The organism is Pseudonocardia kongjuensis (assembly GCF_039526905.1).
Classification (GTDB): domain Bacteria; phylum Actinomycetota; class Actinomycetes; order Mycobacteriales; family Pseudonocardiaceae; genus Pseudonocardia; species Pseudonocardia kongjuensis.
Window position 1 is genome coordinate 1 of record NZ_BAAAJK010000001.1, and the last position, 56,768, is coordinate 56,768.

The window sequence follows — 56,768 nt, forward strand, 5'->3', positions numbered from 1 at the left end:
GGCTGTCCGCAGCCGCCGAGCAGACCGAGGCATCATGGCGGTCGGTGGACCGACTGGCCCGATCGTTGGGAACCGACGACCCCCGCACCCTGGACCAGCGCCGCGTCGATCTGGCGCATCAACTGCTGCAGGGCACGATGACGGTCACCGACGTGGAGACCATCCGGGAGGCCGTCACCCAGATCCTGGCGCCCCACCCACCTGACACCACCAGCACAGCAGGTGCCGCCGACACGGCCGGTGCTGCCCGGACCGCCGGTGCAACCGGAACGGCCGGGCAGGACGCCGGAGCGGCTGGGGCAGCCGGGGCCGGTGGGGGCATCGGGCGGGTCGATCAGGTCGCCGGCGCCGCCGGATACGTCAGCCCCCCGGCAGAGGTGCTCGCCGAGATCGTCGCCGGAGTGCTGGCGGAGCGCGCCGATCCAGGGACGGCGATCGGGCGCAAGCCGCTGATCCAGGTCGTGGTCTCCCTCGACACACTGCTCGGCGACGACCGCCCCGGCGAACTGGTCGGACACGGCCCGATCCCCGCCACCACCGCGCGGGCACTGGCCGCCGGCGGGGTATGGGCCCGGCTGGTGGTCGACCCGCTGTCCGGAGCGGTCCGCGACCGCGGCCGCAGCACCTACACCCCACCCGAGGACATGGCCGACCTGGTACGGGCCCGCGACGGCCTCTGTCGCGGACCGCTGTGCAGCCGACCGATCCGCGATCTCGACCACTTCGTCCCCTGGGCCCAGGGCGGCACGACCGACACGGCGAACCTGCACGGCCTGTGCCAGCACCACCACAAGCTCAAGGACGCACCCGGCTGGCAGGTCCTCGCCGCAGCCGACGGCTCACTGACCTGGATCAGCCCGTGCGGGCACCGGGAGACCACCCGGCCGCACGACTACCGACCTCACCTCGGCGACACGGGCACGACACTGCGCAGCAGCACTTCGCGGACCGCGACCACCGGTGACGGGGAGGCGGAACGGTCCGGCGACAGTGGGCGGAGCGAGACCACAGGGGACGGTGGCGATGACGTGCCGCCGTTCTGAGCCAGCACCGCGGGAAGGCACCGCGGGAAGGTGCCCTGGGAACGCACCGAGGGAGGCCCCGGAGTGGCGCCGACATGCCCACCTGCGTGGCTGCCGATCGCCTCGGGCGGCAGAGCCGACGGCTTCGAGAGTCCGCCGGAGAGCGACGCTTCCGCGGAGCGTGCCACGCGAGCGGGGGCCGGAGCGGCTCACGGCCGGCTCTCGTGGACGGTGCCGGATGCCGTCACGGGTCGACGACAGCACGTCCGGGGCCGCGGTTTCCCGAACGCCGCGCCCGGCACGGCCGCACGAACGCGGGCTGTGGGAGCCGCCTGCGCGGCTGCATGAGCGCGGCAGCGGTCGGCGTCGCCGGCGCGGCCGCACGACATGACCGGCCGCGGCCGGTGCGGCTGACGCGACCGCCGGCGCCGCCGGCGGGACCGCTGCGCCGGTGCCGGTCCTGTGGGACATATCCGCTCGTCCGGAGTGCGGTCCGTTGCTAGCGTCGACCCCATGGCACGAGGTATCTGGTCGCAGAAGGTCCGCAGCGCCCGCTGACGGCGGCGCCCCACCTCTCCTTCTGATCGCGTCCGCCGTTCCGGTTCCCCGCCGGGCGGCGATCTTGTGCTGCCCGGCTCCACTGCGAGCTGCGGAGCACTTCGTGAACCACCACCCCGAACACCCTGATCTCGCCGCCGCCTGCCCGGCCGACGACGCCGCTGCCGACGCCGCTGCCGACGCCGCTGCCGACGCCGCTGACGGCACCGCTGACGGCACCGCGCACCTACGCGCCGACAGCGTCTCCGTGACCCGCGGGGCGCGGCGCATCCTGCACCGCCTCTCGGTCACCGTCTCCGCGCGGTCCCGGATCGCCGTCGTCGGTGAGAACGGGCGCGGCAAGACGACGCTGCTGCACGTCCTGGCCGGCATCGTCACACCGGACGAGGGACGCGTGCACCGCACCGGCACCCTCGGGCTCGCCCGGCAGGAGCTGTCCGCCCGTCCCGGCGAGACGGTGGGCACGCTGACCGCGCAGGCCCTGCTGGCGCCGCAGCGCGCACTGCGCGCGCTGGACTCGGCAACACGCGGGCTGGTCGAGGGCGTCACCGGCGCCGACGACCGGTACGCGGCCGCGTTGGACACCGCCACCCGGCTCGACGCGTGGGACGCCGAGCGCCGGCTCGACATCGCGCTGGCCGCCCTCGCCGCCTGCACCGACCGCGACCGCGAGCTGGCGACGCTCTCGGTCGGGCAGCGCTACCGGGTCCGGCTGGCGTGCCTGCTCGGTGCCCGGCACGACGTTCTGCTGCTCGACGAGCCGACCAACCATCTCGACGCCGCAGGGCTCGACTTCCTCACCGCGACGCTGCGCGAGCATCCCGGCGGGCTCGCCGTCGTCAGCCACGACCGGGCCCTGCTGCGCGCGGTCGCCGACCGGTTCCTCGATCTCGATCCGACCCGCGACGGCCTGCCCCGGCTCTACGCCGGCGGCTACGACGCCTGGCAGGACGCCCGGCGTCGGGAACGGGACCGCTGGGCCCGGGACCACGACGACCAGCGGGCCGAGCACCGCAGGCTGGCCGACGCCGTCGCCCGTGCCCGGGACCGGCTCAGCACCGGCTGGCGTCCGGAGAAGGGGACCGGGAAGCACCAGCGGCAGTCCCGGGCGCCGGGCGTCGTGCAGGCACTGAAACGGCAGCAGGAGGCGCTCGATGCGCACCGGCTCGACGTGCCGGCGCCACCGCCCTCGTTGCGGTGGCCGGAGCCCGGCGTCCGTCGCGGGGCACCACAGCTGCGGGCGCACGGGGTGGCCGTCGACGGGCGGCTGGACGGGCCGGACCGGCTCGACCTCGACGGCGGTGACCGGCTGCTGGTGACCGGACCCAACGGCGCCGGGAAGTCGACGCTGCTCGCCGTCCTGGCCGGCGCCCTCGCCCCGGACCGCGGCCACGTGTGGACCGCGGCCGGCGCGCGGATCGCGCTCCTCGGTCAGGAGACCGCGGCCTGGGACCCGGGGTTGACCGCCCGGGAGGTGCACACCCGGCACGTCGGACGGCTGGTCGCCCGGGGCCTGCTCACCGACGCCGATGCGGTGCCGCTCGGGTCGCTCGGGCTGCTGGACCGGGAGGCGACGGCGGTGCCGGTCGGCCGGATGTCACAGGGGCAGCGCCGCCGCCTCGACCTGGCGCTGGCCCTCGCCGGGCGGCCCGGGGTGATCCTCCTCGACGAGCCGACCAACCACCTGTCCTCGACGCTGGTCGACGAGCTGACCGGGGCGCTGCGCGACACGGGTGCCACGGTCGTCGTCGCGACGCACGACCGGCAGCTCCTGCGTGATCTCGCGGACTGGCCGCGCCAGGAGCTCGGTGGTCCGCCGGACCGGGTCGGTCCGGCCCCTGACCGGGCGGGCGGCGCCGGCCGGCCCGGCACCCGGGCGGGCTGATCACTGGGCACTGATCACCGGGCACTGATCACTGGGTACGGCGACGGGCGACCGACCTGCCGTGGAGCGTGCCCGCGGCCGCGTCGAACCGGTCCGGCAGCCCGTCGTCGCGTGCGGATGGCGCGACGGATGAGAGCCGGATCACACAACGGATGAGAAGATGGTGTCGATTCCGGCCCGGCTCGTTCGTCAGGAGGGTGGCGGCGCCGGACGGACCGGCGGAGCCGTACACCCGAGGGGAGCCACGATGGCCCGGTACGTGTTCCTGATGTTCGACTCCGAGGACTGGTACGACGGCGTCGACGAGCAGGGGATGGCCGACGAGATGCGGCTGCACCACGAGTTCATGGACGCGGTGCGGGCGGCCGGGGCGAGCGTGGTCGGCGGCGAGGCGCTGGAACGCTCGTCGTCGGCCACCACGGTGCGGCGCGGGGACGGTGCGACGCCGATGGTCACCGACGGCCCGTTCGCCGACACCAAGGAGGCGCTCGGCGGCTTCTACGTGATCGAGGCCGCCGATCTCGACGTCGCGCTGCGGCTCGCCGCGATCTGCCCGGCCGGCACCGTCGAGGTGCGGCCGGTGCTCGACACCGGCGACGACGACTCGGCGACCCCCTGAGCGGGGCCGGGGCCGGGGCCGGGACCGGAGCGGGGGCGATCGGCGCCCGGACGGCGGAGCCCGGGACCGGCGCGGACGGGGCTGCCGGGGTGGGGACCGGCACTACCCGTGTCGGGGACGGCGCGGCCGGGACCGGCATGGCGGCCGGGACCGCGATGGATGCGGCGCTGCGTCGTGCGTACCGGGAGGCGTGGCCGGTGGTGGTCGCCGCGACCGCCCGCACCACCCGCGATCTCGATCTCGCCGAGGACTGCACGCAGGACGCGTTCGTCCGCGCCCTGGGTGCCTGGGCGGACGGTGTCCCGGACAACCCCACCGGCTGGCTCACCACCACGGCCCGCCGGATCGCGCTCGACCGGCTGCGACGCGAGACGGCACTGCGCCGCCGGTTCCCGCTGCTGGTCGAGCCCGGCACCGGGCCGGACGCCGAGCCCGAGCCCGCCGATCCGCTGCGGCTGGTGTTCACCTGCTGCCACCCGGCGCTGGCCCGCGAGTCACAGGTGGCGCTGACCCTGCGCCTGCTGTGCGGCGTCGACACCGCCGCGATCGCCTCGGTGCTGCTCGCCGGGGAGGCCGGCGTCGCGGCACGGATCACCCGGGCCAAACGCAAGATCGCCTCGGCCCGGATCCCGTTCCGGATACCGGACGACGACGAGCTGCCGGCCCGCCTGGACACCGTGCTGACCGTCGTCCACCTGCTCTACACGGCCGGGCACGTCGGCTCCGGCCCCACCCTGACCAGCACCGACCTGACCGGGCGGGCGTTCGGGCTGGCCCGGATGCTGGTCCGGTTGCTGCCCGGCGAGCCGGAGCCGCGGGCGCTGCTCGGGCTGCTCCTGCTCACCGAGGCACGCACCGCGGCCCGCACCGACGGCGGCGGTGAGCTGGTGCTGCTCGACGAGCAGGACCGCTCCGGCTGGGACCGCCGGATGATCGCCGAGGGACTCACCCTGGCGACGGCGGCGCTGCGTCCGGACGCCGGGCACGGACGGTTCGCGCTGCAGGCGGCCGTCGCCGGGCTGCACGCCGTCGCCCCGTCACCGGAGCGGACCGATCGCGCGCTGATCGTCACGATGTACGACGCGTTGATGCGGGTGGCACCGTCGCCGGTGGTCGCGCTCAACCGGGCCGCCGCCCGCAGCCGGGTCCCGGGCGCCGATCTCGGCGCGGTGCTCGCCGACCTGGACGCGCTCACCGGCGATCCGGCGCTCGCCCGCTACCCGTACCTGCCCGCGGCCCGGGCCGACGTGCTGGGCCGCCTCGGCCGGGCCGCGGAGGCGGCCACGGCCTACGACGCGGCCCTCGCGCTCACCACGAACCCGGTCGAGCGGCGCTTCCTCCTCCGGCGCCGGCAGACCGTCGCCGGGGACTAGAGGGCGGCGTCGAGCACCCGCCGCAGCCCGCTCTCGAACAGCGGCTCCCCGCCGCCCGGGCCGCGGACCACCGCGCCACCCAGCAGCCGGGCCAGCAGCGGGAGCTCGTCCGCCCGGCCGGACCGCTCCAGGTCCGCGACGGTCGGCAGCCGGTCACCGGCCAGCGCGGCCGCCCCGCGCACGTAGCCGTGCACCAGGTGCAGCACCTCCACCGCCGTCCCCAGCGGACGGCCGGCCCCGACGACGTGCGCGAGCAGCGTCTCCGCCCACCGGCACTCGGCCGGCCCGGCCTGCCGCGGCCCGGCCATCAGCCGCACCGCCCACGGATGGTCGGCGAGCACCTCGCGCAGCGCCGTCGCCCAGATCTCCAGCCCGAGCCGTACCGGGCAGCCGGTCAGGTCCGGCGGATCACCGAGCGCCGACTCCAGGATCAGGGCGACCAGCGCGTCCTTGCCGGGCACGTGCCGGTACAGCGACATCGGGGCGGACCCCAGCTCGCGGGCGAGCCGGGGCATGGAGACGGCGTCGAGCCCCTCGGCGTCGGCGATCTCCAGTGCGGTCGCGACGATCCGTGCCCGGTCGAGGGTGCGTCCGGGCGGCCGGGGCGGGGCCGCCCAGCGGGGGTCCTCGGAGGTCGTCGACGGCACCTGTTGATCATGACACGCAGTGCGTGGAACCGCCTACGCACGTGGCGTAAGGCATACGCAGCGCCGACCCGCCCGGTCCGCCGGCGCGGCACCTAGAGTGCTCCGGGTGCAGGGGTGGGAGGTCGCGGTCATCGCACTGGCCGGGCTGTGGGCCGGACTGATCAACACCGTGGTCGGCTCCGGGACCCTGGTGACCTTCCCGGTGCTCGTCGCGCTCGGGTACCCGCCGGTGACGGCGACGACGTCGAACGCGATCGGCCTGATCTCCGGCACGATCACCGGCGCCGTCGGCTACCGCAGGGAGCTGGCCGGGCACGGGCGCAGGCTCGCGGGCTACGCGGTCGCGTCGTTCCTGGGTGCGATCGGCGGGGCCGCGCTGCTGCTGTCCCTGCCACCGGACGCCTTCGAGACGATCGTGCCGGTCCTGGTGGGCCTGTCGGTGCTGCTGGTCGCCGTCCAGCCGCTGCTCGCCCGGCGGCTGAAGGATCGTGCCGGCCGGTCCGGGGCGTCCGGGCCGCTGGTGTACCTGGCGGTCTTCGCGGTCGGCATCTACGGCGGCTACTTCACCGCCGCGCAGGGGATCATGCTGGTCGGGCTGCTGGGGCTGCTGCTGTCGGACCCGCTGCAGCGGCTCAACGCGTTCAAGAACACCCTCGCCGCGGTGGTGAACCTGGTCGCGGGCGTGATCTACGCGGTGGTGGCGCCGGTCGACTGGACGGTCGTCGGGATCATCGCGGCGAGCTCGATCGTCGGCGGCCTGCTGGGGGCGAAGGTGGGCAGGCGGCTGCCGCCCGCGGTGCTGCGCGGGGTGATCGTGGTGATCGGCGTCGCGGCGATCGTGTTCCTGCTGCTGGACTAGCGCGCCGGTCACTGTCGGTGGTCCGTGCTCTGCTGGGCGCATGGACGACGACCGGGCGGCCGGACTGGTGGCCGCGTTCGCGGCGCTGGCCGGCCGCGACATCGCCGAGGCGGAGGTGCGCGCGACCGTCGCGCACTCGCGCGCGCTGAGCCCGGCCGCGGCCAATGCGATCTGGGGCCGGTTCCGGCGGGCACCGGGGACCGTGTCGCTGCGCGACTACCTGGCGATGACGCTGCGGTTCGTCGAGCAGGACCCGCCGGCGCAGTGAGCGGGGCCCGGGGGAGTCAGCGCTTCCGGCCGCGCGCGAAGTAGGTGATCGGGCCGGCGAAGTTCACCAGCGACGCCAGCGCCCACGCCCAGCGCGGACCGTTCACCTCGGACGGCGAGCGCCGCGCCAGGTCCGCCCAGGCGGCCCCCAGCAGTCCCAGCTGGAGCACCGCCGCGATCACCACCGCGATCCGGCCGGAGGTCCCCAGATCGTTCCACCGCACCCTGGTCCGCGCCCTGGTCCGCGCCGTGGTCTGCGCCGTGGTCTGCGCCGTCATGAGCCCGATCCTTGCAGACGGGAGGCACCCCGTCAGCCGCCCGGCGGGCTGGGCCTACCGTGTCAGCACGAGCGGGAGGGGACAGCCATGAGCCTGACGGGGGCGGCCGGGGCCGCGTTGCCGGCGATGATCGAGGACCTGCGCGGGTACGTCGAGATCGAGACCCCGAGCGACGACCGGCCCGCCCTGGAGAAGGGACTGTCCTGGCTGGACGGGCTGGTCGGGGACCGGCTGGGCCCGGCCGCGTCGTCGTCGCTGGTGCCCGGCGGCCGGTACGGCGACGTGCGGGTGCTGGAGTACGACGGCACCGGCGGATCGACCGCACCCCCGGTGCTGCTGCTCGCCCACTACGACACGGTGTGGCCGCTCGGCACGCTGGACACCATGCCGTTCGCGGTGGACGGCGACCGGATCACCGGGCCGGGCGTGTTCGACATGAAGGCCGGGCTGGTCCAGGCGCTGTGGGCGGTCCGGCTCGCCCGCGTCGAGGGGCTCGCGCTGCCGCCGCTGCGGCTGCTGCTCACCGGTGACGAGGAGATCGGCTCGCCGGTGTCCCGCCCGGTGATCGAGCGGGCCGCCGAGGACGCCCGGGCCGGTCTGGTGTTCGAGGCGGCCGGGCCGGGCGGGGAGGTGAAGACCGCGCGCAAGGGCGTCGGGATGTTCCGGCTCGACGTCGACGGCGTCGAGGCGCACGCCGGACTGGACCCGACGGCCGGGGCGAGCGCGGTCGACGAGCTGGCCCGCGCGGTGCTGGCGCTGCACGCCGCCCGCGATCTCGACGCCGGGACCAGTGTGAACGTCGGTGTGGTCGGCGGCGGCACCCGCTCCAACGTGACCGCCGGGCACGCCTGGTGCGAGATCGACGTCCGGGTGTCCGACGACGCCGAGGCCGCCCGGATCGACGGCGTCCTGGCCGGGCTGCGCGCCCACCACCCGGACGCGGCGCTGCGGGTCACCGGCGAGTGGAACCGTCCGGTGATGGAGCGGACACCCGCCACCGCGGAGCTCTACGGGATCGCCCGGACCGCCGCCGCCGGGATCGGCACCGACCTGGCCGAGATCGCCGTGGGCGGGGCCAGCGACGCGAACTTCCTCGCGGCCCGGGGGATCGCCGTGCTCGACGGGCTCGGGGCGCTCGGCGCCGGTGCGCACGCCCGGCACGAGCACGCGCTGGCCTCCGGGATGGTGCACCGGACCGCGCTGATCGCGGCGCTGCTGCACGCGCTGGCCTGAACGCCGCTGCACCGGCCGGTGCGCTGCTGCCGCGGACGACCGGCCGCGGACCGGGTGCCGGTGGGGTCGTCCACGCGGACCGTCAGTGCATGTACAGGCCGCCGTCGACGTTGAGCGTCTGGCCGGTCACGAAGCCGGCGTCCGCGCTGATCAGGTAGGCGGCCGCGGCCGCGACGTCGCGCGGGGTGCCGATCCGCGGGAGCACGCCGTCGGCCGCCATCGCGGCCTTGCGTTCCTCGCCGAGGGTGCCGCCCATGATGTCGGTGTCGATCGGGCCCGGCGAGATCGCGTTCGCGGTCACGCCGTGCGGGCCCAGCTCGCGGGCGACCGACCGGACCAGGCCGACGATCCCGGCCTTGGCCGCGGAGTAGGGCGTCTTCGAGTAGGTGCCGCCGCCGCGCTGGGCGGACACCGACGACACCCCGACGATCCGGCCGACGCCGTGCCCGACCAGCGACCGGGCCACCCGCTGGGTGACCCAGTGGGTGCCCTCCAGGTTGACCGAGACGACCCGGCGCCACTCCGCCTCGTCGACCTCCAGGTAAGGCACCGGCGAGGACACCCCGGCGAACGCGACCAGCGCGACCAGCTGCGGCAGCGCGTCCTCCAGGGCGTCGACGGCGGCCACCGCGGCGGCCCGGTCGGCCACGTCGGCACCGATCCCGGCGGCGCGCACGCCGTGCGCGGCGGCCACCTCGGCGGCGGTCGCGACGGCCGCGTCGCCGTCGACGTCGATCAGCCCGACGTTCCAGCCGAGCCCGGCCAGGTGGAACGCGGTGGCGCGGCCGATCCCGCGCGGGGAACCGGCGCCGGTGAGGACGACGGTGCGCTCCGCGGGGAACGGCGCACTCACCGGCCGGCCTCCTGGACCGGGGGCGGGCCCAGCTCGTCGAGCAGCTGCTGCATCCGCACGTAGGCGCGGTTGCGGTAGGCGACCAGCTCCGGCACCCGGTCGGCCGGGACGTCGAGGAACCCGCCGCCGGACTTGGTGCCCAGCCGGCCGTTCTCGACGTGCTCGACCAGCGCCGGCGGGGTGGCGAAGCGCTCCGGCCAGCGGCCCTGCAGCGACTCGAAGCAGAACTTGTAGACGTCCAGGCCGGCCATGTCGGCGATCGCGAACGGGCCGAAGAACGGCAGCCGGAAACCGAACGTGGTGCGGACGATCGTGTCGACGTCCTCGGCGTTCGCGACGCCCTCGGCGACCAGCTTCGACGCCTCCTCGAACAGCGCGTACTGCAGCCGGTTGAGCACGAAGCCGTCGGCGTCGGAGATCCGGGCCGGGTGCTTGCCGGTCGCCCGGACGATCTCCTCGACGCCGGGGATGATCGACTCGTCGGTGCCGGCGTGCGCGATCACCTCGACGCCCGGGATGAACGGCGCCGGATTGGAGAAGTGCACGCCGAGGAACCGCTCCGGGTGCTGCACGGCCTCGGCGATCCGGCCGATCAGGATGGTCGAGGTGTTGGAGCCGATCACCGTCTCCGGTGCGGCCGCCGCGGAGACCCGGCGCAGCACGTCGTGCTTGATCTCGATCCGCTCCGGCACCGCCTCCTCGACGAACGTCGCGCCCTGCACGGCCTCCTCGTAGGACGCGGCGACGGTCACCCGCTCGGCGATCGTGTCCGGTGCGTGCGCGGGGAACAGCCGGTCGGCGGCGAACTGCTTCGCCTCGGCGATCAGCCGCTCCCGGTTGGCGGTGGTGGTCGCCGGGTCGACGTCGGCGATCCGGACGTGCGCGCCGGCCAGCGCCAGTACCTGGGCGATCCCGCCGCCCATGTAGCCGCTGCCGATCACCGCGTGGGTTCCGGTGAGAGTCATGCTTGGGTCTCCTCAGGGACGGGGGAGCAGGGTGCGCAGGTAGTCGCGGTTGGTGGCGCAGACGCCGAGCGAGTCACCGCCGTACTGCTCCATCAGGAACGGGCCGCGGAAGCCGAGCTCGACGGCCTCCCGCACGACCTGGCGGTAGTTGATGAGCCCGAGCTCCATCGAGGTCGGCGTGGAGCTGAACCAGGAGCCGTCGCCCGCCTCGTCCCGGGTGTAGTTCTTGACGTGCCAGTAGTTGGCGTAGGGCAGCGTCCTGGCGTGCATCTCCCGCCAGTCCTCGATCGGCCGGTGCAGCCGCACGAGGTTGCCGATGTCGGGATTGAGGCCGACGTTGTCCAGGCCGATCTCCTGGATCAGCTGCACGGCGGAGTCGGCGGTGCCCAGGTAGGTGTCCTCGTACATCTCCAGGGCCATCGGCAGCCCGGCGTCCTGGGCGTGCTTGCCGAGCTCGCGCAGCCGGTCGACGGCGAACGCGCGGGTGTCGGCGTCGTCCGGGTCCTTCCAGCCGGGCGCGGTCCAGAACCACAGCGCCCGCTTCTGCGCCTCGGAGAACGGATGGTGCAGGCCGGTGGAGAACACACTCATGCCCATCTCGGCGGCGGCGTCGATGGTGCGGTGCGCGTAGTCGAGGTTGCGGTCCTCCCGGCCGGGCTGCAGCACGCTCTGCCGCTGCACGTGCACCGAGATGATCGACACCCCGTGCTCCGCGGCGATCGAGAGCAGCTCGGCCCGGCGGGCCGGTTCCAGGTCGGCCGGGCGGATGTGCGAGTCGGCCAGCTCCAGCTCGGTGAAGCCGAGCGCGGCCACCTCGGCGAACAGCGCGTCCCAGCGTTCGGCCGGGGCGTCGTGCAGGGCGATCCCGTCCCGGCCGACCGGGGCGAAGCCGTGCATGCACACGGCGATCGGCCAGGTGTCGGCGGTGAGATCGGGGCGAGCGGTCACGGCGGCTCCTCGGTCGCGGCGGTGCGAGTCTCTTTCAGAGATCCTATAGGATTAGTGGCCGCCGTCAATCGCGTGACGGACCCGGGCGGCCGGCGCTCAGTCCCCGCGTTCGAGCCGCAGCGACCGCTCCCGGACGTTCTGCAGGTGCCGGGTCATCGCCGCGACCGGCGCGTCGACCTCCCCGGAGGCGAACGCCTCGACCACCGCGGCGTGCTCGGCGACGGCCTCCTCGACGTCGGGCACGCCGCGCAGCGCGGTCTGCCGCATCCGGTGCAGCTGGGCGCCGAGGGTCTCGGACATGTCGAGCAGGTAGCGGTTCCCGCAGTGGTGCAGCAGCACGGCGTGGAAGCCGGTGTCGGCGGCGAAGTACTCGGCGGTCAGCGGCAGGTCGACCCGGCCGGCGTCGAGCGCCTCGGCCACCCGCTCGCCGATCCGGGCGTGCTGCTGCTGCGCGCGGCGCAGCTCGGCGAGCAGCTCGGGACCGGCCGGGGCGGCCATCCGGGTCGCCGTCGTCTCCAGCATCAGCCGGGCGTCGAAGAGCTCGGCGAGCTGGTCCGCGCCCAGCGGCGGCGCCACCCGGTAGCCCTTCAGCGCCTCCCGGGTGACCAGGCCGGTGCGTTCCAGCTGGACCATCGCCTCCCGCACCGGGGTGGGGGAGACGTCCAGATCGCGCGCGATGGTGTCGATCCCGAGCCGGGCGCCCGGCTCCAGACCGCCGCTGAGCAGCAGCTCCAGGATCCGCTCGTAGACGTGGTCGCGCAGGCCGCGGCGCTCGATCCCGCCGCGCAGACCCGGGGTGGCGCTCATCGGGCCTGCACCGCGGCCGGGCCGAGGGCCAGCACCTCGTCCAGGATGGTGCCGACAGCCGCCGGGTCGTGCGCGAACCGGCCGAGGAACATCCCGTCGACGCCGTCGGCGATCTGCGGGAGCAGGCCGGGGCCCGCGCTGCCGCCGTAGATCACCCGGGCGTCCGGCTCGCCGGCCAGGTGCTCGCGCAGTGCTGCGCCGACCTCCCGAACGTGCGCCGGCGGTGCCGGTTCCGGGGCGCCGATCGCCCACACCGGCTCGTAGGCCACCACCAGCGGCCCGCCGGTCCCGGCCGCGCGGGCCGGGGCGAGCGCGTCGTCGACCTGGGCCCGCACGGCGTCCGCGGCCCGCTCCGGGGAGTCCCGCCCGGCCTCGCCGACGCACAGCACCGGGGTCAGCCCGTTGCGCAGCGCGGCGAGCGTCTTCGCGGCGACCACGGCACTGGTCTCGCCGAAGTGCGCGCGCCGCTCGGCGTGCCCGACCTCGGCCATCGTCGCGCCGACCTCGGCCAGCACCGGCCCGGTGACCTCACCGGTCCACGGGCCGTCGTCGTGCTCGGCGATGTCCTGGGCGCCGATCGCGATCCCGGCCGGGGCGGCGATCCCGACCGCGGCCGGGATGGTCGGGTACTGCGGCATCGCGAACAGCCGGACCGCGCCGGAGACGACGGCGTCGTGCCCGCGGGCGGTCGCCGCGACCGCGCGCAGCCAGTCCAGGGTGCGCGCGTGCGAGAACCAGGTCTTGAAGCTGATGCCGATCAGCACGTGGGTTCCTCCCGCAACCGGTGCCCGACGGTCCGCACGACCAGTGCGAACGAGACCGCCCCCGGATCGGGGGTGCCGATGCTGCGGTCCCCGTGCGATCGTGCCCGGCCCAGCCGGGCGCGCAGCTCGCGGGTCCCCTCGGCGTCCGCGGTCGCGGCGTCCGCGGCGGCCGCCCAGGCGGCGGCCAGTCCGTCCCCGGCGGCCACCCGCTCGTCCAGGGTGGCGACGAACGGGACGATCGCGTCGACCATCGTCTTGTCGCCGACCGCGGCCCCGCCGGACTTCTCGACGGCCTGCTCGGCGGCCCGGGCCGCGTCGGCGACGGCGCGCGCGTCCGGCGCGGCCCCGTCGCCCAGCGCGCCGCCGAACGCGTCCAGCGCGGCCGCCCAGATCGCGCCGGAGGTGCCGCCGGCCCGGTCGCCCCAGGCGTCGGCGGCCCGGCGCAGCACGGTCCCGGCGCCCGCCCCGCGGTCCGCCGCGTCGGCGGCGGCGTCCCGGGCGGCCCGGCCGCCGCGCTGCATGCCGATGCCGTGGTCGCCGTCCCCGGCGATCCGGTCCAGCCTGCCGAGCTCGTCGGCGTGCGCGTCGAGCTCCGCGGCGACGTCGGCGAGTGCGGCCGCGATCCGGCTGCCGCAGGCCTGCGACTCCGGGGTCCCCTCGCTGATCACGGCGGTGGCCGCGGGGCCGGCGGCCGGTGCGGCGGCGGACCGGGTCCGCTGCCCGTCGACCCGGCCGCGGCGGAACGCCGGGGTGTCGCAGGGGGCGGTCCAGAGCCGCTCCAGCTCGTCGTCGGGCCACAGCAGGGTGAGCGAGGCGCCCGCCATGTCGAAGCTGGTGCAGAACTCGCCGACCTCGGGATCGACGACGTCCAGGCCGGCCTCGGCGAGCAGCCGGTGCACGGTGCCGTAGACGACGAACAGCTCCTCGTACTTCACCGAGCCGAGCCCGTTGAGGATCGGCACGACCCGGCTGCCCGCGCCGTCCGGGATCTCCGCGAGCAGCGTGGAGACCAGCAGCTCGGCGAGCGCGGCGGCGGTCGGGACGTCGGTCTCGTCGATGCCGGGCTCGCCGTGGATGCCGAGCCCGACCGCCATCCGGTTCTCCGGGACCCGGAACAGCGGCTCGCCGGCGCCGGGCAGCGTGCAGCCGCCGAAGGCGACGCCCAGCGAGCGGGTCCGGTCGTTGGCCAGCCGGGCGACCCGCTCGACGTCGTCGAGATCGTGGCCGGCGGCGCAGGCCGCCCCGGCGACCTTGAAGACGGTGAGGTCGCCCGCGATGCCGCGGCGGTCGGCGCGCCGGTCGGACCCGGCGCTCCACACGTCGTCGGTGACGACGACGGTCCGGCAGTCCACGCCCTCGGCGCGCAGCCGCTCCTGGGCGGCGTCGAAGTTGAGCACGTCGCCCGCGTAGTTGCCGTAGGACAGCAGCACCCCGCGGCCCTGGTCGGCCTCGGCGGCGATCGAGTGCACCTGCTGGGTGGACGGCGAGGCGAAGATGTTGCCCATCGCGGCGCCGTGCGCCAGTCCCGGCCCGACCAGCCCGGCGAACGCCGGATAGTGCCCGGAGCCGCCGCCGACCACCAGCGAGACGGTCGGTCCGGGATCGGCGGTGGAGCGCACGACGCCGCCCGGGTGGGCGCGCACCCACCGGGCCGACGCGGCGGCGAAGCCCGCCGTCATCTCGGCGCCGAAGTCGTCGGGGTCGTTGAACAGGCGCGTCATCGCGGTCCCATCGTCGAACGGATCGGAGACTGTGGCTCCGGATAATCCTATAGGATGTGGGAAGCCCGGTCAGGTGTCTCCTTCACCGGCGTCACACGGGCACCGCGATCGAATGCCAGGGTGAGCACGAGTCCGTCGAACGACCTCCCCGCGTCCGGCTCCCCGAGCACACCCGCGCGCGACGCCGAGCGGCTCGAGCGCGCGGTGCTCGAGGTCAAGCGGGTGATCGTCGGCCAGGACCGGCTCGTCGAGCGGATGCTGGTCGGCCTGCTCGCCAGGGGACACCTGCTGCTCGAGGGCGTCCCCGGCGTCGCCAAGACGCTCGCCGTGGAGACCTTCGCCCGCGTCGTCGGCGGCAGCTTCTCCCGCCTGCAGTTCACCCCGGACCTGGTGCCCGCCGACATCCTCGGCACCCGGATCTACCGGCAGGGGCGCGAGGAGTTCGACGTCGAGCTCGGCCCGGTCGTCGCCAACTTCGTGCTCGCCGACGAGATCAACCGGGCGCCCGCGAAGGTGCAGTCCGCGATGCTCGAGGTGATGGCCGAGCGGAAGCTCTCGCTGGCCGGGCGGGACCACCCGATGCCCGATCCGTTCCTGGTGCTGGCCACCCAGAACCCGATCGAGAACGAGGGCGTCTACCCGCTGCCCGAGGCGCAGCGCGATCGCTTCCTGTTCAAGCTGATGATCTCCTACCCGGGCGTCGAGGAGGAGCGGGAGATCATCTACCGGATGGGCTCCGAGCCGCCGACCGCCGGCCAGGTGCTCACCCCGGCCGAGCTGGTCCGCCTGCAGCGCACCGCCGCCGACGTGTTCGTGCACCACGCGCTGGTCGACTACGTGGTGCGCCTGGTCGTCGCGACCCGGCTGCCGGACGAGCACGGCCTGTCCGACGTCGCGTCCTGGATCGCCTACGGCGCCTCGCCGCGCGCCTCGCTCGGCATCGTCTCCGGCGCCCGGGCGCTGGCCCTGGTCCGCGGCCGCGACTACGTGCTCCCGCAGGACGTGCTGGAGGTCGCGCCGGACGTGCTGCGGCACCGGCTGGTGCTGTCCTACGACGCCGTCGCCGATCAGGTCCCGGTCGACCACATCGTCTCCCGGGTGCTGCAGACCGTGCCGTTGCCGCAGGTCAGCGCGCGCCCCGGCGGGGCGGGGCAGGGTCCGGCGTGACGGCAGGCCCGGACGGCGGGCAGGCCCGGCTGGAGGCGTCGCTGCGCACCCTGGAGCTGACCGTCCGCCGCCGGCTGGACGGGCTGCTGCAGGGCAACCACACCGGCCTGCTGCCGGGGCCCGGCGGGGAGCCGGGGGAGGCGCGGCCCTACCAGCCCGGCGACGACGTCCGCCGGATGGACTGGTCGGTGACCGCCCGCACCACCGCGCCGCACGTGCGGGACACCGTCGCCGATCGCGAGCTGGAGACCTGGGCGGCCGTCGACCTGTCCCGCAGCCTCGACTTCGGGACCGCCGACACCGACAAGCGGCACCTGGTGCTGGCCGCGCTGACCGCCGTCGCCCAGCTGACCGCCGGCGGCGGGAACCGGCTCGGCGCCGTCGTCAGCAACGGCGCCGAGATCGTGCGGCTGCCCGCGCGCGGCGGCCTGGTGCACGCCCGCGGGCTGGTCCGGCGGGTCGCGACCACGCCGACCGCCCCGGACGGCGTGCGCGGCGATCTCGGCGCCGTGCTGGACCAGCTGCGCCGCCCGCCGCGCCGCCGCGGCCTGGTCGCGGTGCTCTCGGACTTCCTCGGCGAGCCGGTGTGGGAGCGGTCGCTGCGCGCCCTGTCCGGCCGGCACGACCTGCTCGCGATCGAGGTCGTCGATCCGCGCGAGCTGGAGCTGCCCGACGTCGGCACCGTCGTGCTGGCCGATCCGGAGACCGGCCGGCAGCGCGAGGTCGCCACCACGCCGCTGCTGCGCCGGGAGTTCGCCGCCGCCGCCTCCGCGCACCGGGACCGGGTCGCCGACGTGCTGCGCCGCTGCGGCGCCGCGCACCTCACGCTGCGCACCGACCGGGACTGGGTGGCCGACATCGTCCGCTTCGCCGTGGCCCGCAGGCACGCCTGGGCGGGCGCCGGGAGGGCGCCGGCATGAGGTTCGCGACCCCCTGGTGGCTGCTCGGGCTGCTGATCGTCGCGGCGCTGGCCGCCGGGTACGTGTGGCTGCTGCGCCGGCGCCGCCGCGACGTCGTCCGGTTCACCAACCTGGAGCTGCTGGAGACCGTCGCGCCGCGGCGCCCCGGGCGCTGGCGGCACGTCCCGGCGATCGCGATGATCACCGCGCTGGCCGTGCTGACCGTCGCGCTGGCCGGGCCGCAGGCGATGGCGAAGGTCCCGCGCAACCGGGCCACCGTGATGCTGGTGATCGACGTCTCGCTGTCGATGAAGGCGACCGACGTGGCCCCGACCCGGCTGGCCGCCGCGCAGTCGGCGGCCAAGCAGTTCGCCGACCAGCTGACCCCCGGCGTCAACCTGGGGCTGGTCTCGTTCGCCGGGACCGCCGCGGTGCTGGTCTCGCCGACCACCGAGCGGCCCGCGGTGAAGAACGGCGTCGACAACCTGCAGCTCGCCGAGTCGACCGCGACCGGTGAGGCGATCTTCACCGCGATGCAGGCGATCGACACGTTCTCCCGGTCGCTGCAGGGCGGCCCGGACGCCGAGGGCGTGCCGCCGCCGGCCCGGATCGTGCTGCTCTCCGACGGCACCCAGACGGTGCCCGGGCCGGACGGCGAGAACGAGCCGCGCGGCTCCTTCACCGCCGCGTCGGAGGCCGCCGAGCGCGGCATCCCGGTCTCCACGATCTCGTTCGGCACCAGCTACGGCACGATCGAGCTGGACGGCGGCCGGACCCCGGTCGCCGTCGACGACGCCTCGATGGAGCGCATCGCGCAGCTCTCCGGCGGGCGGTTCTTCACCGCCGCCACCGAGTCCGAGCTGCGCGCGGTCTACTCCGACCTGTCCGAGGAGCTCGGCTACGAGGAGCGCGAGGTCGACGCCAGCCGGCCGTGGCTGATCGGCGGTTTCGCGCTGCTGATCGGCGGGCTGGCCGCCGGGATCCTGCTCGGCAGGCGGCTGCCGTGAGCTTCGTCCCCACGCGGGGTCCGCGGTACCGGTCGGTAGTGCGTTAGGTTCACCCCCCGTGGGACGCAGCGTGCTCGTGACCGGAGGAAACCGCGGCATCGGCCTGGCGATCGCGACGGCGTTCGCGGCCCAGGGCGACCAAGTGGCGGTGACCTACCGCTCCGGGAAGGACGGTCTGCCCGACGATCTGCTGCCGGTGCACTGCGACGTGACCGACGCCGACTCGGTGGACGCCGCCTTCACCGAGGCCGAGGCCGCGCACGGCCCGGTCGAGGTGCTGGTCTCCAACGCCGGGATCACCGACGACGGCCTGCTCATGCGGATGAGCGAGGAGTCGTTCACCACGGTCGTCGACGCCAACCTGACCGCGGCCTACCGGGTCGCCAAGCGCGCCTCGCGCGGGATGCTGAGGGCGAAGGGCGGCCGGATGGTGTTCGTGTCGTCGGTGGTCGGGCTGTCCGGCTCCGCGGGGCAGGTCAACTACGCCGCCTCGAAGTCCGGGCTGGTCGGGCTGGCCCGCTCGGTCGCCCGCGAGCTCGGCAGCCGCGGGATCACCGCGAACGTGGTCGCCCCCGGCTTCGTCGACACCGACATGACCCGGGCGCTCGGCGAGAAGCGCCGCGCCGAGATCCTCGGCACCATCCCGCTGGCCCGCTACGCCGACCCGGACGAGGTCGCGTCCGTGGTCACCTTCCTCGCCTCGCCCGGCGCCGGGTACGTCACCGGGGCGGTCGTCCCGGTCGACGGCGGCCTCGGCATGGGCCACTAGAAGTACACCCCCGAAAGGACGTCATGGGACTGCTCGACGGCAAGCGGCTGCTGATCACCGGGGTGATCACCGACGCCTCGCTGGCCTTCCACTCCGCCAAGATCGCCCAGGAGCAGGGTGCCGAGGTGGTGCTCACCGGCTTCGGCCGGATGCGGCTGGTCGAGCGGATCGCCCAGCGGCTGCCGAAGCCGGCCCCGGTCGTCGAGCTGGACGTGTCGGACTCCGAGCAGCTCGCCACCCTGGTCGAGCGGATCAGCCCGCACCTGGGTGACGAGCCGCGCCTGGACGGCGTGCTGCACTCGATCGGCTTCGCCCCGCCCGGGGCGCTCGGTGAGGGCGCCTTCCTGAAGGCCGAGTGGGCGGACGTGGCCACCACCATCCAGGTCAGCGCGTACTCGCTGAAGTCGCTGGCGGTGGCCTGCAAGCCGCTGCTCGGGCCGGGCAGCTCGATCGTCGGGATGGACTTCGACAACCGGCAGGCGTGGCCGGCCTACGACTGGATGGGCGTCGCGAAGTCGGCGCTCGAGTCGGTCACCCGCTACCTGGCCCGCGACCTGGGGCCGGACGGTATCCGGGTCAACCTGGTCGCGGCCGGCCCGGTGAAGACGATGGCCGCCAAGTCCATCCCGGGCTTCGGCGCGTTCGAGGACGTGTGGGACAAGCGGGCGCCGCTGGGCTGGGACATGAACGACCCGGTGCCGGTGGCGAAGACCGTGTGCGCGGTGCTGTCCGACTGGCTGCCCACGACCACCGGCTCGATGGTCATGGCGGACGGCGGCGTGCACGCGGTGGGTGTCTAATCGGGGGGTGCCCGAACAGTCCCGCCACGAACGAGCCTGCTCCGATCCCGACGCCATCCTGGTGCTCTCCTTCGGCGGCCCGGAGGCCCCCGACGAGGTCCGGCCGTTCCTGGAGAACGTGACCCGGGGCCGCGGGGTGCCCCCGGAACGCCTGGACGCGGTGGAGGAGCACTACCAGCACTTCGGCGGGGTCTCCCCGATCAACGCCCGCAACCGGGAGCTGGTCGCGGCGATCGCGGCCCGCACCCCGCTGCCGGTCTACTTCGGCAACCGCAACTGGCACCCGTTCGCCGAGGACACCGTGCGGGACATGGCCCGGGACGGCGTCCGGCGGGCGCTGGTGTTCGCCACCAGCGCCTACGGCGGCTACTCGGCGTGCCGGCAGTACCACGAGGACATCGCCCGGGCCCGGGACGCGGTCGGGCCGTCGGCGCCGGAGCTGGTGAAGCTGCGGCACTTCCACGACCATCCGGAGTTCGTGCGCGCCAACGCCGACGCCGTCCGGGCGGCGCTGGACCGGCTGCCCGCCGGGCAGCGCGCCGGGGCGCGGCTGGTGTTCACCGCGCACTCGGTCCCGAACGCCGCCGACGCCGCCGCCGGGACCCCGGCCGAGGGCGGGCACCGGTACTCCCGGCAGGTCGCCGAGGCGTCCGCGCTGGTCGCCGCGGAGCTCGGCATCGAGGACTTCGACGTCGTCTGGCAGTCCCGCTCCGGGCCGCCGCAGGTGCCGTGGCTGGAGCCGGACGTGGTCGACCACATCGACGACCTGCACGCCAAGGGCGTCCCGGCGGTCGTCGTCGCGCCGGTGGGGTTCGTGTCCGACCACGTCGAGGTCATCTGGGACCTGGACAACGAGGCGGCCGAGCGGGCCGCCGGGCACGGCATGGGGTTCGCCAGGGCGGCGACCGCCGGGCCGGACCCGCGGTTCGCCGACATGGTGCTCGAGCTGGTCGCCGAGCACGCGCACGCGGCCGCCCCGCGCCGGCTCGGCAGCGTCCCGGCCGCCGGGTGCACCGCGAACGGCGTCCCGTGCGCGGTGGACTGCTGCGTGCCCCAGCGCCGCCCGGCCCGGCCGGCCTGAGCCGGGGCGGGCCGGGCGCTGGCCCGGATCAGCTGCGGCGGATCCGGGCCAGGTGCGCCGGCTCGTCCACCCGGGTGCCGGCGGGCCTGCCGAAGGACGGCGCGAGCGCGCCGGTGACGACGCCCCGGTAGGTGGTCCGCTGCACGGCCTCGACCGTCCAGTCCGGCCGGTCGAACGCGGTCCGGATCTCCGACTCGTCGATCACCGGGCCGAACTCGGGGCCGTCCCCGGTCCGGGCCAGCGCGAGCAGGTGCACGACGCCGCCGGGGCGCACCAGGCCGGCCAGTCCCCGGGCGTAGCGGAGCTGGTCGCCGGGATCGAAGACGTGGAACAGGGCGCTGTCCAGGACCGTGTCGAAGGTGCCCAGACCGGCCGGGTCGAGCGCGTCGGCGACGGTGAACCGGGCGTCCACCCCGGCCGCGGCGGCACGCGCGGTGGCGCGTTCCACGGCGCTCGCGGACGCGTCCGCGCCGAGCACGTCGAGCCCGCGGCGGGCGAGCAGGATCGTGTGCTCACCCGCCCCGCAGCCCAGGTCGAGGGTGCGGCCGGTGATCAGCCCGGCGTCGGCGAGCGCGACGACGGCCGGTTGCGGCCCGCCGATCACCCAGGGCGGATCGCCGTCCCGGTAGGCCCGGTCGAAGGTGGTGACGGATGGTGTGACGTCCATGTGTGCTCCCTTCCGCGATCCAGGCTGGTGGCTGAAGTGCGGTCGAGGTCAAGGCGGCGGCGCGGTGTGACTCCGATAACCCGTTTCGCCCCGAAGTTGAGATTTGTCCGGATGTTCGGTGGGCTGTGCGACCATGTCGCTTCCCCACGACGGGGCCACGAGCCCGCCGGTCCCCGATGCTCTCGCCGCGCCCTCGCAACCCGGGCTGCTCGGCACGGTCGAGGACGCCATCAACTCGGTCTTCGATCCGGTCGCCTCGACCCTGTCCAGCATCGTGTTCTTCGAGGTCTCGCTGTTCGGGGCCGCGTTCCCGCTGATCGTCGCCTGGCTGGTGCTGGCCGGGGTGATCTTCACCCTGTACTTCGGGTTCATCCAGTTCCGGTCCTGGTCGCTGGCGATCAAGATCGTGCTCGGGAAGTACACCCGCAAGGACGAGCCGGGGGAGGTCAGCCACTTCCAGGCGCTGACGTCGGCGATGTCCGGCACGGTGGGCCTGGGCAACATCGCGGGCGTCGGCCTCGCGGTGACCCTCGGCGGCCCCGGCGCCACCTTCTGGATGATCATCGCCGGGCTGCTCGGGATGGTCACGAAGTTCGTCGAGTGCACCCTGGGCGTCAAGTACCGGGAGACGCACGCCGACGGCACCGTGTCCGGCGGGCCCATGCACTACCTGCGGCGCGGCGTCGCCGAGCGGATCCCGAACCGGTTCGGGAAGGTCGTCGGCTCGGTGCTGGCCGGCGGTGCCGCCGTGACCATCCTGCTCTTCGGTGTGGCCGGCGGGAACATGTTCCAGGCCAACCAGACCTACGCCCAGCTGCGCGACGTGACCGGCGGCGACGACGGCATGCTCGGCAGCGCCGGTGCCGCCCTGGTCTTCGGCCTGATCCTGGCCGCGGTGGTCGGCGCCGTCGTGATCGGCGGGATCAAGTCCATCGGCCGGGTCACCTCCCGGCTGGTGCCCGCGATGGCGATCATGTAATGCCTGGCCTGCCTGGTGGTGATCGCGGTGAACGTCGCCGAGATCCCGAACGCGGTCGGCATGATCGTGTCCGGCGCGTTCACCCCGGAGGGCGTCGCGGGCGGTGCGCTCGGCGCGCTGATCGTCGGCTTCCAGCGGGCCGCGTTCTCCAACGAGGCCGGTCTCGGGTCGGCGCCGATCGCGCACTCCGCGGTGAAGACGAAGGACCCGGTCACCGAGGGCTACGTCGCGCTGCTGGAGCCGTTCATCGACACGGTGATCATCTGCACCATGACGGCGCTCGCGATCACCATGGCGAGCACCCAGTTCTACGCGACCGCACGCGAGGAGGCGTTCCTCTCCGGTGGGTCCGAGGTGGCCGACGGCGTCACCGTCACCTCCGACGCGTTCGCCTCGGTGCTGCCCTGGTTCCCGTGGGTGCTGGCGCTGGCCGTGGTGCTGTTCGCGGTCTCCACGATGATCACCTGGGGCTACTACGGGCAGAAGGCGTGGTCGCACCTGTTCGGGCGCAGCCTGCTCAGCGAGCGGATCTACTTCACGATCTACTGCGCGTTCGCGGTGATCGGCTCGGTGCTGACCCTGGGCGCGGTCGTCGACTTCGTCGACGCGGTGCTGTTCCTGCTGGCCCTGTTCAACATCGCCGGGCTGTACCTGCTGGCGCCGGTGGTCAAGCGCGAGGTCCGGGCGTTCCGGGCGAAGCTGCGCAGCGGTGAGGTGCGCGAGCTGGAGCCCTCCGAGCGGGCCTGACCGCTCCGGTCACCGCCTCGTCACCGGCCTCGTCACCGGTCCGGCCCCGGATCGGTGACGAGGCCGGTGACCAGGTCGGCCGCGCTGCCCGCGCGGGAGCGCAGCGACCGGTCGTAGTGCCGGGTGGTGGCGATGCTCGCGTGCCCGACGTCGGCCTGCACGTGCTGGATCGGCGCACCGGCCTCCAGCGCGAGGGTCACGTAGGCGTGCCGCAGGGCGTGCGGGTGCACCCGGTCGGCGACGTCGGCCAGCTCCGGGCCGCCGTCCCGGGCGATCCGGCGGAGCAACAGGTAGAGATCGTGCCGGGAGCAGCGGCCGCCGTCGCGGGTCGCCAGCATCGCCGAGCGCCCCGCCCCGCCGCCGCGCACCGGCAGCGCGGCGCCGTACTCGCGGTCGCGCAGCAGCAGGTACCCGGTGAGGGCGTCCACGCAGGCGTCGCCGGGGAACACCTCGCGCACGGTGCCGCCCTTGCCGCGCACCCGCAGCACCCGCTCGCCGCCGGAGACGACCAGGTCGTCCCGGTCCAGGCCGGTGATCTCGGAGATCCGCAGGCCCAGGCTGAGCAGCGCGACGAACGCGACCGCCCGGCGGGCGTAGAGCTCGCGGTGCCGGGTCCGGTTGGGCAGCGCCGCCGCGGACGTCCACAGTGCCCGGACCTGGGCGGCGGTCAGCCGGATCGTCGGGGACGGGTCGCGGGAGGTGCCGGTCAGCCCGAGCCGCCCGCGGTGCAGGGCCGCCGGGTTCCCGTCGACGACGCCGTGCTCGGCCAGGAACGCGTAGAACGCCGACACCGTCGACAGCATCCTGGCCCGGGTGCGCTTGCCGGCGCCCGCCGCGTCGAGCGCGTGCAGCCAGGTGGTCACGTGCGCGGCGGTCACCTGCCGCGGGTCCAGCGCGTGGCCCGCACACCAGCGGAAGAACGCCAGGTGGTGCAGCCGTCCGCGGCGGGCCGGCGGGGGAGCGGTGCCGCCGGGCCGGGCCGGTGTCCGCGGCCCGGCACCGGTGACGGCGTCGGCCCAGCCGGGCGGCAGGCCGAGCGCGTAGGCGTAGGTGCGCCGGGTCTGCGCGGTGCCGTACCCGGCCAGCCAGCGGGCGACGAGCGCGCGCAGCGCGGCCGGATCGTCGACACCGGGCCAGTCGGCGCCTGTCCGGTCGGTGCCTGTCCGGTCGGCGACCGCCCGGTCGGTGCCGGCTTCCGGGCCCGGCAGTGGCGGGTCGGTGCGCCCGCGGAGTGCGGCGAGCACGAGTGCGGCGGGATCGCTCATCGCCGCCGATCGTGCCGGAGACCCGGACCGGGACGGCGTACCGACACGGCGGGCCACCGTCCGCGCCCGGGGCCGAGTCCGGTTCGTCGTGTTCACCGGGATCGTGGTATCAACCGCGGGCAGTGGGCGGTGCGCGTCCGCGTTCGGCCTGAGGGGGGCCTGCATGTCCGACCCGCCCGGATGGACCTGGCGGGACACCCGCGCGGTCCTCGGGACGTTCGCGGTGATCGCGACCGCGACGGCGCTCGCCCGGGCCGGGGCGGCGGTGGAGAGCACGGGCGCGGTCCGGATCCTGTCGGCGACCTGGCCGTCGCACGGGCTCACCCTCGCGATCCTGCTGGTGGTGCCGCGCCGCCGGGTACCCGCGCACGCCGTCGCCGCGTTCGCGGCGATCGCGCTGACCGTGCTGGTCCTCGGCACGTCCTGGCGGGTGCTGCTGATCGGGCAGCCGATCAGCGCGCTGATCGTGCTGCTCACCGCGGCCTTCCTACGGCGCGATCCGGAGTGGATCGACGGTGACTCGGAGAGCGTGCGGTCGTGGCTGCGGTTCCTCGGCGGCGGAGTGCTGCTGCCGACCGCGAGCGCGGCGTTCCCGCAGGCGCTGGTCCGGTACTACGAGCCGGGCGGCGGGACGGACTGGTCGCTGGTCTGGCCCACCGCGGGCGCGGTCTTCGCGACCAACGCGCTCGCCTACGTGCTGTTCGTCCCGGTCGTGCTGCGGCTGCGCCCGACGGTGTTCCGGGCCCGGGTCCCGGCCGGGCGCCGCGGCGAGCTCGCGGCCCTGGTCGCGGCGGTGGCCCTGCTGGCGACGGCCTCGATGCTGCAGGACAATCCGCTGCCGCTGTTCCTGCTCGCCATCCCGCCGGTCGTGGCGGCCGTCCGCCACGGCACGCCCGGGGTGACCCTCTCGGTGGTCGTGCTGGCCACCGTGCTGCTCGGAACCACCCAGGCCGGGCACGGCCCGTTCGTCGCGCTGTCCGGCGGGGACCCGGCGATCGGGCTGCTGTGGGCGCAGTTCACCTCGTTCGTGCTGATGGCCGCCGGGCTGACCGTGGTGGCACTGCTCGACACCGGCGGGGTGCCGGTCCGGACCGGGCACGACCTGGAACGGCTCCGCTCCGACGGCGGCGCCGGCTTCGCCTGCGTGATCGGCGCGGACGGGCACATCGAGGACGTCGCACCGCCGGGCAGCCGGCCGGACGTGCTGCGCCGGAGCTGGCGGGACTTCGTCGACCCGCACGACGCCGACATGGTCGAGCAGCGGCTCTCCGCGGCCCGGGCCGGCGGGGCCGGCGTGACCTACTCCGGCTGGGTCCGGGGCCGGGACGGCACGTGGCGCTGGATCGAGGCCCGCATCCGCCGCGGCCCGGCCGCGGCCGGCGCACGGCCGGTGGTGGTCGTCGGCTCCGACGTGACCGACGACCGGCTGCGCGGGCTCGAACGGCTCCGCGCCCGCAACCGGGAGCTCGACACCGCCGCGGCCACCGATCCGCTGACCGGCCTGGCCAACCGCAGGCGGCTCGACGAGGCCCAGGAGACGGCCTGGCGGACGGCGGCCGCGGACGGCGGACCGGTGTCGATCGTGGTCGTCGACATCGACCACTTCAAGCCCTACAACGACCACTACGGCCACGCCCGCGGCGACGAGGCCCTGCGCGCGGTCGCGGTCGCGCTGCGCGACGCGCTCCCGCCGTCCGACGGCCTCGCCGCCCGGTTCGGCGGGGAGGAGTTCGTGGTGCTGCTCCCGGGTGCCGCCGCCGGCGGGGCCCGGTCGGTGGCCGAGCGGATCGCGGTGCGCGTCCGGTCGCTGCGGATGCCGCACCGGCGCAGCCCGGCCGGGCAGGTGAGCGTCAGCATCGGCGTCGCCACCGGCTGGCCGGGGCCCGGCTGCACCGACCCGCACCGGGTGTTCGGCGCCGCGGACGCCGCCCTCTACCGGGCCAAGGAGTCCGGCCGCGGGCGGATCGAGTCCGCCCCGGACGTGTCGTGAGCGCTCAGCCGTCCAGCGCGTAGCTGCGGACCCAGTCCACCTCGAGCTGCGCCGGCCGGTACGGGCCGGTGCCGTGGAAGCCGTCGAGCTGGATCTTCAGCGCGCCGGACGGCATGCCCTGGATGTCCGACCGGCCCGGCCCGGCCCCGCCGGAGAAGCGGAACCACTCCACACCGTCGATGAAGCCGCGCACGTGCTGCGGGGTCCACTCGACGGCGACGTTGTGCCACTCCGACAGCGGCGCGCCGCAGTCGGACTCGCGGGCGAACTCCTGCTGCACCGGGCCCGGGGCGTGCGGGTAGTGGATGAACGCCTCGGCGCACGGGGCGCCGGGGGAGTCGTTCTCCAGGAAGTCGTACTCGCCGTCCTGCGGCCACCGGTTCGACGACGGCCAGATGATCAGCACCGGGTGGTAGCGGTGCGCGGCGGTGCCGGTGTCGCTGGAGCGCACCCGCATCTCCCAGCGGCCGTACCGCTGGTCGAGCCGGGACCCGAGCCATCCGGTGTCGCCGTTCGCGAGACCGGTCTGGATCAGCCTGCCGTCCCGGACGGTGGACCGGCTCGCGCAGCGGCGGCCGTTGCCGTCGTGGCCGGGCCAGCACTCGGCCGCGGCGACCCACTTCTCCGGGGAGGGCGGGCCGGTGTAGTCGAACTCGTCGCTGCCCAGCGGGATCGGGGTGCCCCAGCCGTGCCGGGCGGCGGCGGTGGTCGCGCCGGGATCCGGGCCGGGCCCCGGTTCGGGCTCGGGCTCCGGGGCGGGCTCGGGGTCCGGGCCGGGGTCCGGTGGGACGCCGGGCGCCGGTGGGTGGGCCGCCAGCCAGTCGAGACCGGCGGTGATCTGCGCCTGTCCGGCGGTGATCTGCGCCTGTCCGGCGGTGATCTGCGCCTGCCCGGCGGTGATCTGCGCCTGTCCGGCGGTGATCTGCGCCTGTCCGGCGGTGATCTGGTCCTGCCCGGCGGTGAGCTGCGCCTGCCCGGCGGCGACCTGTGCCCGGCCGGCGGTGACCGCGGCGACGGCCTGCTCCTGCGAGCTGATCGGCGGCGGATCCTCCTGTGCCGCAGCCTCCGTGGTGCCGAGACCGACCGTCCCGGCCCCGATCATGAGGGCGGCGGCACCCCCGGCCAGCGCGCGACGCCAGGTCACGACGCCACCGGTGGCGCCGTGACCGCCCGGCGTCGACCCGGCGACCCGATCGGGTCCGTTCCGTGCCGGACGCCGGAGCGTCCGGGCAGCACAGCAGTACCCTGGTGCATGTCGACTCCTGAGGTCGGCAGTCGCAGGAACCTCGGCGGGTGTGTCCGCACCCGTCGGGGCTGCCCATCGGGCGAGCGCGACCGCCGGGGGAACCTACACCGATCGGGTGTCAGGTCACCTGGGACGCGACGGCGTCGGGCCGTGATTTTCGTCGATCGCGCAGAACTCCCCGCTGTGCTATCACCGGGGCTGTCAGCGGGTGACGACCGAGCGCCACGGCCGGGAGCCGAGCCGGGCCGTGCCGGCCCGCTCCGCCAGCCCGGCGGCGGCCGCGGCGGACCGCTCCCGCACCGTGCGGGCGTCCACCCGCACCGGCCGGCCACCGGCGACGACCGGCTCGCCGTCGACGTACACCCGGTCCACCTCGTCGCCGCGCTGGCTGTAGACCAGCGCGGACACCGCGGCGTGCACCGGTGTCACGCAGAGGTTCGACAGGTCCAGCACGATCACGTCGGCCCGCTTCCCGGGTTCCAGCGAGCCGATCCGGTCGGCCATCCCGAGCGCGGCGGCCCCGTCGACGGTCGCCATCTCCAGCGCCTTCTCCGCGGTCATGATCTCCGGGTCCCGGTGCACGCCCTTGTGCAGCAGCGCCGCGAACTTGACGGCCTGCAGCATCGAGTGGTTCGAGCTCGACGCCGGCCCGTCCGAGGCGAGGCCGACCATAATGCCGCGCCGGTGCATCGCCGGGACCGGGGCGAAACCGGAGCCGAGGTAGAGGTTCGAGCACGGGTTGTGCGACACCGCGGTGCCGGAGGCGGCGAGCAGGTCCAGGTCGGTGTCGTCGCACTGCACGCAGTGCGCGGCGACCAGGTCGGGACCGAGCAGGCCGGTCTCGGCGGCGAACGGGACGTCCCGCATGCCGAAGCGCCGCTGCGACTCCTCGACGTCGAACGGCGACTCGGCGAGATGCATCGTGACCAGCGCACCGGTGCGGTCGGCGAGCGCACGGGTCTCCCGCAGCGTCGCGGCGTCGACGGTCCAGCTCATGCACGGTGCCAGCCCGGCCCGCACCCGGCTGCCGGGACGGTTCCAGGTACCGATCAGCCGCTCCGCGTCGGCCAGCGCCACGTCGAGCGGCTCGATCAGCTCCGGCGGCACCCCGACGTCGGTGCCGGTGGTCGTGTAGCCGCGCCCGACGATCCCGCGGATCCCGGTGTCGTACATCGCGTGCGCCACCGCGTCCGCCAGCCCCGGCCGGGGATGGACGTACATGAAGTCGAGCAGCGTGGTCGTCCCGGTGGTCAGCGCCTCGGTGCAGCCGTGCAGCGCACCGACGTACACGTCGTCCTCGGTCAGCGCGACCGCGGACGGCCCGGTCATCGCGGTGAACCAGTCGGACAGCACCCGGTCGTCGCCCAGGCCCTTGAGCAGCGTCTGGAACAGGTGGGTGTGGGTGTTGACGAACCCGGGCAGGACGAGCGACCCGCGGCAGTCGACGACGTCGGCGTCCGGGTACGCGGCCAGCACCTCGGCCGGCGGGCCGACCGCCAGGATCGTGCCGTCCGCCGGCCCGGGGCCCGGCCCGGCGAACGCGACCGCGCCCTCGGTGAGCACCCGGCGCTGCGGGTCCACCGGGACGACCGTCCCCCCGGTGAGCACGGTGACGCTCACGCCTGCTCCTCCGGGATCAGCGCGAGCACCCGGTCCGGCGTCCACGGCCCGTCCGAGGTGAGGTGCACGCCGAACGGCGCCAGCGCGTCGGCCAGCGCGTTGACCAGCGCACCGGGTGCCCCGGTGGCGCCGCCCTCACCGGCCCCCTTCATGCCGTAGGGGTTGAGCGGGGTCGGCGACTCGGCGGAGTCGGTCCGGATCACCGGCACGTCGCTGACCGTCGGCAGCAGGTAGTCGGCCAGGTTGCGGGCCAGCGGGGTGCCGTCCGCGGCGTAGGGCACCTCCTCGAACAGCGTCCCGCCCAGGCCCTGCACGACGCCGCCGTGCACCTGGCCCTCGACGATGCTCGGGTTGATCACGGTGCCGCAGTCGTGCACGACGACGTAGTCGAGCACGTCGATCTCGCCGGTCGTGACGTCCACCGCGACCTTCGCCGCGTGCGTGGCGTGCGAGAACGCGATGCCGGGCGCCTGGTGGCGGTGGGTGGCCTCCAGGTTCCAGTCCAGGCCGCCGGGCAGCGGCGCGTTCCAGGCGGTCGCGGCACCGGCCAGCTCGGCCAGCGACATCGACCGGGACGCCCCGCGGACGACGGCGGCGCCGTCGCGCCACTCCAGGTCCGCCGGGTCGATCTCCAGCAGGTGCGACGCCAGGGTGAGCGCCTTCTCCTTGACGGTGGCGGCGGCCGACCGGGCGGCGGCCCCGCCGATCGCGGCGGACCGGGAGGCGAACGTGCCGACCCCCTCGGCGACGACGTCGGTGTCGCCGTGCAGCACCGTGACGTCCTCCAGGTCGATGTCGAGCTCGTCGGCGACCAGCTGGCTGAACGTCGTGACGTGCCCCTGCCCGTGCGGGCTGGACCCGGTCAGCACGGTGACCTTCCCGGCGCCGTCGACCCGGACGACCGCGGACTCGTAGGGGCCGATCGCGGTCTCCTCGACCAGCGAGGCCACGCCGATCCCGAGGTACCGGCCGCGTGCGCGTTCGCGCTGCTGCTCGGCCGCCCAGTCCGGGGTCAGCCCGATCATCCCGGCGGCCCGGCGCAGCACCGCGCCGTAGTCGCCGGTGTCGTAGACGACCTGCCCGGCCAGCACGATCGCGGTGCCGCGGTCGTTCGGCAGCTCGGCCGGGGTGATCATGTTCTGCAGCCGCAGCTCGACCCGGTCCCGGCCCAGGTCGGCGGCGATGATGTCCATCATCCGTTCCATCACCAGCACCGCCTGCGGGTGACCGGCGCCGCGGTAGACGGCCAGCGGGGTCTTGTTGGTCGTCACGCAGTGCGCCCGGGCCCGGTAGACCGGGATCCGGTAGGGCCCGCGCAGCATCGCCGAGCTGATCGACGCCGGGGTGGTGGCGAGCGTGCAGCAGGCGGCGCCGTTGCTGGTCCACGACCGGGCGTCGACGGCGGTGACGGTGCCGTCCGCGGACACCGCGACCCGCACGGTGTGCTTCTGCTCGCGGGCGTGCGAGCTGGCGACCATGTGCTCGCGCCGGTCCTCGATCCACTTGACCGGCCGGCGCAGCCGCATCGCGAACAGCGGCGCCAGGATCTCCTCGCAGTAGAACTCGCACTTGGCGCCGAAGCCGCCGCCGACGTCCGGGGCGATCACCCGGATCCGGCTCTCCGGCAGCCCGAGCACCCCGGACAGGAAGCCGCGGACCAGGTGCGGGAACTGGGTGGAGGTGATGAGCGTGAGCCGCTCGGTGACCGGGTCGATCTCGGCGACGACGCCGCGGGTCTCCATCGGCGCGGGGACGTAGCGGTGCACGGTGAACGTCTCGGTGTAGACGTGGTCGGCCGCGGCGAAGGCGGCGTCGACGGCGGCGTCGCCGCCGACGTCCTGGGCGATCGTGGTGACCACGTTGGTGCCGTGCTCGGGATAGAGCAGGGTGTGCCCGGCGACGGCCTCGTCGAGATCGACGACGGCGGGCAGCGGCTCGTAGGTCACCTCGACGCCGTCCAGCGCGTCCTCGGCGAGGTACTCGTCGGTGGCGACGAGCGCGGCGACCGGCTGGCCGACGTAGCGCACGACGCCGTCGGCGAGCGCGGTCTGCAGGGTCGGCAGCGAGTCCGGGTACAGGTCGATGCACGGGATCGGACCGGCCTGGTCGGCGATGTCGTCCCAGGTCAGCACCGCGAGCACGCCCGGAGTCGCCAACGCGCGCGAGGCGTCGACGCCGACGATCCGGGCGTGCGCGTGCGGGGAGCGGACGATCGCCATGTGCACGGTGCCGGCAGGCCGGATGTCGGCGACGTAGCGGCCGCGGCCGCGGAGCAGCCGCGGGTCCTCGCGCCGCTTGACGGACCCGCCGACGTAGGCCGGGCGTGCACCGGTGGGGGTGACGGTCACGGGGCGACCTCCGGGACGGGGCGGCCGGCCGCCTGGCGGGCCGCCTTCACGATGTTCTGGTAGCCGGTGCACCGGCAGAGGTGGCCGTCGAGGGTGTCGGTGATCGCCTCGTCGGACGGTGCCGGATCGGCGTCGAGCAGGGCGGTCAGCGAGCACACGACGCCGGGGGTGCAGAAGCCGCACTGCATGCCGTGGTTGTCGTTGATGGCCTGCTGGACCGGCGTGATCGGACCGTCGCCCGCGACGCCCTCGACGGTGGTGACCGAGCTGCCGTCGGCCTGGACGGCGAGCATCAGGCAGGAGCGGACCGGCTCGCCGTCGAGCACCACGGTGCAGGACCCGCAGGTGCCGTGGCCGCAGCCGAGATGGGTGCCGGTGAGGCCGAGGTGCTCGCGCAGGAGGTCGGCGAGCAGCAGCCGCGGCGGGACGGCGGCGGTGTGCGGGACCCCGTTGACGGTGAGCACGACCGGCAGGAGCTCGCTCATGCCGCCACCGCCCCGGCGGTGGGCAGCGCGTCGTCCAGGGCGCGCCGCACCACGGCGGGCAGCACCCGCCTGCGGTATCCGGCGCTCGCCCGGAGCGTGAGGTCCGGATCGATCTCCCCGGTGGCGGCGCGGGCGGCGGCCGCGATCGCCGGACCGTCGGCCGGGTTGCCGAGCAGTGCCTGCTCGGTGGCGGTCATCCGCTGCGGGTGCGCGGCGAGGCCGGTCGCGGCCACCCGGGCCGCGACGATCCGGCCGTCCGCGACGGTGATCTGCGCCCCCACCGCGACCAGCGGCAGGTCCTTGGCCTTGCGGCCGATCTCGGCGAACCCGGCCCGGGTGCCGGGCGGGGCGACCGGGAAGGTCACGGCGACCGCCAGTCCGCCGGCCGGGACGGCGGTCTCGAAGGCCGCGCCGAAGAACTCCGCGGCCGGGACGGTCGGCCCGTCGGCGACCACGATCCCGGCGTCCAGGGCGAGCGCCACGGCGGGCAGCTCGGCGGCCGGGTCGTGATGGCACAGCGACCCGAGGACGGTGCCGCGGCTGCGCACCTGCGGGTGCCCGGTGCGGGCGAGCGCCGCGACCAGCAGCGGGGCGGCGGCCGCGACGACGGGGGAGCGCAGCGCGGTGGCCTGCCGGACGGTCGCGCCGACGTGCAGCCGGTCGTCGTCGACGGTCAGCCGGTCCAGCCCGGCGATCCGGTTGACGTCCACCAGCCGCCCGACGTCGACCAGCCGCTGGTTGAGCAGCGGCAGCAGGCTCTGTCCGCCGGCCAGCACCCGGGCCCCGGGGGCGGCCAGGTCGGCGAGCGCCTCGGGGACGGTGCTGGGCCGCCGGTACTCGAAGTGTGGTGGTTTCATCGCGGGCTCCGATCGGGTCCTGCTCGACGTTCGGTGCCCATCCTGGGACCGGGAGCCCGGCATGCACCACGGTCGTAACGTCATGTTGCGGCGATGGTGACTGGACAGGACGTCCGGCCGGTGGTGCGCTCGGCGGATGACGTTGACCCTGCGGGAGGTGCTCGAGCTCGACGCCGTCGCGCGGGCCGCGCCGGAGGTGGTCGTCGGCGCCGACTGGCTGGACCGGCCGGTCCGCTGGGTGCACACCAGCGAGCTCGCCGAGGCCGCGCTGCTGCTCAAGGGCGGTGAGCTGCTGCTGACGACCGGGCTCGGCGTGGCCGGGCGCGGTCCGGTCGGCGAGACCGCCTACGTCACCGAGCTGGCCGAGCGCGGGGCCGCGGCACTGGCGCTGGAGGTGGGCTGGACCTACCCGGAGCCGACCGCGGCGATGGTCGACGCGGCCCGCAGGCACGGGCTGCCGCTGCTGGTGCTCCGCGAGATCGTCCCGTTCGTCGAGGTCACCGAGCAGGTCCAGCGCGCGCTGCTGGAGCGGGAGCGGGCCGGGGTGCGCCGGGACCGGGACGTGCGCGAGCAGCTGACCGACGCGCTGCTCGGCGGTGCGGGACCGCAGGAGCTGGCGGCGGTGCTCGCCGGGCTGACCGGGGCGCCGGTCGTGCTGACGACGGGGGAGGGTGCGCTGGTCGCCTCGGCCGGGCTCCCGGCGGGCGACCGGCGCCGCGGCCGGCCGGCCGCACGCCGCGACATCGTGCTGCTGGACCGGCACTGGGGGCACCTGTCGGTGCTCGCGCCGGCCCGCGCCGACGATCCGGCCGTGGTCGCCGCGTGCACCTTCGGCGCCGAGGCACTGGAGCTGGCCCTGCTGCGCTCGGCGGCGTCCGGCGATCTCGACGACCGGCGCAGGCTGCTCGTCGAGGACCTGCTGGCCGGCGACTTCGACGGCCCGGGCGAGCTGGTCGGCCGGGCCCGGATGCTCGGGCTGTCGTTCCCGGTGCAGGCCCGCTACACCTGCCTGGCCCTGCGCGGCGCCGATCCGGTGACGGCCGCCCGCGCGGCGGGCGGGACGCTCGCCGCGGGGACGGCGCTGGTCGCCGCGAACGGCGACGGCGTGGTCGTCGTCGCGCGGACGTCCGCGGCCACCGCCGCGGCCCGGGCGGTGCTCGCCGCGGTGGAGGTCGCCGATCCGGCGTCGGCCGGATCGGTGCGGGTGGTGGCGGGCCCGGTGGTGCCCCGGCTGGACCTGGCCGGGCAGTCGCTGGCCAGGGCCCGGCAGGCCCTCGACCTCGCGGACACCCTCGGGCTGAGCGAGCGGGTGCTGCCCGCCGCCCGGCTGACCGCGCCCGCCCTGCTGACCGGTCTGGGCCCGGAGCCGCTGGCCGCGCGCCTGGTCGAGGAGGAGATCGGGCCGCTGGTGGCGCACGACCGGGAGACCGGTTCGGACCTGGTGGGGACGTTGCGCTGCTATCTCGCGCACTCGTCGTCGAAGGTGCGGGCGGCCGAGGGGCTGGGCATCCGGCGGCAGACGCTGCACGCCCGGCTCGACCGGATCGCCGGGCTGGTGGGCGACGTGCACGCCGCGGAGCGGCACAGCGCGCTGGTGCTGGCGCTCGCGCTGCACGAGCTGGGCGTCGGGGGCGGGTGAGGGCCGGGCGCGATCCGGAGCCGGACCGGTAGGGGCGCCGCCGGTCGAGCCGCGTCGGTCAGGGGCGGGTCGCGAGGTCCAGCGCCTGGACCCGGTCGTGCAGCGCGCGCACCCGGCCGGCGAGCGCGTTCGCCGCCCGGCGGTCGCGCGGATCGCGTTCCACCTGGTGCACCACGTCCCGGTACTCGACGGCGACGGTGCTGTACTCGGTGCCCAGCCCGGCGTCCTCGAGCAGGGCGGTGCGGGACTCGATGGACAGCATCTCGTCGGCCATCTCGGCGACCTCGCCGCGCAGCCGCTCACCCTCCGCGGCGAGCGCGGCGGCGTCCCGGCGGCGCCTGCGCCGCAGCTCCCACCACCGCCCGCCGCCCGCGACGAGGGCGACCAGCAGCACCGCGACGATCCCGATGCCCAGCCACGGCGGGCCGGGGTCGGTGAGCTCGCCGACGAACTGCTCGGCCGCGGCGACGTCGCTGCCGGGCAGGCCGTCGATGTAGGCGTCGACGTCGGTGTAGCTGTCGCTGGCGGCCGCGGTGTACTCCGGGCTGAGCACCAGGACGGTCCCGCCGCGCTCGGACCGGACGGTCTGGGCCAGCTGTACCAGCTCCGCCTGGCTGTCCGCCTGCGGGACCACGACCACGGACAGCGCGAGATCGTGGTCCGCGGCGGCGGACTGCACGACGGCGGCGAGCTCGCTCTGGTCCCCGGGGGCGGCCACGCCGTTGTCGGCGAGATCGTCGAGGATCGCGTCGGCGTCCTGCGGCTGCAGGGACAGCACGCCGTGCAACGGTGTCCGACCGGGCATCATGTGGTCCTCATGACGGGTTCGTGAGCGGAGGGGGAGCGGGTGCGGGAACGGTACGTCAGTGCGCCTGACGGCATGAAGTGGGTGGTCGGGCGCAAGTTCCTGCTCGGTCCGCCGCGCTACCGCGGGTTCCGGTTCGGACTCGGCGGCGGCGACCGCTTCTTCGAGCCGGCCGCCCGGCCCGCGACCGGCGACGCCGCCGCGGAGGAGCCCGGAGCGGAGCGTCCGCGGGTGGTGCGGGACCGGCCGGTGCCCGACCACACGGTCCGCCGCGAGCCGCCCGCCCGGTACCGCGACGTCGACAGCCACTGGCACCGGCCGCGCCGCCGCTCGACGCCGATCATCATCCCGACCGGCCGCAGCAGCGGTGGCTGGGGCGGTGGCTGGGGCGGCTCCGGTGGATCCGTCGGGGGCGGCGACCGCGGCTCCTCCGGCGGCGGCAACCGCGGTGGGATCGGCGGCGGCAACCGGGGCGGCAGCGGTGGCGGCAACCGCGGTGGTGGCGGCGGCGGGGCCGCCGGCGGTGCGGGCGCGCTGCTGGCCGGGGCCGGCGGCGCCGGGGCGATGCTGGTCAAGGTCCTGTGGTGGGTGCTGATCGCGGCCGCGATCGGCGCCGCGCTGTTCCTGGCGATCTTCGTGGTGATCCCCGGGATCCTGCTCGGCCTGCAGTTCCTGCTGATCGGGGTGCTGATCGCCTGGCGGGCGATGACCGGTCGGCCGTGGGTGGTGGAGGCCCGGGAGAACCGGGCGGCGCCGCTGATCCACGCCTGGGAGGTCACCGGCTGGGCGGAGAGCGGCCGGGTCCGGGACGAGGTCGCCGAGGCGCTGCGGCGCGGCGAGGAGCCGCGCCCGGCCGGGGCGGTGCCGGTCGAGATCAGCGGGTCCTGACCGGTCCGCCCGGCGGCGCGGGATCCAGCACGCCGGCGTGCCGCGCGGGTCACCGTGGTCCCACCTCATGCCGCGCCGGCGGTCGGTCCGGCCGGTCGGCGCTGCGGGCGCCGAGGTGCTCGGCGAAGTGCCGCTCCATCGCGCGGAAGAGCCGGGTCCGGTTCTCCGGGTTCTCGAAGCCGTGGCCCTCGTCGTCGGCGAGCAGGTACTCGACGGGCACGCCGCGCTCCCGCAGCGACGCGACGATGTTGTCCGACTCGGCCTGCACCACGCGGGCGTCGTTGGCGCCCTGCGCGACCAGCAGCGGCGTCCGGATCCGGTCGACCATCGTGATGGGGGAGCGGGCCAGCATGTCGGCCTCGGCGGCCGGGTCGTCCGGGTCACCGACGTAGCGGAACCAGTTGTTCACGGTGAACGCGCGGGTGAACGGTGGCAGCGTCCGCATGAAGTTCGCCAGGTCGGAGATGCCGACGTAGTCCACCGCCGCGGCGAAGCGGCCGGGTGTGACGGTGACCCCGACGAGCGCGGCGTAACCGCCGTAGGAGCCGCCGTGGATGCCGATCCGCGCCGGATCGGCGTAGCCCTGCTCGACCGCCCAGTCGACGGCGTCGATCAGGTCGTCGTGCATGGCCCCGGCGAACTCGCCGATGGCGGCGGTGACGTGCCGGCGCCCGTAGCCGGTGGAGCCGCGGAAGTTGACCTGCAGGACGGCCAGGCCCCGGTTGGCGAGGAACTGGGCGGTCGAGTTGTAGCCCCAGACGTCGTTGAACCAGGGGCCACCGTGCACCTGCAGCACCAGCGGCAGCCCGCGCGGTTCGATCCCGACCGGCAGCGTGAGGAAACCGTGCAGTGGCAGGCCGTCGCGGGCCGGGAAGGCGACCGGCGTCATCGGGGCCAGCGCCGCCGGATCGAGCTGCGGGTAGGGCCGGAACAGCTCGCGGCTCTCCCCGGTGGCGTGGTCGTAGAGCCAGGCCACGCCGGGATCGCGGTCGTGCACGAAGGTGGCGATCCAGCGGCGCCCGGCGTCGTCGGAGGAGACCGTCCCGAGCACGCCGTCGGACAGCGCGGCCAGCGCGGCGTACACCTCGGCGAAGCCCGGGTCGACGACCTCGACGTGCGGGCGGTCACCGACGAACCGGGCCGCGAGCACCTCGCCCGTGCGGCGGCGCGTGTACACGGCCGGCGGAAGGACACCGGGCATCATCAGTCCGGTGATGTCGAGGCTGCGGCCCGGCACGGCGGCGACGACGCTCTCCTCGCCGGTCTCCCGGTCGATCCGGACCAGGCGCAGGTCGTCGGAGTCCTGGTAGGAACCGACGAGCAGCCCCTTCCCGTCCGCGGTGACCTGCTGGGGCTGGATGCCCATCGGGTGCTGCGCTCCACCCATGCGGTGCAGCAACCGCTTCTGCCCGGTCGCCGCGTCCCACGCCGACACCTCGAGCGTGCCGTCGTCCGCCAGCGTGGTGTGGAAGACGGGCTCACCCCCGTCGTCGAGGTGCAGGGTCGCCGCCGGATCGTCCTGCTCGTGGAGCAGGGTCGTCGCGCCGGTCGCGACGTCGATCCGGAACATGTCGAAGTACAGCGGGCGCTCGTTCATGACGATCAGCACGCTGCCGGGCACCGCGGGCAGCGGGTCCACGCCGGCCACCCGTGAACCGGGGGCCAGCGGGGTCAGGTCGACCGCGGGCTCGTCCGGGGCGTCGAGATCGACGCGGTGCAGGTGCCAGTCCTCGTTGCCGTCGGTGTCCTGCAGGTAGAGCAGCCACCGCGGGTCGTCGGTCCAGTGGTAGGTGGTGATCCCGCGCCGGCTGTCGTGCGTCACGCAGACGGCGTCGTCGTGGGTTTCGTCGATCCCGCGCACCCAGACGTTGCGCCGGCCGTGCGCCGGGGCCAGGTAGGCGATCCGGGTGCCGTCCGGGGAGATCGTCGGCACGGCGAACGCCGGATCGGCGAAGAAGTCCTCGATGTCGATCAGGGGTGGTGGCCCGCCCGGGGTGTCGGTCATGCGTTCGCTCCGTTCGCTCGCCGCTGTCGGTCGTGCCCCATCCGACACCCGGCCGCGACGGCACAGTCAAGTCCGCGCCGCGGCGGGGGGTGCGGAGGTCTCCGGACAGACGCACCAACGAAACGATGGTTCTGTTGGTCGATGGATCAGTTTCTTGTAACCTAGAACCGGTTACTGAGTTCGTAAGCAACGAACTGATATGGTGTTCGCCGTGGTCGACACCGCCGTACGCTGCGCATACAGCCGCTGCCGGGCCGAGCTGCCGCCTCCCGGGCCGCAGGGCGGCCGCCCCCGGTCGTTCTGCCGGGACACCCGCTGGGAGGGCGGGCGCACCTGCTCGCAGATGGCGCGGGCCGAGCGCGAGGCGCTGGGCGCGCTCGGCCTGGACACCGGGGCCGGGGCGTTCGCGCTGGACGCCGACCGGCTCCGCGAGCACGTCGCCGCGGTCGCCGGGCCGGTCGCCGAGCTCGCCGCGGCGCTGACCGCCGTGCAGGACCGGCTCGACGAGGTGCAGCGCGACGCGCTCGCCGCCACCGAGCGGGCCCGCACCGCGGCGGCCGAGGCCGACCGGGCCCGCCAGGAGGCCGAGACCGCGCGGGACGCGGCGCTGGGCCGCGCGCGGGAGGCGGAGAAGGTCGCCGCCACCGCCCGCCGGGAGCGCGCCGAGGCGGTGACCCGCGCGGAGGAGGCCGCGGCCACCGCGCTGCAGGCCACCGAGGGATGGGGCGCGGCCCGGCAGGAGGCGGCCGACGCGGTCGCCGCGCGGGACCGGGCGATCACCGACGCGGATGCGGCCCGGGCCGAGGCGGCCGCCGCCCAGCGGGACCGGGAGCAGGCGGCGCTCGACGCGGCCCGGGCCGGGCAGGAGCGGGACGCGGCCGCCGACCGTGCCGCCGCGGGGGAACGCGAGCGCGACGGGGCACGCGCCGAGACGGCCGTGCTGCGCGATGCGCTCGCCGCGGCCCGGGCGGAGTCCGGCGCGGTGCGCGAGGACCGGGACACCTGGCGCGACACCGCGGCGGCCGCGGCCGCCGAACGCGACGAGCTGCGTGCCGAGCGGGACCGGCTGCGCGCCGCGGGGGAGCGGTCGGCCGCCGAGCGGGACCGCCACGCGGAGGAGCTGGCGACGATCACCGCGGAGCGGGACCGGCTGGCCGAGGCCGCGCAGGCGGCTACGGCCGATCGCGACCGCCACGCGGCGGCGGCCGAGCAGGCGGGTCGCGAGCGGGACGCGCTCGCCGGCGCCGAACGGGCCGCGCGGGACCGGATCCGCGAGCTGGAGTCCGGCGCCGCGGAGCGCCGGCTGCACGCCGACGACCTGGCGGCGCTGGTCGCCGCGCTACGCGGCGGATGACCTCCGGGCCGGGGTCGCGCCGGCCGGACGGGTGTCGCGCGTCCCGGCCCGGCGGCGCAGCGCCAGCTCCCGCAGCCCGAGGAACAGCGGGAAGGTGAACGCGATCGCGATCGCGAAGCTCAGCGGCACCAGCACCCAGACCCAGCGGATCCAGCCGAGCCGGGCGCCCTCGGCCACCATGAACACACAGGCCGCGAGCGCGACGACGATCACGTCCACCGCCGCCGACGAGCTCGCCGCGTTCGCGAACCAGCCGCCGAGATAGCTGAGGCCGCCCGGATCGGCGAAGAACGCGATGTTGAACGCCCAGGTGCCGACGAGGCCGGCCGCGGACAGCGCGAACCAGACGACCGCGAGCGCGAGCCGGCCGGGAGCTGCGACGGACATGACTCCTCCGATGGATAGTGAGACTATCCAGAAACGCTACCATCGGGCCCCGGGAGCCGTCGGTCCGAACCGGAACGACGGGTGCCTGCCCGTCGCGTGCCGGGCGAACCCCGCCAGCACCCCGTCCACCTCACTCCGGGCGGGCCCGGCACCGACCACCTCCGGCCCGCTTCCGGACCCGAACGGCGCGAGCGCACCCACCAGGTACGACGCGTCCCGGCCCGGCACCGAATCGGGCACCACGGCCGCCCGGCCGGCGGCCCCGCCGAGATGCCGGATGCCGGTGACCACCATCGGGCCGGTCCGGGCGGCCACCCGGTCGAGCCCGGCGCCCTCGACGTCGGAGAGCAGCAGGTCGTCGCCCAGGTAGGCGTGCGGGGACTCCGGCTCGGCATGGACCCGGCCGATCCCGGACGGCTGCAGCGGGCCGATGGTGTCCTCGTCGGCAGCGACCGCGGCCCGCAGCGGGGCGAGCACCGCATCGGCCCGGGCGCCGTCCCCGCACACGACGACGGCGACGCGCAGCACCCGCCGCCCGCGCAGATCCGCCGGCAGGAACGGCAGGTCCGGGTACGGGACCAGGGACAATCCGGAGGTGACGTCGGTCGGCAGGTCGCGCGTCCAGTCCAGCCAGGCGTGCAGCGCCCCCGGGTCGGTGGCCGGCTCGTCGGCCGGGCCCAGCACCCGCACCAGCCCGCCCCCGGTCAGCGGACCGGCCGGGAGCAGTCCGAGCGTCACCTCGGTGACGATCTCGCCGTCGGCCGGGCCGGTGCCACGCAGCCGGGCGAACCGCTCCGGATCGCCGGCGTCGACGGTGCGCACCGCGCCGGCGGCGTCGACCAGCTCGATCGAACGGACATGATCGGCGGTCCAGCCGTCGGTGCGCGCGGTCAGCCCGAGGCCCCCGCCGAACAGGTACCCGGCGACGCCCACCGACGGGGCGCTGCCGGCGGCCGGTCGCAGGCCGTGCCGGGCCGCCGCGGCGAGGACCTCGGCCCAGCGGGCCCCGGCGCCGATCCGGGCCAGCCGCTGCGCGGGGTCGATCCGTACCGCCGCCATCCGCCGGGTCGCGACCAGCACCCCGCCGTCGGCGGGTGCGCGCAGGCCGTGCCCGGTGGCGTGCACCGTCAGCGGGAGGTTCCGGCGGTGCGCGACGGGGAGCAGGGCGGCGACGTCGCTGCTGTCGAGCGGCTCGACCACGACGGCGGGCCGGTGCACGAGGCCGGTCTGGAACGAGGGGATCGCATCGCCGGCCGGTCGGACCGGCCCGGCGATCGCCGCGGCGAACTCGTCGACGAGGGTCTGTGTCGTTCTCATGGGACCACCGTCGAGCAGCCGAAAGTATAAGTCCAAGAGCTGGATCGGCTACGAGCTAGCATTCCTGGTTATGGAACTTCGCCATCTCCGGTACCTCGTCACGGTCGTCGACGAGGGGACCGTGACGGCGGCGGCCGAGGTGCTGCACGTCGCCCAGCCCGGGATCAGCGCGCAGCTGCGGCAGCTCGAACGCGAGCTGGGGGAGACGTTGCTCGAACGCGGCCCGCGCGCGGTGGTGCCGACCGAGGCCGGGCTCGCGGTGCTCCCGCACGCCCGGGCCGCGCTGGCCGCCGCCGACGGCGCCCGGGACGCGATCGCGGCACTGCGCGGGCTGGTGCGCGGACGGGTGGCGGTCGGGATGGCGTCGTCGCTGCCGGACACCGTGCTCGCCGATCCGGTCGGCGCGTTCGCGACCGCGCATCCCGGGGTCGACGTGACGCTGCGCGAGGGAACCGCCGACGACCTGCTGGGCGAGCTGCGGTCCGGCCGCCTCGACGTCGCCGTGCTGGGGCTCCCGGGTGATCCGCCGAGCGGTATCGAGAGCCGGGTACTGATGGAGGAACGGCTGGTCGCGGCGGTCGCCGCGGACGACACCGCGGCCGGGCTCGACGTGTTCCCGCTCGCCGGGCTGGCCGGGCGCCGGCTGATCTGCCTACCACCGGGACACGGTCTGCGGGCCGCACTCGACACGGCGCTGACCGCACACGGGACCGCCACCCGGGTGGCGTTCGAGGCCGGGTCGATGAACCTGCTGCTGCGGCTGGCGGCGTCGGGTGCCGGGGTCGCGATCGTCCCCGAACCGGCGCTGCGCGCACCCGCGGTGCTCGCGCTGGACCGCCCGCCGGTGGCGGTGCCGCTGGAACCCGAGGTGCGCACGCGGCTGCACCTGGCCTGGCGCGCCGGGGGACCGGCCGGCCCCGCGGCCCGTGCCCTGCTGGAGAACCTGGGCACCGGGTGAGTGTCGCGTTCGTCCGGCACCGGTCCGGCCGCGCACGCCGGGTGGGCGATCCGCCCGCTCAGGTCCGCGGGACCGACACGAGCACCCGCACCGCCTCGCCGACCGCGGCCCGGCGGGCCACCCGCACCGCGGTGGCGATCGGCCGCAGCGCGTCCGAGCGGGCCACCGCCGCGGACGCCGACAGCGCGCCGCCCGGATCGTCGCCGGCGGCCGCGGACAGGATCGCGTCGACCTCGTCGGCCTGCTGCAGCACCCGCAGCGCCTGCGGCGGCATGCCGTCCGGCCACAGCGCCCGCGGGCGCCGGCGCAGCGACGCCGCGATCTCCTCGCGCACCCCCGGGCGGTGCCGGGCCACACCGAGATCGGCGATCGCCGCGGCGGCGTTGCGGACCTGCCCGCGCAGCTCGCGCTCGGCCTCGTTCAGGGCGACGTACTCGGGCACCGGGCCGCTGTCGGGCACCGCGTAGACGGTCCAGCGGACCACGCCGTCGGCGATCGGCGAGGGGACCACGCCGAAGCCGGCGTCGGCGAACAGCACACCCTCACCGGTGGTCGTCGCCTCCCGGGAGAACCCACCCGGACCGGGCAGCCCGCGGACGTCCCCGGGCGCGGCGAGCACCAGCCGGGCGTGCCCGCGCGGCCCGCCACGGCGCACGGCGGCCAGCAGCAGCGCGAGCGAGGTGGGCCGCTCACCCGGCCCGGGCAGGCCGGTGAGCGCGGACGACGCGGAGTCGGCGGCCAGCACGTCGTGCGCGTCGGACCACGGGGCGAGCGCGTCGAGGACGTCATCGGGGGCCGCGGCCCCGGCCAGCCAGGCCGAGGCCCACACGGCCAGGGTCGCGGAGGCACAGGACACGGCGGTCAGGCTAACCGTCGATCACCGTCCGCACACCCCGGCACGTGGGTGACGCTGCGTGTCGCGCCGCCTGCACGGTGTCACCACGGCCGGGTGGGCGTGTCGCGCCCCGGTCACCGCGGGCGGCCGTCCGATACTCGACCCATGAGCCGGACCCACGACTACCGCGGCATGTTCGACGCCGCCGGCACCCGGACCGTCCGACGCAGGCAGGTCCCCGAGGTGCCGGCCGAGCCGGGGCTCGTCGTGGAGGACCCGGCGAGCGGGTTCTGCGGCGCGGTGGTCTCGATCACCGGCTCCGAGGTGACCCTGGAGGACCGGTTCGGCGGGCGCCGGGTGTTCCCGCTCCGCCCGGCCGCGTTCCTGCACGAGGGCGCACCGGCCACCCTGGTCCGGCCCGCCGCCCGGCCGGCCGGGCGCACGCTGTCCGCGTCCGGCTCGGTGCACGTCGCGAACCTGACGGCGCGCACCGCCCGGGCCGCCCGGATCTGGGTCGAGGGCCTGCACGACGCCGAGCTGGTGGAACGCGTGTGGGGGCACGACCTGCGGGTGGAGGGCATCGTCGTCGAACCGCTGCACGGCGTCGACGACCTGGCCGCCGCCGTCCGCGGGTTCGATCCGGCGCCGCACCGGCGCCTCGGCATCCTGGTCGATCACCTCGTGGACGGCTCCAAGGAGACCCGGCAGGCCCGCGACGCCTACCGGGCGACCCCGCGGGCGCAGCACGACGTGCTGGTCACCGGCCATCCCTACGTCGACGTGTGGCAGGCCGTGAAGCCCTCGGTGGTCGGCATCCGGGAGTGGCCGACGATCCCGCGCGGCACCGACTGGAAGACCGGGATCTGCGCCCGCCTCGGCTGGGGCGAACCCGCCGACGGCGCCCGCCGGGTGCTCGGCGCCGTCCGCAGCTACCGCGACCTCGAGACGCCGATGATCGGCGCCGTCGAGCGGCTGATCGACTTCGTCACCGCCGCCGGGGCGGGGGAACCGGACGACCAGGGCTGAAACGCCGCCGAAACCCTGCGGTGCGATAACGATCAGGCCACCGCAGGCGGCGTTCGGCGCGAATCGACGTCGCGGTATGTCCGGTTCTGGCACCCTGGGGGCATGACGGCACTGATCTGGCTGCTCATCGGGGCGGTACTGGTCGGGGCCGAGTTCGTGTCCGGCGAGCTGTTCCTGGTGATGCTCGGCGGAGGCGCGCTCGCCGCGGCCGGAGGTGCCGCGCTCGGACTGGGCGCGGTCGGGAGCGCAGGCGTGTTCGCGATCGTGTCCGTGCTGTTGTTACTGGCCGTGCGACCGGCCGCGAAGCGGAAACTGCAGGAACGGATGGGCACCCTGGAGAGCCACCAGGACCGGTTCATCGGATCGGCGGCCCAGGTCGTCGAACGGGTGGACGGTCAGCGTGGCCAGGTGCGGATCGGCAAGGAACTCTGGTCGGCCCGCTCCTTCGACGGCCACGAGGTCATCGAGGCCGGCGCCAGCGTCACCGTCCTGCAGGTCACCGGCGCGGCGGTGCTCGTCACCGGCCGGGACGAACTGCCGGAGCCCTGAACCGCCGCACGGCGGAAGGGCACCGGCGAGCAGCCCCGGGGACTCCGGGGCGGACATGAGCGCCGGTTCTCCGGCGCGCATCGAGGGGAGACCGGATGGATGCCGGTTTGATCATCGCAGCAGTACTGCTGGTGCTGGTCGTGACCGTCGTCGTGAAGTCGATCGTCATCGTCCCGCAGGAGTGGGCGTACATCATCGAGCGACTCGGGCGCTACCACAGCACCCGCGAGGGTGGCCCGGCGATCCTCGTGCCGTTCGTCGACCGGACCCGGGAGCGGGTGGACCTGCGTGAGCAGGTCGTGTCCTTCCCGCCGCAGCCGGTCATCACGCAGGACAACCTGACGGTCAACATCGACACGGTCGTCTACTTCAAGGTCAACGACGCCAAGGCGGCGGTCTACGAGATCGCGAACTACATCGCGGGCGTGGAGCAGATCACCACCACGACGCTGCGCAACGTCGTCGGCGGGATGACCCTGGAGCAGACGCTGACCTCGCGGGACCGGATCAACACGGCGCTGCGCGGGGAGCTGGACGAGGCCACCGAGCGCTGGGGCATCCGGGTCGCCCGGGTCGAGATCAAGGCGATCGACCCGCCGCCGTCGATCCAGAACTCGATGGAACAGCAGATGAAGGCGGACCGCGAGAAGCGGGCCATGATCCTCACCGCGGAGGGCCAGCGCGAGTCGGCCATCCGCAGCGCCGAGGGCAACAAGCAGTCGCAGATCCTCACCGCGGAGGGCGCCAAGCAGGCGGCCATCCTCTCCGCCGAGGCCGAGCGGCAGTCCGAGATCCTGCGCGCGCAGGGTCGCCGGGCCGCGCTGTACCTCGAGGCGCAGGGCGAGTCGAAGGCGATCGAGAAGAAGTTCGCCGCGATCAAGGCCGGGCGCCCGACGCCCGAGCTGCTCGCCTACGAGTACCTGCAGACGCTGCCCGAGATGGCCAAGGGCGACGCCAGCAAGCTCTGGGTGGTGCCCTCGGACTTCGGGAAGGCCCTGGAGGGCTTCACCCGGATGCTCGGTGCCCCCGGGGAGGACGGCGTCTACCGGTTCACCCCCAGCCCCGACGACGGCACGGTCTCCCGGCCGGCCGACGACGACGAGGCGCTGAAGGACTGGTTCGACACCTCCACCGACCCGGAGATCGCCCGCCAGGTCGCCGAGGCCACCGCGGCCGCGCAGAAGGAGGTGCCGCCGGTGGGGGACCGCACCCCGGCCGGTGGCAACGGCGGCGGCTCGGCGCCCGCGCAGCTGGAGAGCTCGCGTGAGGTGCCCGGCCTGGACAGCACGCCGCTGCCGAACGGCTCCCAGGAGCAGCGCGGCTGAGCAGTCCGTTCCCGTCCGACGACGAGGGGCCGTGGTCCGGTGCACACGCACCGGGCCACGGCCCCTCGGTCGTCGCGCGGCGACCGGCGGGTCCTAGCGGGCCTCCGCCTCGTGCGCCTCCTGCTGCTCGGCCAGCACCCGGTCGTCCTTGCGGGCGGCGATCCGGGAGACCTTGAACAGGGCCTTGCGGCGGGCCCGGCCCAGCGGCAGCGCCAGCCGGCCGATCCGCACGTCCAGCGGCCGCACGTCGAACGCGCCGGAGCCGCCCAGCTCGTCGAGCAGCAGCTGCTGCTCGTCGGAGATCTGCTGCTCGAACTCGGCCGAGACCGAGCCGCGGGAGATCCGGAACGCGGCCAGGGTCTCCGGCAGGCCGAGGAAGTCGCCGTACTGCAGCAGCCGCATCCAGAGATCGAGGTCCATGATGAACCGGCGGTCGCCGCGCCAGCCGCCGGCCGTCACGAACTGCTCGCGGCGGAACAGCACGTTGCCCGGCTCGCCGATCGGGTTCGCCCCGTTGCGGATCACCCGGCGGGCGACCTCGCTGCCCGAGTGCAGGCCGACCAGCCCGCCGCCGAGACCGCGCCGCGGCACCAGCACCCGGCTCTGCTCGTCGATCATGTGCCGGCGCGCGGCGACCACGGCCAGCGAGGGGTCGTCGCGCATCGGCGGCACCTGGAGCTCCAGGCAGCGCGGGTGCAGCAGGTCGTCGGCGCACACCAGCTTCACCAGCGGCGCCCGGCACAGGTGCACGGCGCGGTTCCAGTTGTCGCCCTGCGGCAGCGTCTCCCGGTTGTGCTCGACCCGGATCCGCCGGTCCCGGAACGACGTGGCGATCTGCCAGGTCGCGTCGGTGCTGTTGTTGTCGAGGACGACCAGCTCGAAGTCCCCCAGCGTCTGCTCCAGGATGCTGCGGATGGTCTCCGCCAGGAACGCCTCGCCGTTGTAGACCGGGATGCAGACGGACACGCTGGGCAGGAAGCCGCCGGGCCTCATCGGGTACCTCGTGGGGTCGGGAGTGTCGTGCGGGCGGCACGTGACGCTACCCCTCCCGCTCCCGGGGCTCCCCGGCGGCGGCCGGACACCCGCCCGCGGTCCGGGCGGCCGGGACCGGTGGACGAAGGTCGATCCAGGATTCCTCCGTTCGTCGTGATCGGCTCGCCGCTCGTCGGAAATTCGGTGCGTGCCGCCCGCCCAGGGGCTGTTCGGGCGGTCCCGCGGCCCACCGAACGGTGCACCGTCCGTAGTATTCGGGGCGTGCTCGCGTGGTCCCGCAGCTGCGGAACCGGCGTTACCAGCAAGGGGTTGCTCCGCCCGGGTGATACCCGATGCGGTCGAGGTCACGTAACGCGAGCGTCGGCGGCGGAGATAAGCCGTATGCCCCCCGTTGTGGGGGCGACAGGTTCCGGCGCCGTCGTCGCCGTCGGGCACAGAGAGCAAGCTCGCCATCCGCGTGCGCCCACTACCGATCGATTCGGGGGAGAGACCGGTGAACCAGCGCCCTGACCACGGACCACGCCGTCCGGGTGAACCGAGAGTGTCGGTGATCGTGCCGACCCGCAACGAGGCCCGCAACCTGGAGGTCGTGCTGCCGGCCATCGCCGCGGTGCGGCCCGCCGTGCACGAGGTGATCGTCGTCGACGGCAACTCGAAGGACGGCACCGTCGAGACCGCGCAGCGCGTGCTGCCCGGCGTGCGCATCGTGCGCCAGACCCGCAAGGGCAAGGGCAACGCGATGGCCTGCGGGTTCGCCGCCGCGACCGGCGACGTCGTGGTCATGTTCGACGCCGACGGCTCGGCCGATCCCCAGGAGATCCCGCGGTTCGTCCGGGCGCTGGTCGAGGGGGCCGACTTCGCCAAGGGCAGCCGCTTCACCAAGGGCGGCGGCAGCGACGACATCACGCTGCTGCGCAAGAGCGGCAACGCCGGGCTGAACCTGGTCGCGAACACGCTGTTCGGCACCCGCTACACCGACCTCTGCTACGGCTACAACGCGTTCTGGGCGGACATCCTGCCGGTGCTCGACCTGCCCGCGGTGGACATGCCGCCGCACCCGGACGGCGGGATGTACTGGGGCGACGGGTTCGAGATCGAGACCGTCCTCAACTGCCGGGTCGCCGCGGCCGGCTTCAGCATCACCGAGGTCCCCTCGGTGGAGCGGGAGCGGATGTTCGGCGAGACGAACCTGCGGACCTTCGCCGACGGCACCCGGGTGCTGCGCACGCTGGCCGCCGAGCGCCGCCGGGCCTCCCGGGAGGACCGGGCCACCGCGCCGGCCCCGGCCGCCGTCGTGGCGCCCGGCGCGGACCGCGGCACCCTCCCGGTGAACCGGACGGGCGGGATCAACCCGGCACCGTCCGTCTCCGGCAGCGGCCCGTCCACCGCTCCGGCGGAGCGTCCGCGCCCGGCTCCGCGCCGTCCGGCGGGGGACGTGCCGGCCGTGCCGCCGTACCGGCCGCAGCAGGCCCCGCAGTCCGCCGGGCACGACCGCCGTGGTCAGGAGGTCGGGAGCGCAGGCGCCGCCGCCGCGTCCCCCCGTGCCGCGACCGCGTCCGCCCAGGACGGGACCGGGCGTCCCGACCAGGTCGGCGTGCGGTACGCATGGGGTGAAGAGGCGTCCTGACCGACCCACCGCGACCCCCGGGGTCGCCGAGACAGCCACCGGCGCCCGTCCGATCGGACGGGCGCCGGTGATCGGAAGAAGGGGAGTACCGCGGTGAGCGTGCCGTCCGCAGCAGAGCTGACCCGGGCCAGGACCGCGCGTCGTTACGTGGCGATCCTGCTGGTGCTGGCCGGCGTCGTCGCGTGCGTGCTGAACCTGCTGGACGTCAGCGGGGGCGCGCTCGGCGAGTTCCGGCTGCTCGTCACCATCGGTTTCCTGCTGCTCGGCCCCGGCTGGGCCGCCGCGGGCTTCCTCCGCCGGGCCCCCGCGGCACACGTGTGGCTGCTCACCCTCGGCGTCGGCACCGCGGTCACCCTGATCGGCGGCCAGCTCATGGTGAGCCTCGGGCTCTGGTACCCCGGCGTCGCCCTGTTCATCGTCACCCTGATCAGCGTCCCGTTCCTGCTCCGGCACGCGGTGGTCGCACAGTGAGCCAGGTCGGGCCGGCGCGCTCCCGCCGCGGTGCGGGCGCCCCCGGTCCCGGCCAGCCCCCCGGCCCGCAGGCGCCGGACGGCGACGGGACCCGGGCGCTGCCCGCCCGTCGTACCCGGTCCGGTGTCGACACCCGCGATCCCTACGCCGACCCGGCGACGGCCGCCCTGCCCCCGGCGCCCCCCTCGGCAGCACCGCCTCCGGCAGTACCGCCCACCGGCCGGCACGCCGACCGCGGTCCCGGGGCCGGCGCGCCGCCGGGACCGGACACCGGGCCGGACGCGCCCACCCAGCGGCTGGAGATCGCGCACGCCCGCGTGCGCTCCCGCCAGCTCGCCGAGCAGCGCACCGAGTACCTGCCGGTGGTCGGCCTGCGCGGCCCGGGGGAGAACCCGCCCCCGCCGCCCACCGACCGCACCGGCGGCCCGGGCGACGACGGGGACGGGGACGGTGACGGCCCCGGCGGCCACTCCCGCAACGGCGGCATCGGCGACGGCATCGCGCTGACCCTGTGCTCGGCGTTCGGCTCGGTCGCCGGCCTGCTCGGCGTGCTGATCGCGGCCCGGATCATGCCGCAGGCCGAGGTCGGCCGGGCGTCGGAGTTCGTCTCCGCGTTCCAGCTGATCGGCGGGATCGCCCAGCTCAACCTGGGCCTGGGCCTGATGCGCTGGCTGCCCGGCGCCGGGCGCAAGTCGGTCCGGCTGACCTTCGGCGCGCTGCTGCTGATCATGCCGCTGTCCGGGCTGATCGGCCTGGTCTACGGCGTGATCGTGCCGCGGATCGCGGAGACCGCCGGCGGCGGCAGCATCGGGCTCGGCCTGCTCGTGCTGGTGCTCACCTGCGCCGGCTGGGGCGTGTTCGTCGTACACGACTTCGTGATGGTCGCGATCGGGAAACCGTGGGTCGCGGTCTGGCGCAACGGCACCTTCGCGGTCGTCCGGATCGTGCTGCTGCTCGCCCTCGGCGCCTCGCTGCACTCGCAGGCGATGGTGCTGTCCTGGGCGATCCCGGTGGTGCTGTGGGTGGCCGCCGGCACCGCGATGCTCTGGTACATGACCCGGCGCTTCGCCGCGGCCGGCGGGCCGGGGATCGTCCCGAGCCGGGCCGAGGCGATCGCCTTCCTCGCGCCGACCGCGCTCGCCCAGTGCGGCAACGCCCTGCTCTACAACCAGGTGCCGCTGTTCGCGAACATCCGGATGGGCAACGAGGTCGGCGCGGTCTTCTTCATCTGCTGGCAGGCGGTCACCGTGATCGACCTGGCGGCGACGTTCTTCACGAACTCGCTGGCCGTGCAGACCGCCCGCGAGCCGCACCGGGCCGAGGAGTTCGCCCGGCTCGCCCGCCGCCGGATGATCATCCTGTTCGTCCCGGTCCTCGGGCTCGGCGCCGCGCTCGGCTATCCGGTGCTCTCGCTGCTCGGCGAGGGCTACGCCGCGGGCGCCCCGGCGCTGGCCGTGCTGATGGTCGGCCTGCTGTTCCGGCTGATCGTCGTCTTCGAGCTGGCCCGCAGGCAGGCCGACGGCGACGGCATGGGCTACGCGAAGATCCAGCTCTTGAACACCGGCATGGTCGTCGTGTTCGCCGGACTGGTCCCGCTTCCCGAAGCGGGCACCGTATCCGTCAGCATGATGATGCTGCCGATGGTCCTGGGATACGTCGGTGCGCAGCTGCTGTGCGCCCTCGCGCTCAGATTCGTCCCGGCGTGGAACCGCCGGAGCACCTCGGAGGTGAAGTCGTGACGTCGGAGACCCGCCGGACGGGCGAACCCGACCCGTCGGCCCGGTCCCGGGGCGCCGGAGCCGAGGCGACCGTGGCCGCGTCGGCCCGGTCCGCCGAGGCGAGCCCGAGCGAGCGGACCCAGTACCTGCGCGCACCCGGACCCGACTCGCCGACGACGGCGGTCCACGGGCCGGTCCCGCGCCCCGCCGGCGACGGCCCGCCGCCCCCGCCGCCCCCGGCGCCCGGCCCGTCGGAGCCGCTGTCGCCGCTGTGGGTGTGGGGCGCACCGGTGCTCGCGATCCTCGCGGTGCTGATGCTGCCGCTGGCCGCGGCGACCACCGACCTCTCCGACATGGACGGCTGGGGCCTGGCCGCGGTGCTCAGCCCGTTCGGCTGGGTCGCCGTCGTGCTGGCGGTGGCCTGCTGTGTGGTCGAGCTGTGGTCGCCCCGGCCGCGGATCCCGATGCTCGGCGCGGCCACCGCCGTGCTCATCCTGTGCACGACCGGGATGCCGTCGGTCGTGCAGCCGCAGGCCCGGTTCACCACCGCCTGGCTGATCTCCGGCTTCGTCGACGCGGTCGCCGGCAACGGCGTGCCGCCGACCGGCGTGGACGCCCGGTTCTACTGGCCCGCGTTCTTCGCCCAGTGGGCCTGGTTCCGGGACGCCGCGGGCGCCGACCAGCTCGACGTCATCCTGCGCTGGTACCCGCCGGCGGTCGTCGCGGTGTGGGCGATCGGCGTCTACGCGCTCGCCCGCTCGATGCTCGGCGGCACCCGCGCGCCGTGGGTCGCGGCCTGGCTGTTCGTCGGGCTGAACTGGATCGAGCAGGACTACTTCTCGCCGCAGGCCACCGCGATCGTGCTGCTGCTGACCGTGCTGACCTTCGCGCTCGGCCCGCTGGCGACCCGCCGGGTCGACAACGCGGGCACGACGCCCTGGCCACGGCCGCACCGGGGGGCGACCCCGCTGCCCCGGTGGCGGCGCTGGCTGATCAGCGCGATGACGCCGCCGAACGCGCCGACGCTGCCCGCCCGGCAGCTGCTGCTGATCTACTTCTGCGCGTCGCTGTGCCTGATCGCGCTGGCCCCGACGCACCAGCTCACCCCGTTCGCGATCATCGGCCAGCTGGTGGTGCTCGCGATCGTCGGCCGGTTCCGCGGCCGCGGCCTGGTGCTCGTCGCGACGTTCGCGGTGATCGTGTTCGTGCTGATCTCCGCCCGGGACTTCTGGCTCACCCAGATCACGATGATCACCGGTGCGTCCGGCGACGCCGGCGCGATCGAGGCCGGCTTCTTCGAGCGGCTGCAGGGTGACCAGGGCCAGCTGGCGGTCAAGCTGCTGCGCGCGATCATGCCGGGCCTGACCTGGCTGCTCGCGATCGCCGGTGCCTGGGTGTACTGGAAGCGGCGCCGCGACCTGGTGCCGATCGCGCTGGCCGGCATCCCGATGGCGATGGCCGTCGTGCAGAGCTACGGCGGCGAGCTGCTGTTCCGGGTCATCCTCTACGGCCTGCCGATCCTGACGATCCTGTCGGTGGACGCGCTGCGCGCGTTCGCCAGGGTGGACCGCAGGCGCGAGTACGCGCTCGCGGCGGGCATGGTGCTGCTGTTCCCGCTGCTGATCCTGATCCGCGGCGGCAACGACGCCTATCTCGACGTCACCACCGAGGACGTCCAGATGACCCGGCAGGCCTACGCCGAGGCGGCACCCGGCTCGACGGTGCAACCGCTGTCGACGGTCGGCCCGTACGCGGTGGAGGGCGTCGGGGAGCACAACAACATGGCCTCCGGCGGGGACGGCTGCGCGATCCTGGCCGCCGATCCGTTCCGCTGCATCGACCTGGTGCAGCCGGACACGCTGCTGTTCTACCAGTCGATCGAGAAGCAGGGCACCGTGCTGAACGAGGAGCCGGAGGGCTGGACGCTGGCGATCCGCGAGCAGCTGATCGCGTCCGGCCAGTACCGCGCGACCTACGAGAACGGCTTCAACGCGATCCTGGTCCGGAACGAGCCGGCCCCGCTGCCGGGCGCCCCCGCGCCCGCACCGGCGCCCGCACCGGGCGCGGAGGAGGTGCCCGCACCGTGAACGGATTCGTCCTGACCTGGATCGCGTTCGGCGTGATGCTGGCCCTGTTCGCCGCGCGCGCCTGGGTGGTCGAGACCAACCGCGGCCGGTTGACCACGGCCGGGTCCGCGCAGCGCGGCCTGACCGCGGCGGTGGCCGGGTCGGTGGTCGTGCTGGTCGTGCTGCTGGGCCTCAACGGCGGCGTGACGCTGATCGACCTGCTGGTCAACGGGGAGGCCGAGCTGACCGCGCCGGCGGACGCGGCGACCGGCGGGGCGGGGCCGGGCGAGGCCCCGGTCGATCCGGCGGCCCCGGCCCCGGCGGACCCGGTCGATCCGGCCCCGGTGGACCCGCCGCCCGCACCCTGACCACCGACGACGCGGGGCCCGGTGCCGATCGGCACCGGGCCCCGCGTCGTCGGTACGGACCGGTCAGCCGCTGAAGCCGATCGCAACGTACTTGGTCTCCAGGAACTCGTCGATCCCGACGTTGCCGCCCTCGCGGCCCAGCCCGGACTGCTTCACCCCGCCGAACGGGGCGGCCGGGTTCGACACCAGCCCGGTGTTCAGCCCGATCATGCCGCTCTCCAGGTTCTCGGCGATCCGCAGCGCCCGGTTCAGGTCCCGGGTGTAGACGTAGTTGACCAGGCCGAACTCGGTCGCGTTGGCCGCGTCGAGCGCCTCGGTCTCGCTGTCCACCACGGTGATCGGCGCGACCGGCCCGAAGATCTCCTCGTGGTTGAGCCGGGAGTCCGCCGGGACGTCGGTGAGCACGGTCGGCGGGTAGAAGTAGCCCGGGCCGTCGTGCGCGGTGCCGCCGATGGCGATGCTCGCGCCGTTCGCGACCGCGTCGGCGACCAGGTCGGTGACCTTGTCCCGGCCCTTGGCGTCGATCAGCGGGCCGACGTTCACGCCCTCCTCGGTGCCCCGGCCGACCTTCAGCGCGCCCATCCGCTCGGCCAGCTTCGCGGTGAACTCCTCGACGACGCCGCGCTGCACGTAGAAGCGGTTCGCGGCGGTGCACGCCTCGCCCATGTTCCGCATCTTGGCGACCATCGCGCCCTCGATCGCGGCGTCCACGTCGGCGTCGTCGAGCACGATGAACGACGCGTTCCCGCCGAGCTCCAGCGAGCTGCGCAGCACCTTGTCCGCGGCCTGCTCCAGAAGCTTCTTCCCGACCGGCGTCGAGCCGGTGAAGGAGATCTTGCGGGCCCGCCCGTCCCGGATGATCGGCTCGATCACCGCGCCGGCGTCGGTCGCGTTGATGACGTTCAGCGCACCGCCGGGCAGCCCGGCGTCGGCGAGCACCTGGGCGAACGCCAGCATGGTCAGCGGCGTCTGCGGCGCGGGCTTGATGACCGACGCGCAGCCGGCGGCGATCGCCGGTGCGATCTTGCGGGTGCCCATCGCGAGCGGGAAGTTCCACGGCGTCACGAACACGCACACACCGACCGGCTGGCGGATCGTCAGGAACCGGGTCTGCCCGTTCGGCGCGACCTGGTAGCCGCCGTCGATCCGGACGGCCTCCTCGGCGAACCAGCGCAGGAACTCCGAGGCGTAGACCACCTCGCCCTTCGCCTCGGCGAGCGGCTTGCCCATCTCCAGCGTCATCAGCATGGCCAGGTCGTCGACCCGCTCGTGCAGCAGCTGGTAGGCGCGGTAGAGGATCTCGCTGCGCTGCCGCGGCGGGAGCGCGGCGATCCCGGGCTGCGCGGCGTGCGCGGCCGCGAGTGCGTCCATCCCGTCGGCCGGGGAGGCGTCGGCGACCTCGGTGAGCACCTCGCCGGTGGCCGGGTCCTCGACCGTCGTGGTGGCCCCGTTCTCCGCCGGTCGCCACGCCCCGCCGATGAAGAGCCCGGTCGGGACGGCCTCCAGGACCTTGCGCTCGTCAGCATTGGTGGTCATGGCCGCAACGTACCCCGGTGAGCCGCCCCATAGACAGGCGCGGCGGGATGGCCGGAGGGCCATGATGATCCGGTGGCAGGAGCATCGACGACGCTGACCCGGTTACCCGAACTCGTCCCCGAACCGGTCGACCTACCGGAGAGCCTGGCGGAGCTGCGGGCCGAGGTCCGGGAGTTCCTGGCCGCCGAGCGGGCGGCCGGGGCGTGGACCCCGCGGGCCGACGTGTGGCTCTCCGGCTGGGACGAGGGATTCTCGCGACGGCTGGGTGAGCGCGGCTGGCTGGGGATGACCATCCCGCCGGAGTACGGCGGGCACGGCCGCGGCGCGCTGGAGCGCTACGTGGTCACCGAGGAGCTGCTGGCCGCCGGCGCGCCGGTCGCCGCGCACTGGATCGCCGACCGGCAGATCGGGCCGTCGCTGCTGCGGCACGGCACCGAGGAGCAGCGCCGGGCGTTCCTGCCCGGCATCGCCCGCGGCGAGATCTACTTCGGGATCGGGATGTCCGAACCGGACTCCGGGTCGGACCTGGCGTCGGTGCGCACCCGGGCGACCCGGGTGGACGGCGGCTGGGAGCTGTCCGGCACGAAGGTGTGGACCTCCGGCGCGCACCACGCGCACGCCTTCTTCGCGCTGGTCCGCACCGAGCCCCGGGACGACGCGCACCGGCACGCCGGGCTGTCCCAGTTCCTCGTCGAGCTGGACCGGCCGGGCGTCGAGATCCGGCCGATCCCGCTGCTCACCGGCGCGCACCACTTCAACGAGGTCGTCTTCGACAAGGTCTTCATCCCGGACTCGCGGGTGTTCGGCGAGCTGGGCAACGGCTGGGCCCAGGTGACCGGCGAGCTCGCGTTCGAGCGGTCCGGCCCGGAGCGGTTCCTGTCGACCTATCCGCTGCTCGCCGCGCTGGTCGGCGAGCTGACCGCGGGCGGCGCGGTGGACCCGGGCACCCGGCGCCGGATCGGCTCGCTGGTCTCCCGGGTGTGGACGCTGCGCGGGATGTCGCTGGCCGTCGCCGGGGCGCTGGAGTCCGGCGCCGCGCCGGAGCTGGCCGCCGCCCTGGTGAAGGACCTCGGCACCCGCTTCGAGAACGAGATCGTCGACGCCGCCCGGCTGCTGGTGGACATCCCGCCGGACCCGGGCGCGGAGAGCGGGTTCGCCCGGCTGCTCGCCGACGCCGTGCTGCACGCCCCCGGCTTCACGCTGCGCGGCGGTACCAACGAGGTCCTGCGCGGCATCGTCGCGCGGGGGATGGGACTGCGCTGATGGCCCGCAACACCGAGCTGGCCGAGCTCGCCGAGTCGATCTTCGCCGCGTCCTACGACAAGGACGCGACCGGTCTGGACGCCGCCGCCTGGAAGGCCTGCGCCGAGTCCGGGCTGACCACCCTCACCGATCCCGAGGTCGGCGGCACCCTGGAGGACTCGGCGGTGCTGCTGGAGGCGGCCGGCGCCTGGGCGGCCCGGGTCCCGCTCGCCGAGACCGACCTGCTCGGCGGCTGGCTGGCCCGGGCCGCCGGGCTGGCCGTGCCGGACGGGCCGCTGGCCGCGGTCACCGCAGGCGTCACCGGGGGCGACGCGGACACCGTGTCCGTGGAGCTGCGCCGGGTGCCGTGGGGCCGCTCGCTGGCCGCCGTCGTGGTGCTCGACGGCGATCGGGTGCTGGTGCTCGACACCGCGGGCGCCGCCGTCACCGAGGGCGCCAACGTCGCCGAGGAGCCCCGGGACACGCTGCGCTTCACCGGCGTCACGCCGGTCGCCGCCGCGGCCGCGCCGGCCGGTGCGGCCGCCGAGCTGGAGCTGCGGGCCGCGCTCGGCCGGTCGCTGCTGCTGGCCGGGGCGGCCCGCGGGGCGCTGGCCCGGTCGATCGGCTACGCGGGGGAGCGGCAGCAGTTCGGCCGCCCGATCGCGCGCTTCCAGGCGGTCCAGCAGATGCTCGCCGAGGCGGGCTCGGAGGTCGCCGCGGCCGCGGCCGCCTCCGCCGCGGCGGCCCGGACCGCGCGGACCGCAGGCTTCGGCGACCCGGCGACGGAGTTCGCGGTCGCCGCCGCCAAGGCCCGCTGCGGGGAGGCGGCGACCGCCGTCGCCCGGATCGCGCACCAGGTGCACGGCGCGATCGGCTTCACCCGCGAGCACGACCTGCGGCTGGTCACCACCCGGCTGTGGGCCTGGCGGGACG

The 56,768-nt window shown here is 75.2% G+C and carries 50 protein-coding genes and 1 pseudogene (1 of these 51 running past the window's edge); 29 read left to right on the forward strand and 22 right to left on the reverse strand.

Features of this window, described 5'->3' with window-relative positions; all coding sequences use genetic code 11:
* From ABD160_RS00005 to ABD160_RS00020, 4 genes are all read left to right on the forward strand, one after another.
* A partial coding sequence (locus ABD160_RS00005; protein ID WP_344017385.1) for an HNH endonuclease signature motif containing protein occupies positions 1–1,043 on the forward strand: 1,043 nt, incomplete at its 5' end.
* A gap of 784 nt (positions 1,044–1,827) precedes the next feature.
* A complete protein-coding gene (locus ABD160_RS00010) occupies positions 1,828–3,465 on the forward strand; it encodes an ATP-binding cassette domain-containing protein (protein WP_344017988.1) in 1,638 nt (545 codons plus the stop codon).
* A gap of 247 nt (positions 3,466–3,712) precedes the next feature.
* Positions 3,713–4,084, forward strand: coding sequence for a YciI family protein (locus tag ABD160_RS00015; RefSeq protein WP_344017386.1), 372 nt, complete (start codon positions 3,713–3,715; stop codon positions 4,082–4,084).
* Positions 4,085–4,221: 137 nt separating this feature from the next.
* A complete protein-coding gene (locus ABD160_RS00020) occupies positions 4,222–5,457 on the forward strand; it encodes an RNA polymerase sigma factor (RefSeq protein ID WP_344017387.1) in 1,236 nt (411 codons plus the stop codon).
* Here ABD160_RS00020 and ABD160_RS00025 read toward each other — a convergent pair.
* On the reverse strand, positions 5,454–6,104 hold the full coding sequence (locus tag ABD160_RS00025; RefSeq protein WP_344017388.1) for a TetR/AcrR family transcriptional regulator: 651 nt from the start codon (positions 6,102–6,104) through the stop codon (positions 5,454–5,456). The genes ABD160_RS00020 and ABD160_RS00025 overlap by 4 nt on opposite strands.
* 106 nt (positions 6,105–6,210) lie before the next feature.
* Here ABD160_RS00025 and ABD160_RS00030 point away from each other — a divergent pair, with 106 nt between their 5' ends.
* Together ABD160_RS00030 and ABD160_RS00035 are read left to right on the forward strand one after the other, a co-directional pair.
* Complete coding sequence (locus ABD160_RS00030) at positions 6,211–6,963, forward strand: sulfite exporter TauE/SafE family protein (protein ID WP_344017389.1); 753 nt, start codon at positions 6,211–6,213, stop codon at positions 6,961–6,963.
* A gap of 40 nt (positions 6,964–7,003) precedes the next feature.
* On the forward strand, positions 7,004–7,231 hold the full coding sequence (locus tag ABD160_RS00035) for a hypothetical protein (RefSeq protein ID WP_344017390.1): 228 nt from the start codon (positions 7,004–7,006) through the stop codon (positions 7,229–7,231).
* Between the two features lie 16 nt (positions 7,232–7,247).
* Here the strand turns inward: ABD160_RS00035 and ABD160_RS00040 are convergent, their stop codons facing one another.
* A complete protein-coding gene (locus ABD160_RS00040) occupies positions 7,248–7,508 on the reverse strand; it encodes a PLDc N-terminal domain-containing protein (RefSeq protein ID WP_344017391.1) in 261 nt (86 codons plus the stop codon).
* A gap of 87 nt (positions 7,509–7,595) precedes the next feature.
* Here ABD160_RS00040 and ABD160_RS00045 point away from each other — a divergent pair, with 87 nt between their 5' ends.
* On the forward strand, positions 7,596–8,741 hold the full coding sequence (locus ABD160_RS00045) for a M20/M25/M40 family metallo-hydrolase (protein ID WP_344017393.1): 1,146 nt from the start codon (positions 7,596–7,598) through the stop codon (positions 8,739–8,741).
* Positions 8,742–8,823: 82 nt separating this feature from the next.
* Here ABD160_RS00045 and ABD160_RS00050 read toward each other — a convergent pair whose 3' ends face one another.
* From ABD160_RS00050 to ABD160_RS00075, 6 genes are all read right to left on the reverse strand, one after another.
* Entirely contained in the window at positions 8,824–9,594 is a 771-nt protein-coding gene (locus ABD160_RS00050; protein WP_344017394.1) for an SDR family NAD(P)-dependent oxidoreductase, read from the reverse strand.
* Entirely contained in the window at positions 9,591–10,559 is a 969-nt protein-coding gene (locus ABD160_RS00055) for a 3-hydroxyacyl-CoA dehydrogenase family protein (protein ID WP_344017395.1), read from the reverse strand. The genes ABD160_RS00050 and ABD160_RS00055 overlap by 4 nt, the downstream gene beginning before the upstream one ends.
* A 12-nt stretch (positions 10,560–10,571) precedes the next feature.
* Positions 10,572–11,507, reverse strand: a complete 936-nt coding sequence (locus ABD160_RS00060; protein ID WP_344017396.1) for a sugar phosphate isomerase/epimerase family protein — start codon at positions 11,505–11,507, stop codon at positions 10,572–10,574.
* 96 nt (positions 11,508–11,603) lie between these two features.
* Entirely contained in the window at positions 11,604–12,314 is a 711-nt protein-coding gene (locus ABD160_RS00065) for a GntR family transcriptional regulator (RefSeq protein WP_344017397.1), read from the reverse strand.
* Complete coding sequence (locus ABD160_RS00070; RefSeq protein WP_344017398.1) at positions 12,311–13,078, reverse strand: triose-phosphate isomerase family protein; 768 nt, start codon at positions 13,076–13,078, stop codon at positions 12,311–12,313. Before ABD160_RS00070 ends, ABD160_RS00065 begins: the two co-directional genes overlap by 4 nt.
* Positions 13,072–14,799 carry a dihydroxyacetone kinase family protein gene (locus tag ABD160_RS00075; protein WP_344017399.1) on the reverse strand — a complete coding sequence of 576 codons (1,728 nt, stop codon included), beginning with the start codon at positions 14,797–14,799 and terminating at the stop codon, positions 13,072–13,074. The genes ABD160_RS00070 and ABD160_RS00075 overlap by 7 nt, the downstream gene beginning before the upstream one ends.
* Before the next feature lie 120 nt (positions 14,800–14,919).
* Between ABD160_RS00075 and ABD160_RS00080 the strand changes: the two genes are divergently transcribed.
* Genes ABD160_RS00080 through ABD160_RS00105 form a run of 6 tightly spaced genes read left to right on the forward strand, consistent with a single transcriptional unit; the run spans position 14,920 to position 20,522 of the window.
* On the forward strand, positions 14,920–15,966 hold the full coding sequence (locus ABD160_RS00080; protein ID WP_344017400.1) for an AAA family ATPase: 1,047 nt from the start codon (positions 14,920–14,922) through the stop codon (positions 15,964–15,966).
* Complete coding sequence (locus ABD160_RS00085; RefSeq protein ID WP_344017401.1) at positions 15,963–16,886, forward strand: DUF58 domain-containing protein; 924 nt, start codon at positions 15,963–15,965, stop codon at positions 16,884–16,886. Before ABD160_RS00080 ends, ABD160_RS00085 begins: the two co-directional genes overlap by 4 nt.
* Positions 16,883–17,872, forward strand: a complete 990-nt coding sequence (locus ABD160_RS00090; protein WP_344017402.1) for a VWA domain-containing protein — start codon at positions 16,883–16,885, stop codon at positions 17,870–17,872. Before ABD160_RS00085 ends, ABD160_RS00090 begins: the two co-directional genes overlap by 4 nt.
* Before the next feature lie 58 nt (positions 17,873–17,930).
* On the forward strand, positions 17,931–18,641 hold the full coding sequence (gene fabG, locus ABD160_RS00095; protein ID WP_344017403.1) for a 3-oxoacyl-ACP reductase FabG: 711 nt from the start codon (positions 17,931–17,933) through the stop codon (positions 18,639–18,641).
* 23 nt (positions 18,642–18,664) lie between these two features.
* Entirely contained in the window at positions 18,665–19,441 is a 777-nt protein-coding gene (gene fabI / locus ABD160_RS00100; RefSeq protein WP_344017404.1) for an enoyl-ACP reductase FabI, read from the forward strand.
* Positions 19,442–19,448: 7 nt separating this feature from the next.
* On the forward strand, positions 19,449–20,522 hold the full coding sequence (locus tag ABD160_RS00105; RefSeq protein WP_344017405.1) for a ferrochelatase: 1,074 nt from the start codon (positions 19,449–19,451) through the stop codon (positions 20,520–20,522).
* 28 nt (positions 20,523–20,550) lie between these two features.
* On the opposite strand, the gene ABD160_RS00110 is transcribed toward ABD160_RS00105, so the two are convergent.
* Positions 20,551–21,189, reverse strand: a complete 639-nt coding sequence (locus ABD160_RS00110; RefSeq protein ID WP_344017406.1) for a class I SAM-dependent methyltransferase — start codon at positions 21,187–21,189, stop codon at positions 20,551–20,553.
* A gap of 133 nt (positions 21,190–21,322) precedes the next feature.
* On the opposite strand from ABD160_RS00110, the pseudogene ABD160_RS00115 reads away from it, so the two are divergent.
* A pseudogene (locus ABD160_RS00115) lies at positions 21,323–22,915 on the forward strand (alanine/glycine:cation symporter family protein).
* A 32-nt stretch (positions 22,916–22,947) separates the two neighbouring features.
* Here ABD160_RS00115 and ABD160_RS00120 read toward each other — a convergent pair.
* Positions 22,948–24,180: a tyrosine-type recombinase/integrase gene (locus ABD160_RS00120; RefSeq protein WP_344017407.1), complete on the reverse strand. Its 1,233-nt coding sequence runs from the start codon at positions 24,178–24,180 to the stop codon at positions 22,948–22,950.
* Between the two features lie 163 nt (positions 24,181–24,343).
* On the opposite strand from ABD160_RS00120, the gene ABD160_RS00125 reads away from it, so the two are divergent.
* Positions 24,344–26,170, forward strand: a complete 1,827-nt coding sequence (locus ABD160_RS00125; protein WP_344017408.1) for a sensor domain-containing diguanylate cyclase — start codon at positions 24,344–24,346, stop codon at positions 26,168–26,170.
* Positions 26,171–26,174: 4 nt separating this feature from the next.
* Here ABD160_RS00125 and ABD160_RS00130 read toward each other — a convergent pair whose 3' ends face one another.
* From ABD160_RS00130 to ABD160_RS00150, 5 genes are all read right to left on the reverse strand, one after another.
* Positions 26,175–27,314 carry a family 16 glycosylhydrolase gene (locus tag ABD160_RS00130; RefSeq protein WP_344017409.1) on the reverse strand — a complete coding sequence of 380 codons (1,140 nt, stop codon included), beginning with the start codon at positions 27,312–27,314 and terminating at the stop codon, positions 26,175–26,177.
* Between the two features lie 303 nt (positions 27,315–27,617).
* The gene (locus ABD160_RS00135) at positions 27,618–29,036 is read right to left on the reverse strand and encodes an amidohydrolase family protein (RefSeq protein WP_344017410.1); all 1,419 of its coding nucleotides are present in this window, start codon (positions 29,034–29,036) and stop codon (positions 27,618–27,620) included.
* On the reverse strand, positions 29,033–31,384 hold the full coding sequence (locus ABD160_RS00140) for a xanthine dehydrogenase family protein molybdopterin-binding subunit (protein WP_344017411.1): 2,352 nt from the start codon (positions 31,382–31,384) through the stop codon (positions 29,033–29,035). Before ABD160_RS00140 ends, ABD160_RS00135 begins: the two co-directional genes overlap by 4 nt.
* On the reverse strand, positions 31,381–31,869 hold the full coding sequence (locus ABD160_RS00145) for a (2Fe-2S)-binding protein (protein WP_344017412.1): 489 nt from the start codon (positions 31,867–31,869) through the stop codon (positions 31,381–31,383). Before ABD160_RS00145 ends, ABD160_RS00140 begins: the two co-directional genes overlap by 4 nt.
* Positions 31,866–32,726, reverse strand: a complete 861-nt coding sequence (locus tag ABD160_RS00150; protein ID WP_344017413.1) for an FAD binding domain-containing protein — start codon at positions 32,724–32,726, stop codon at positions 31,866–31,868. Before ABD160_RS00150 ends, ABD160_RS00145 begins: the two co-directional genes overlap by 4 nt.
* 136 nt (positions 32,727–32,862) lie before the next feature.
* Between ABD160_RS00150 and ABD160_RS00155 the strand changes: the two genes are divergently transcribed.
* Entirely contained in the window at positions 32,863–34,365 is a 1,503-nt protein-coding gene (locus tag ABD160_RS00155; protein ID WP_344017414.1) for a PucR family transcriptional regulator, read from the forward strand.
* A 58-nt stretch (positions 34,366–34,423) separates the two neighbouring features.
* On the opposite strand, the gene ABD160_RS00160 is transcribed toward ABD160_RS00155, so the two are convergent.
* Positions 34,424–35,143 carry an Rv1476 family membrane protein gene (locus ABD160_RS00160; protein ID WP_344017415.1) on the reverse strand — a complete coding sequence of 240 codons (720 nt, stop codon included), beginning with the start codon at positions 35,141–35,143 and terminating at the stop codon, positions 34,424–34,426.
* A 102-nt stretch (positions 35,144–35,245) separates the two neighbouring features.
* Between ABD160_RS00160 and ABD160_RS00165 the strand changes: the two genes are divergently transcribed.
* Positions 35,246–36,058, forward strand: coding sequence for a hypothetical protein (locus ABD160_RS00165; RefSeq protein WP_344017417.1), 813 nt, complete (start codon positions 35,246–35,248; stop codon positions 36,056–36,058).
* Between the two features lie 49 nt (positions 36,059–36,107).
* On the opposite strand, the gene ABD160_RS00170 is transcribed toward ABD160_RS00165, so the two are convergent.
* Positions 36,108–38,063, reverse strand: coding sequence for a S9 family peptidase (locus tag ABD160_RS00170; RefSeq protein WP_344017419.1), 1,956 nt, complete (start codon positions 38,061–38,063; stop codon positions 36,108–36,110).
* Between the two features lie 211 nt (positions 38,064–38,274).
* On the opposite strand from ABD160_RS00170, the gene ABD160_RS00175 reads away from it, so the two are divergent.
* Complete coding sequence (locus ABD160_RS00175) at positions 38,275–39,417, forward strand: coiled-coil domain-containing protein (protein ID WP_344017420.1); 1,143 nt, start codon at positions 38,275–38,277, stop codon at positions 39,415–39,417.
* On the opposite strand, the gene ABD160_RS00180 is transcribed toward ABD160_RS00175, so the two are convergent.
* Positions 39,403–39,804 (reverse strand): DUF2834 domain-containing protein, encoded by a 402-nt coding sequence (locus ABD160_RS00180; RefSeq protein WP_344017421.1) that lies wholly within the window; start codon positions 39,802–39,804, stop codon positions 39,403–39,405. The two genes, ABD160_RS00175 and ABD160_RS00180, sit on opposite strands and share 15 nt — an antisense overlap.
* Positions 39,805–39,840: 36 nt before the next feature.
* Positions 39,841–41,121, reverse strand: coding sequence for an FAD-binding oxidoreductase (locus ABD160_RS00185; protein WP_344017422.1), 1,281 nt, complete (start codon positions 41,119–41,121; stop codon positions 39,841–39,843).
* Positions 41,122–41,191: 70 nt separating this feature from the next.
* Here ABD160_RS00185 and ABD160_RS00190 point away from each other — a divergent pair, with 70 nt between their 5' ends.
* Complete coding sequence (locus tag ABD160_RS00190) at positions 41,192–42,079, forward strand: LysR family transcriptional regulator (RefSeq protein ID WP_344017423.1); 888 nt, start codon at positions 41,192–41,194, stop codon at positions 42,077–42,079.
* A gap of 58 nt (positions 42,080–42,137) precedes the next feature.
* On the opposite strand, the gene ABD160_RS00195 is transcribed toward ABD160_RS00190, so the two are convergent.
* Positions 42,138–42,935, reverse strand: coding sequence for a hypothetical protein (locus tag ABD160_RS00195; protein ID WP_344017424.1), 798 nt, complete (start codon positions 42,933–42,935; stop codon positions 42,138–42,140).
* 144 nt (positions 42,936–43,079) lie between these two features.
* Here ABD160_RS00195 and ABD160_RS00200 point away from each other — a divergent pair, with 144 nt between their 5' ends.
* The 3 genes from ABD160_RS00200 (at position 43,080) to ABD160_RS00210 (ending at position 45,814) form a co-directional block, all read left to right on the forward strand.
* Positions 43,080–43,940 carry a DUF3097 domain-containing protein gene (locus ABD160_RS00200; protein WP_344017426.1) on the forward strand — a complete coding sequence of 287 codons (861 nt, stop codon included), beginning with the start codon at positions 43,080–43,082 and terminating at the stop codon, positions 43,938–43,940.
* Positions 43,941–44,042: 102 nt separating this feature from the next.
* Positions 44,043–44,489, forward strand: a complete 447-nt coding sequence (locus ABD160_RS00205; RefSeq protein WP_344017427.1) for an NfeD family protein — start codon at positions 44,043–44,045, stop codon at positions 44,487–44,489.
* A 95-nt stretch (positions 44,490–44,584) separates the two neighbouring features.
* On the forward strand, positions 44,585–45,814 hold the full coding sequence (locus tag ABD160_RS00210; protein ID WP_344017428.1) for an SPFH domain-containing protein: 1,230 nt from the start codon (positions 44,585–44,587) through the stop codon (positions 45,812–45,814).
* 93 nt (positions 45,815–45,907) lie between these two features.
* Here the strand turns inward: ABD160_RS00210 and ABD160_RS00215 are convergent, their stop codons facing one another.
* Entirely contained in the window at positions 45,908–46,807 is a 900-nt protein-coding gene (locus ABD160_RS00215; RefSeq protein ID WP_344017429.1) for a glycosyltransferase family 2 protein, read from the reverse strand.
* A 547-nt stretch (positions 46,808–47,354) separates the two neighbouring features.
* On the opposite strand from ABD160_RS00215, the gene ABD160_RS00220 reads away from it, so the two are divergent.
* The 5 genes from ABD160_RS00220 (at position 47,355) to ABD160_RS00240 (ending at position 53,057) form a co-directional block, all read left to right on the forward strand.
* The gene (locus tag ABD160_RS00220; RefSeq protein ID WP_344017430.1) at positions 47,355–48,434 is read left to right on the forward strand and encodes a glycosyltransferase family 2 protein; all 1,080 of its coding nucleotides are present in this window, start codon (positions 47,355–47,357) and stop codon (positions 48,432–48,434) included.
* A 93-nt stretch (positions 48,435–48,527) separates the two neighbouring features.
* On the forward strand, positions 48,528–48,905 hold the full coding sequence (locus ABD160_RS00225) for a hypothetical protein (RefSeq protein WP_344017431.1): 378 nt from the start codon (positions 48,528–48,530) through the stop codon (positions 48,903–48,905).
* The gene (locus tag ABD160_RS00230) at positions 48,902–50,644 is read left to right on the forward strand and encodes a lipopolysaccharide biosynthesis protein (protein ID WP_344017432.1); all 1,743 of its coding nucleotides are present in this window, start codon (positions 48,902–48,904) and stop codon (positions 50,642–50,644) included. Before ABD160_RS00225 ends, ABD160_RS00230 begins: the two co-directional genes overlap by 4 nt.
* Complete coding sequence (locus ABD160_RS00235) at positions 50,641–52,710, forward strand: hypothetical protein (RefSeq protein WP_344017433.1); 2,070 nt, start codon at positions 50,641–50,643, stop codon at positions 52,708–52,710. Before ABD160_RS00230 ends, ABD160_RS00235 begins: the two co-directional genes overlap by 4 nt.
* The gene (locus ABD160_RS00240; RefSeq protein WP_344017434.1) at positions 52,707–53,057 is read left to right on the forward strand and encodes a hypothetical protein; all 351 of its coding nucleotides are present in this window, start codon (positions 52,707–52,709) and stop codon (positions 53,055–53,057) included. The genes ABD160_RS00235 and ABD160_RS00240 overlap by 4 nt, the downstream gene beginning before the upstream one ends.
* A 63-nt stretch (positions 53,058–53,120) precedes the next feature.
* Here the strand turns inward: ABD160_RS00240 and ABD160_RS00245 are convergent, their stop codons facing one another.
* Complete coding sequence (locus ABD160_RS00245) at positions 53,121–54,593, reverse strand: NAD-dependent succinate-semialdehyde dehydrogenase (RefSeq protein WP_344017435.1); 1,473 nt, start codon at positions 54,591–54,593, stop codon at positions 53,121–53,123.
* Between the two features lie 72 nt (positions 54,594–54,665).
* Here ABD160_RS00245 and ABD160_RS00250 point away from each other — a divergent pair, with 72 nt between their 5' ends.
* Together ABD160_RS00250 and ABD160_RS00255 are read left to right on the forward strand one after the other, a co-directional pair.
* Positions 54,666–55,856 (forward strand): acyl-CoA dehydrogenase family protein, encoded by a 1,191-nt coding sequence (locus ABD160_RS00250; protein ID WP_344017436.1) that lies wholly within the window; start codon positions 54,666–54,668, stop codon positions 55,854–55,856.
* Positions 55,856–56,768: the 5' portion of an acyl-CoA dehydrogenase family protein gene (locus ABD160_RS00255; RefSeq protein ID WP_344017437.1), read on the forward strand. The gene runs 98 nt beyond the window's last position; only the first 913 of its 1,011 coding nucleotides appear in the window; the start codon lies at positions 55,856–55,858; the stop codon falls past the right edge of the window. Before ABD160_RS00250 ends, ABD160_RS00255 begins: the two co-directional genes overlap by 1 nt.

Excerpts from the sequence above, each read along its gene's own strand:
- ABD160_RS00020 (WP_344017387.1), top strand. The coding sequence starts at position 4,222 with ATGGCGGCCGGGACCGCGATGGATGCGGCGCTGCGTCGTGCGTACCGG.
- ABD160_RS00245 (WP_344017435.1), bottom strand. The coding sequence starts at position 54,593 with ATGACCACCAATGCTGACGAGCGCAAGGTCCTGGAGGCCGTCCCGACC.
- ABD160_RS00055 (WP_344017395.1), bottom strand. The coding sequence starts at position 10,559 with ATGACTCTCACCGGAACCCACGCGGTGATCGGCAGCGGCTACATGGGC.
- ABD160_RS00170 (WP_344017419.1), bottom strand. The coding sequence starts at position 38,063 with ATGACCGACACCCCGGGCGGGCCACCACCCCTGATCGACATCGAGGAC.
- ABD160_RS00200 (WP_344017426.1), top strand. The coding sequence starts at position 43,080 with ATGAGCCGGACCCACGACTACCGCGGCATGTTCGACGCCGCCGGCACC.
- ABD160_RS00120 (WP_344017407.1), bottom strand. The coding sequence starts at position 24,180 with ATGAGCGATCCCGCCGCACTCGTGCTCGCCGCACTCCGCGGGCGCACC.
- fabI (WP_344017404.1), top strand. The coding sequence starts at position 18,665 with ATGGGACTGCTCGACGGCAAGCGGCTGCTGATCACCGGGGTGATCACC.
- ABD160_RS00150 (WP_344017413.1), bottom strand. The coding sequence starts at position 32,726 with ATGAAACCACCACACTTCGAGTACCGGCGGCCCAGCACCGTCCCCGAG.
- ABD160_RS00040 (WP_344017391.1), bottom strand. The coding sequence starts at position 7,508 with ATGACGGCGCAGACCACGGCGCAGACCACGGCGCGGACCAGGGCGCGG.
- ABD160_RS00145 (WP_344017412.1), bottom strand. The coding sequence starts at position 31,869 with ATGAGCGAGCTCCTGCCGGTCGTGCTCACCGTCAACGGGGTCCCGCAC.
- ABD160_RS00165 (WP_344017417.1), top strand. The coding sequence starts at position 35,246 with ATGAAGTGGGTGGTCGGGCGCAAGTTCCTGCTCGGTCCGCCGCGCTAC.
- ABD160_RS00155 (WP_344017414.1), top strand. The coding sequence starts at position 32,863 with ATGACGTTGACCCTGCGGGAGGTGCTCGAGCTCGACGCCGTCGCGCGG.
- ABD160_RS00185 (WP_344017422.1), bottom strand. The coding sequence starts at position 41,121 with ATGAGAACGACACAGACCCTCGTCGACGAGTTCGCCGCGGCGATCGCC.
- ABD160_RS00180 (WP_344017421.1), bottom strand. The coding sequence starts at position 39,804 with ATGTCCGTCGCAGCTCCCGGCCGGCTCGCGCTCGCGGTCGTCTGGTTC.
- ABD160_RS00065 (WP_344017397.1), bottom strand. The coding sequence starts at position 12,314 with ATGAGCGCCACCCCGGGTCTGCGCGGCGGGATCGAGCGCCGCGGCCTG.
- ABD160_RS00125 (WP_344017408.1), top strand. The coding sequence starts at position 24,344 with ATGTCCGACCCGCCCGGATGGACCTGGCGGGACACCCGCGCGGTCCTC.
- ABD160_RS00205 (WP_344017427.1), top strand. The coding sequence starts at position 44,043 with ATGACGGCACTGATCTGGCTGCTCATCGGGGCGGTACTGGTCGGGGCC.
- ABD160_RS00215 (WP_344017429.1), bottom strand. The coding sequence starts at position 46,807 with ATGAGGCCCGGCGGCTTCCTGCCCAGCGTGTCCGTCTGCATCCCGGTC.
- ABD160_RS00075 (WP_344017399.1), bottom strand. The coding sequence starts at position 14,799 with ATGACGCGCCTGTTCAACGACCCCGACGACTTCGGCGCCGAGATGACG.
- ABD160_RS00090 (WP_344017402.1), top strand. The coding sequence starts at position 16,883 with ATGAGGTTCGCGACCCCCTGGTGGCTGCTCGGGCTGCTGATCGTCGCG.
- ABD160_RS00045 (WP_344017393.1), top strand. The coding sequence starts at position 7,596 with ATGAGCCTGACGGGGGCGGCCGGGGCCGCGTTGCCGGCGATGATCGAG.
- ABD160_RS00035 (WP_344017390.1), top strand. The coding sequence starts at position 7,004 with ATGGACGACGACCGGGCGGCCGGACTGGTGGCCGCGTTCGCGGCGCTG.
- ABD160_RS00015 (WP_344017386.1), top strand. The coding sequence starts at position 3,713 with ATGGCCCGGTACGTGTTCCTGATGTTCGACTCCGAGGACTGGTACGAC.
- ABD160_RS00190 (WP_344017423.1), top strand. The coding sequence starts at position 41,192 with ATGGAACTTCGCCATCTCCGGTACCTCGTCACGGTCGTCGACGAGGGG.
- ABD160_RS00110 (WP_344017406.1), bottom strand. The coding sequence starts at position 21,189 with ATGGACGTCACACCATCCGTCACCACCTTCGACCGGGCCTACCGGGAC.
- ABD160_RS00210 (WP_344017428.1), top strand. The coding sequence starts at position 44,585 with ATGGATGCCGGTTTGATCATCGCAGCAGTACTGCTGGTGCTGGTCGTG.